This window comes from Xylanibacter sp., assembly GCF_057607445.1.
In genome coordinates this window covers 1-57671 of sequence record NZ_DBLZAX010000013.1, presented here as the reverse complement: position 1 = coordinate 57671, position 57671 = coordinate 1, and the positions used below count along the sequence as shown (strand labels likewise).

The following is a 57671-nucleotide window of genomic DNA, read 5'->3' as shown; positions in this document are numbered from 1 at the left end:
GTATCTTATGGCTCCGGTAAGCCAGGGCGGAGTAGGGCTTGACACGATGATGGTGCAGAGCTGGTATAACATATATCAGTGTGTCATGATGGGCATCATGCTGGTTGTGCTATGGCTGCCAAAGTCAGGGCAGACCACGCGGTTCAGATGGGACTGGTGCATAATCCTTATAAGTATTTTTCTTAGTGCGGCCGATTTCGTTTATTTCTATGCCTTGAGCATTCCCGGAGCAATGATAAGCATTGTCTCTATGGTAAGACGTGGAAGCGTTATTGTGTCGTTCCTGTTTGGAGCAGTGCTCTTGCATGAGAAAAACTTAAAGAGTAAAGCTGTTGACCTGTTGCTGGTATTGCTCGGAATGCTGTTCCTGTATATAGGTTCTAATTGACACCATTAATTAGCGATATGTGTAAAATACGGCTTTTTATTTTGTGTTTTGATATAAAAAGTTTATTTTTGCATTCAATTAATAAGATGGAAATTGTTTTATGAAGCAAAATATTTTTAAAGGTTTAGGCATAGCTTTGGTTACTCCTTTCGCCTCAGACGGTTCGGTTGATTATGATGTCCTGAAAAACTTGTTGGACTATCAGCTGAAGAACGGCGCCGATTTCTTTTGTATTCTTGCCACAACAGGAGAAACTCCTACGTTGACAAAAGATGAAAAGCAAAAGATTAAAGAGCTTGTTGTTGAAAAGGTGGGTGACAAGGTTCCAATCTTGATTGGATGCGGAGGAAACAATACGGCTGATGTTGTAAACGAGCTTCAGACGGCAGATTTCTCTGGCATTGACGGCATATTAAGTGTTTGTCCCTATTATAACAAACCGTCTCAGGAAGGTTTGTATCAGCACTTTAAGGCTATAGCCGGGGCAACAAATATGCCTGTTGTGCTTTATAATGTACCCGGACGGACGGGCGTTAACCTTAAGGCTGAGACAACAGTGCGCCTTGCACGTGACTGCGAGAACATTGTAGCCATAAAAGAAGCAAGCGGAAGTCTGGAACAGGTGGACGAAATTATTAAGAACAAACCGGACGGCTTTGATGTCATCAGTGGTGACGACGCACTCACGTTCCCGATGATAGCATGTGGCGCAGCCGGTGTCATTTCGGTTATCGGCAACGCTCTGCCTAAAGAGTTCTCACGTATGATACGTCTTGAGATGAAAGGCGAGATAGAGAGTGCAAGAAAGATACATCATAAGTTTACAGATTTGTTTAATCTGTTGTTCGTTGACGGCAATCCGGCAGGAGTGAAGGCCATGCTTCATGAAATGGGCATGATCGAGAATGTTCTCAGGCTTCCTCTTGTGCCAACCCGTCTTACCACGATGCAAAAGATAAGCGACTGTCTGAAGTTCAGACTGTAATCGCATTTTATAAAGAAACGAGTCTTTTTATCTTAAATAGCAGGCGAAAATGTTCGCCTGCTAAATTATTAACCTTATTTCATATATTTGCTATGAAGAAAAATTTCATAATTGTAGCAGCATCAGTGATGGCACTGATGTCGTGTGGCGGTGGAGAAAAATTATATACAGAGGAACAACTGTTGGGTGAATGGCATGAAGTAATGCCGGTCAACAAGCATATTGTGCAAGGCATGTTGCTCGATAAAGCAAACAAGGCCTCTTCTGTAGGAATGGCTACATTAAAATATAATAATTGGAAGTTGGTCAAAGGAAAACACAAAAAAAATTGTATTGTGTTGTGTGGCGAAAGCATCGGGAATGGACAGACCATACAGTTTTGTGACACCCTTAATATAATAGCATTGCAGAACGACATGCTTACCTTGGGAAAGGGTGAGATGTATAGGATAGAGTATCGTCGTGCGCAAGAGAACACTACGCCTCTGATTGGTGGAAGTGATGCGGCGATGGGGTATACCTATTCAAAAGTCTTGGACAAGAAGATAAGAATATTTGAAACCGGAACCCGTTTGTTGTCAGCCGTAGACCAATATTCATCATCCGCAGCTTATGTCGTATTCTCTTCTGATTCTGCTAAGGTTGAAGTGTTTATGCCTGAAGAGACTGTTGTCCTGGAGAAACGTGTGCGTCCTGATGGTTCTGCTGTATGGAATGTCGAGGATGATGATTCGTATATGCTGGAGAAGAGCAACGACGAGTGGATTGTGTCACGGAGAGGTAAAGTTGTTTATTCTTCTACCGGTTTTGAGAATATAATAAAGGCTGATTTTAAAAATAATAAAGGTGAGCAACTTGCAGCTAAGTTCTTTACAAAGGCCGGAGTCGCACAGGTAACCTATTTAGGCGTTGATAATTTGCTTTACCAGTATGTTACGGCATCGGGCTATGGATATAAGAATTCTTTTATTGATATAAGAGGCAAGGGTAAAGACATGACACTGACTTTTGTCGGGAAGGATACTTCTGTTGAGTTTACCGAACAGTGACATGCTGCGCTCCTTGCGGCAGTTGTGAGTGCGTAATTTGAGTTTGACATGAATACATTAATGAATGCCGATATTATGGCATGGATAATTAATCAGATGTATTTGCTATGTCAGACGTGTCCGAACTTGGATGTAGTATTGCGGATATTCATTTCGGTCAGAAAAACTATAAGAAAATATGCTTATATGTCTTATAGATAGCTTGAATATACATTTGATTCTGAATAAACTTTAAGTGAAAGACTGCTTACAGGTTTTAAATCATTAACCTATTGTTTTCGTGTCGTAACTCAGTCACTTTCGGATAAAAAGTGGCTGAGTTACGACACGTAGATTAATGACTTTTTGTTACTCATGCAGTGACTTTGTAGATTAACCACAAGTAGGGCATTTAGATTCTGCAAGGTTGCCGTTAAATGTTTTTATTCTGAAACAGGGTTGAACCAGGACGCTTGTTGATGACATCTCTAGTTTTACTACTTGTCTGTATCAGTCTGTCGTTATATTTACGTGAGCTTTGTTTATATAAATATAAAAGGGGATGTGCCGAAGACACATCCCCTTTTGTCGTATTATTTTTGTTTATTAATAGTTTCTTGCTTCAATCTGGAAGTAAGCCTGAGCGTGGTTGCAAACCGGGCAGATGCTAGGAGCCTCTTTTCCGATTACAATGTGTCCACAGTTAGAGCATTGCCAGATGCAGTCTCCGTCCTTAGAGAATACCATCTTGTCCTGAATGTTTTTCAGAAGCTTGCGGTAGCGCTCTTCGTGATGTTTTTCAATTTCAGCTACGCCTTCGAATTTAGCAGCAATCTCGTCAAATCCTTCCTCACGAGCTTCTTTTGCCATACGGGCATACATATCTGTCCATTCGAAGTTCTCACCGGCAGCAGCATCAGCAAGGTTAGCTTCTGTTCCGTTGATTTTGTTTCCGTTCAGATATTTATACCATAATTTTGCGTGCTCCTGCTCGTTTTTTGCAGTCTCCTCGAATATGGCGGCAATTTGTACATATCCGTCTTTCTTTGCTTTAGATGCAAAATATGTATACTTGTTGCGTGCCATTGATTCACCTGCAAATGCTTCCTGAAGATTCTTTTCTGTCTTTGTTCCTTTTAATTCTTTCATAATCTTTTTGTTTTTAATTGTCTGTTAAATCAGATATAAAGTATTAATTTTCAATTTATGATTTTAATGCCAATGATTATATATGTGGTACATTTTCATTTAAGACATTTATGTAGGCAAAGATATTCAATAATATTGAAACAAACAATTTTGTTATGCTTTTTTATTATTTTAAATTGTTATTTCGCCACATATTGATTTGTTCATGTAGCTTTTCACAATTTTATTGTCTGTAAATCTTGCCTGTAGGCACATGAGTTTCGTAACGGCACATTCAACGGTGCTGTCATATCCGCTTATCACTCCGGTGCTCTTGAGTCTGTAGCCGGTGTCGTATCTAGTCATTTCCACGCTTCCCGCAAGACATTGGCTTATGTTTACGATTGTCACTCCTCTTAGGCTGGCCTCTTTCAGAATTCTGGTTAGCCATGGAGCTTTTGGCGCATTGCCGCTTCCGAAGCTTCTCATTACAATAGACCTCAGTTCTGGTGCTTCGAGAACATGGTATATAATCTTTTCCTGTAATCCTGGGAACAGCGAGAATACCACGACATTCGGGTCGATTGCTGTATGCGGCACCATGGGCTTGCTGTAATCAGGCTTCAGTATATATTCTTCATGATATATAATGTTCACTCCGGCTTCTGCAAGATGCGGGAAGTTGAACGACTCGAAGGCGTTAAAGCCGTCGGCATTGGTCTTTGTCGATCTGTTTCCGCGAAGCAATTTGCCGCTGAAGTAGATGCAAACCTCTGGTACCATGGCTGTGCCGTCAGGATGAGACGCTGACGCAATCTCAATACTTGTTATCAGGTTTTCTTTGCCGTCTGTCCGCAATTGGTTAATAGGTAATTGGCTGCCTGTAAGCACAACGGGTTTTGTCAGGTTTTCGAGCATGAAAGAAAGTGCAGACGCGGTATAGGCCATTGTGTCTGTTCCGTGCAAAATAACAAATCCGTCATATTGGTCATATCGCTCAGCAATGATTCTCACCAGCTGCGACCAGAATCTAGGCGACATATCGCTTGAATCTATAGGCTGCGTAAACTGATAAGTTTCGATACCTGTTCTCAACATTGAAAACTCAGGCAGACAACTCACAAGGTGGTTGAAGTCTAAGGGTTCTAACACTCCTGTATCCGGGTTCTTTCCCATACCGATAGTTCCACCTGTGTATATAAGCAAAACTCGGTTTGATCTTGTTATTTTTGACATGGCTGATATTAAATTATTCTTATACGGACATCGTTTATGTATTTTATTTTGTGCAAATATAATTTAAAATAATCTGAAATCAAAAAAAAAGATGTATATTTGCATAAATAAAATAGTTAAATTTAAAAATTATAATTAACGCTTTTAATAAAAAACAAACATGAAAAAATTTATGGATGAAAACTTCCTGCTAGAAACATCTACTGCACAGGATCTATTTCATAATCATGCGGCAAAAATGCCAATTATTGACTATCATTGCCATTTGATTCCTGAAATGGTCGCTAACGACCACAAATTCAAGAGCATAACAGAACTGTGGTTGGGCGGTGATCATTACAAATGGCGTGCCATGCGTACTAACGGCGTTGACGAGAAGTATTGCACAGGAACAGAAACTAGCGATTGGGAAAAATTTGAAAAATGGGCTGAGACTGTTCCTTATACATTCAGAAACCCGCTTTATCATTGGACACACCTTGAGCTGAAGACTGCTTTTGGCATAGATAAGCTCTTGAGCCCGAAGACAGCCCGTGAAATATATGATGAATGTAACGAAAAACTTCAACAGCCTGAATATACAGCAAGAGGCTTTATGCGTCGTTACAACGTTGAATGTGTTTGTACAACAGACGATCCTATTGATGATCTGAGATATCATAAGCAGACACGTGAGAGCGGATTTGAAATCAAAATGATTCCGGCCTGGAGACCTGACAAGGCTATGGCTGTTGACAATACAAAGAATTTTGCTGAGTATGTAAATAAGCTGGGCGAAGTTGCAGGCGTTTCAATTGCTAAATTCCAGGATATGATTGACGCATTGCAGAAGCGTCATGATTTCTTCCACGAGAATGGTTGCCGTCTTTCTGACCACGGAATTGAAGAGTTCTATGATGAGCCTTACACTGACAGCCAGATAGAAATCATATTTGAAAAAGCTATGCGCGGTCAGGAGCTTTCACAGCAGGAAATTCGTCAGTTCAAGCATTGCATGCTTACAATCTTTGCTGAGATGGATCATGCAAGCGACTGGACACAGCAGTTCCATTATGGCGCAATCCGTGATAACAACAGCCTGATGTTCAAGAAACTCGGACCTGATACTGGTTTTGATTCTATCGGTGAATTCAATACAGCAAAGGCAATGAGCCATTTCCTTGATCACCTTAACGCAGAAGGTAAGCTTACACGTACTATATTGTATACACTGAATCCGTGTGCAAATGAAGTTATAGCTACAATGTTAGGAAACTTCCAGGATGGTTCTTGTCCGGGCAAGATTCAGTTTGGTAGCGGCTGGTGGTTTAATGATCAGCTTGACGGCATGACAAGACAGATGAATGCATTGTCTGTACTCGGCTTGTTGAGCCGCTTTGTCGGAATGCTTACCGACAGCCGCTCATTCCTGTCTTATCCTCGTCATGAGTATTTCCGCCGTTTGCTCTGTAACCTGCTTGGCAATGACGTAGAGAAAGGACTCCTTCCTGACGACAAGGAAAGCCTGTATCGCATGGTTGAGGATATAAGCTACTATAACGCGAAAAACTATTTCAAGTTTTAATGCTTGAAGCATGAATATGGAGCCTCTTTTGCTGAGTCTGTACAGATTATGCAAAAGAGGCTTTATGATTTTTAATTATTGAAATATTTGCCAATATCAAAAAATAGAACTATTTTTGCAAAGTTTTACGATATACGTCACATTTTGTAATATGAGAAAAAATCTTTTTTTTATAGTTTTTGCCGTTTTATGCATGACGTTAGGCAGTTGCGGAAGCAGCAAGCAAATTGCTTATTTTCAGAATGCTGATTCATTGAGCTATGCGGCGTCAAAAGGTTTGTTCGATGCAAAAATAATGCCAAAGGACTTATTGACGATAACTGTCAGCACCACGGATCCAAAGGCAGCAACGCCTTTCAACCTTTCTGTAACCAACACATTAAATGCAACTGGATATTTGTCTACCGGAGCAGGTTCACTGCAGACTTATCTTGTTGACAACGACGGCTTTATTAATTTTCCTGTTGTCGGACAACTGAAAGTTGGAGGTATGACAAAGAGACAATGTGAAAATTATATCCGGGACAAAATACTTCCGTATATGTCAAAAACGGAAAACCCTATAGTTACTGTTAAGATGGCCAGCTTTAAAGTTACTGTAGCCGGTGAGGTTAAGGCTCCGGGTGTATTTAATGTTGACCAGGAAAAGATAAGTGTGATAGAGGCTTTGGCCAGAGCTGGAGACCTTACAATCTATGGTAAGCGTGGTAATGTCTTGCTTATACGTGAGGATGCTACTGGAGAAAAGTCTGTTCACAGACTTAATCTAAATGATGCAAATCTGATAAATTCACCATATTATTACCTTCAGCAGAATGATTATTTGTATGTTGAGCCAAACAGCGTTCAGGCAAAGAACTCTGCAATAGGTTCAAGCACGACAATATGGATTTCTGTTGTCAGTATCCTGACATCTGTAGCTTCGTTGGTGGTTAATGTGTTGAAGTAAGTAAAGTATGTGTGGAATTGTTGGTTATTTAGGTAAGAAAGACGCTTATCCGGTGCTGATTAAGGGACTGGGCCGGTTGGAATATCGTGGATACGATAGCGCAGGCTTGGCTTTGCTTAATTCAGACGGAGGACTGAATGTATATAAGACTAAAGGTAAAGTAAAAGATTTAGATACATTTTGTAAAGACAAAAATATCTCAGGAACTGTGGGTATTGCTCATACACGATGGGCAACCCATGGTGAACCTTCATCTGTAAACGCACATCCACATTATTCAGAGTCTAAGAATCTTGCAATTATCCATAATGGAATAATTGAAAATTATGCAGATTTAAAGAAAAAGTTGCAGTCAAAAGGCTTGACTTTCCGTTCTGATACGGATACTGAAGTACTTGTGCAACTGATTGAATATATTCAGAACAAGAAAAAACTCGACCTTTTGTCATCTGTTCAGGTTGCGCTCCATGAAGTTATCGGTGCATACTCAATCGCCCTGCTTGATAAGCGTGAGCCAGATCAGATTATTGCTGCTTGCAAACAAAGCCCTTTGGTTATTGGTGTAGCAGAAGATGAATTCTTCCTTGCTTCAGATGCAAGTCCGATAATTGAGTATACTGATAAGGTGGCCTACCTTGAAGACGGCAGTATTGCTGTAATGAAAAGGGGAGAGAACTTGAAGGTCGTTGATATATTAAATAGGGAACTGTTCCAGAAAATACAGACTGTTGACCTGAATTTAGGTCAGATAGAAAAAGGCGGATATCCGCATTTTATGCTGAAAGAAATCTTTGAACAGCCCGAATGTCTTACTAACTGTATGCGTGGCCGTATAAATGTTGAGGCTACAAATGTTACGTTAAGTGCCGTCATTGATTATAAAGAACGCCTGCTGGCTGCAAAGAGAATAATAATTGTTGCATGTGGAACCTCATGGCATGCCGGACTTATCGGAAAGCAAATAATAGAAAGTTTATGCCGTATACCTGTCGAGGTTGAGTATGCAAGCGAATTCAGATACCGTAATCCTGTAGTTACAGACAATGATGTTGTCATAGCTATATCGCAGAGTGGTGAAACGGCAGACACTTTGGCCGCAGTGAAGCTTGCCAAACAACATGGAGCTTTTATCTATGGCATTTGCAATGCGATAGGATCAAGTATACCGCGTGCTACTGATACAGGTTCTTATATTCATGTCGGACCCGAGATTGGAGTCGCTTCGACGAAAGCTTTTACCGGTCAGGTGATCGTTCTTACTATGTTGGCTTTGGCTTTAGCGAAAGAAAAGCATACTATAGATGAAGATGTATATACGAAAATAGTTAAGGGGCTAAGCAATATTCCGGAAAAGATGGAAGAAACCCTGAAACTTAATGACAGAATATCACGGCTAAGCCGTATTTTTACTTATGCAAGGAATTTCTTGTATTTAGGGCGTGGATATAGTTATCCCGTGGCGTTGGAAGGAGCATTGAAACTGAAAGAAATCAGCTATATACATGCTGAAGGATATCCTGCTGCGGAAATGAAGCATGGCCCAATTGCTCTTATTGACTCAGACATGCCGGTTGTCGTTATTGCAACGCGTAATGCAATGTATGAAAAGGTCTTAAGCAATATACAGGAAATAAAGGCACGTAAGGGAAAAGTCATTGCGTTGGTTTCAAAGGGTGATGAGACTATAAGTAAAATCGCTGATGAGGTTATTGAATTGCCTGATACAGAAGAATGTCTTGAACCTCTATTGGCTACGATACCATTGCAGTTGTTGGCTTACCATATTGCCGTTTGTAAAGGTAAAAATGTTGATCAGCCTCGAAATTTGGCAAAATCAGTAACAGTTGAATAAAAATATATTAATGAAAAAGCTAAAGAATAATATTAGAAATCCTAGAGTCTTGCAGATGATTTTTATATTATGAATTAGCTTTTTAATTTATTATAACGATGATGGAACCATTGAAGCATGAATGTGGAGTTGCAATGGTAAGGTTACTTAAACCATTGGAATACTACCAACAAAAGTATGGCACCTGGATGTTTGGGCTTAACAAGCTCTATCTGATGATGGAGAAGCAGCATAACAGAGGACAGGAGGGAGCAGGCATGGCATGTGTGAATTTAGATGCTGTGCCTGGTTCTGAATATATGTTCCGTGAGCGTGCTGAAGGCTCAAATGCTATAACAGAAATATTTGCTAATGTTCAGAAGCAGTTCAGGAATGTTACGCCTCAGCAATTGGCTGACGTTGATTATGCAAAAAGGAATTTGCCTTTCGCCGGCGAATTATATATGGGACATCTGCGATATTCAACAACAGGCAAGAGTGGCCTTTCTTATGTGCATCCGTTCTTGAGGCGCAATAACTGGCGAGCTAAAAATCTTTGCTTGTGCGGCAACTTCAATATGACCAATATTGAAGAGATTTTTGACAAGCTTGTGAAACAAGGACAATATCCCCGAATTTACAGTGACAGCTATATTACACTTGAATTTATGGGGCACAGATTGGACCGTGAGGTTGAGCGTAATTTTATAGAAGGCCAGAAAAAGGGACTTAAGGATCAAGACATAACACGTTATATAGAGGATAATATAAAGATTAGCAATGTCCTTAAATCTACAATGGCCGATTACGACGGCGGTTATGTAATGTGTGGACTTACGGGTAGCGGCGAAATGTTCTCTATGCGTGACCCGTGGGGCATACGTCCGGCTTTTTGGTACAAGAATGATGAGTTTATTGTTCTTGCGAGCGAACGTCCTGTACTTCAGACAACATTTGAACTTGAATGTGATGACATAAACGAGCTGGAACCTGGATGTGCTTTGATTGTAAAGAAGAATGGTGAAAGTTCTATAGAACGCATACTTGAACCGAGGGGTGATGCTAAGTGTTCGTTTGAGCGCATTTATTTCAGTCGCGGTTCAGACAGAGATATTTATAAGGAACGTAAGAAACTTGGTGAACAATTAACTTCATCGATCTTAAAGGCTGTCAATTACGATACCGAGCATACTGTTTTCTCGTTTATACCCAATACTGCTGAAGTCGCATTCTATGGAATGCTTGGAGGTTTCAAGCGTTATATAAACAACCAGAAGATAGAAAGAATACGTAACTTGGATCATAAGCCGTCTTATGAAGAACTCGAAGAGATTCTGCATCAGTATGTGCGTAGTGAGAAAGTTGCAATCAAGGATATAAAACTCCGTACATTTATAACAGAAGGTGCATCGCGTAATGATCTTGCCGCGCACGTATATGATGTAACCTACGGATCTCTGGTTCCGTATGTGGACAATCTTGTTATAATAGACGACAGTATTGTGCGTGGAACAACATTGAAAGAAAGTATCTTGAAGATTCTTGACCGCTTGCATCCTAAGAAAATAATTATTGTAAGCAGTTCGCCTCAGATCCGTTATCCTGATTATTACGGAATAGACATGCCTAATCTTGAGGAATTTTGTGTATTCCGGGCAACTATTGAGCTGCTGAAGGATCATGGCATGTGTCAGCTGCTTGAAGATACATACAACAAATGTAAGGAAGAAATTCTTAAGCCTAAGAGCGAGATGCGTAACTGTGTTTGTGATATATACAAACCATTTACTGTAGATGAAATAAATAAAAAGATAGTAGAAATGCTTCGCCCGGAGGGAATGAAGACACCGGTTGAATTGGTTTATCAGTCTATCGAAGGATTGCATACGGCAATACCTAATCATAAAGGCGACTGGTATTTCACGGGAAATTATCCTACACCTGGCGGAGTGAGGTTGGTAAATATGGCATTTATCCGTTTCTATGAAAGTGTGTATCAGTGTGAACGTTAGTTCTGAATGTGTTGGTAATACAAATTATTTAAAAATAAGAGTAGTTGAAAGAACAAAAAGATTTTGAATGTTTCCTGCTGTGCGCATGATTATTCTTTCAAAGAACAGATGTTGACGTACAGATTGATTTCGTTTAAAAATCTTTTTATAAAAGAGAGCAAATATGAAAAATGTAACTTTGGTCTTAGAGGATGGCACAAAATTTCGTGGAAAGTCATTCGGATATGACTCTCCCGTAGCAGGCGAGGTGGTGTTTAATACGGCTATGATGGGTTATCCCGAGAGTCTGACAGACCCATCTTATGCAGGTCAGCTGATGGTACTTACATATCCGTTGGTAGGAAACTATGGTGTACCACCGTTCACAGTGGAAAACAATGGAATTGCCACTTTCATGGAAAGTGATAAGATATATGCATCGGCAATAATTGTTGCAGATTACAGCGAGATGTATTCTCATTGGAATGCTGTTGAAAGTCTTGCAGACTGGCTTAAGCGCGAGCACGTTCCGGGAATAACGGGCATTGACACGCGTGAGCTTACAAAGGTATTGCGCGAGCATGGTGTAATGATGGGCAAGATTCTTTTTGATGATGAGCCTGACAATATCCCGACAGCAGACTATGAAGGTGTTAACTTTGTAGACAAAGTAAGCTGCAAGGAGATTATACGTTACAACGAAGGAGCCGGAAAGAAGGTTGTTCTTGTTGACTGCGGCGTAAAGAATAACATTATCAGATGTCTCCTGAACAGAGGTGTAGAGGTAATACGCGTTCCGTGGAACTATGATTATACGGATATGGAATTCGACGGACTGTTCCTTGCCAATGGCCCCGGCGATCCTGATATGTGTGAGGATGCCGTAAACATTATAAGAAAGCAAATGAGCCTTTCTACAAAGCCTATTTGCGGTATCTGTATGGGTAATCAGTTGCTGGCAAAAGCCGGTGGCGCTACGATTTACAAGCTTAAATATGGTCACCGTTCTCATAACCAGCCTGTGCGTATGGTGGGAACAACCAATTGTTATGTAACAAGCCAGAACCACGGATATGCCGTTGATGCTTCTACTTTAGGAAAAGACTGGGAAGAGCTATTCGTAAATATGAACGACGGCAGCAACGAAGGTATACGTCATAAGACGAATCCTTGGTTCTCAAGCCAGTTCCATCCGGAAGCATGCTCTGGTCCTGTAGATACAGAGTTTATGTTTGACAAGTTTGTTGATGCGTTGAAATAATTTGTTTAACAGGCAGTTAGTGTAATTGCAATAAAAAGAAAAGACATGAAATATAATGATATAAAGAAAGTTCTGCTTCTTGGTTCCGGCGCATTGAAGATTGGCGAGGCCGGCGAGTTTGACTATTCCGGTTCACAGGCCTTGAAGGCGTTGAGGGAAGAAGGCGTTAAAACTGTTCTCATAAATCCTAACATTGCAACCGTTCAGACATCCGAAGGTGTTGCAGACCAGATTTATTTCTTGCCTGTTCAGCCTTATTTCGTAGAGCGCGTTATAGAGAAAGAGCGTCCTGACGGCATATTGCTGTCTTTTGGTGGTCAGACGGCTCTTAACTGTGGTGTTGAATTATATAAGAGCGGTGTGCTCGAAAAATATAATGTTAAGGTACTTGGAACTCCGGTTCAGGCCATTATGGATACAGAAGACCGTGAACTGTTCGTCGACAGACTTAACGAAATTGACGTAAAGACCATCAAGAGTGAGGCTTGCGAGACTATAGAACAGGCACGCAAGGCTGCAGCTGAGCTGGGATATCCTGTCATCATACGTGCTGCTTATGCTCTAGGCGGACTAGGCAGCGGATTCTGTGACAATGAGGAAGAACTTGACAAACTTGCAGAAAAAGCATTCTCGTTCTCTCCGCAGGTGCTGGTTGAGAAGAGTCTTAAAGGCTGGAAAGAAATAGAATATGAGGTTGTACGCGACCGTTACGACAACTGTATAACAGTCTGCAACATGGAGAACTTCGACCCGCTTGGCATCCATACAGGCGAGAGTATCGTTATTGCTCCTTCACAGACACTTACTAACAGCGAGTATCACAAGCTGCGTGCACTTTCAATAAAAATTATCCGTCATATCGGTATCGTAGGTGAGTGTAACGTTCAGTATGCTTTCGATCCGAAGAGTGAGGACTATCGTGTCATCGAGGTTAACGCACGTCTTAGCCGCAGTTCGGCTCTTGCATCTAAAGCTACAGGTTATCCTTTGGCATTTGTGGCAGCAAAACTCGGTTTGGGCTATGGTCTCTTTGAGCTTAAAAACTCTGTAACAAAGACAACAAGCGCATTCTTTGAGCCCGCACTCGACTATGTTGTATGTAAGATTCCACGTTGGGACTTGAGCAAATTCCGTGGCGTTGACCGCGAACTTGGCTCGTCAATGAAGTCTGTGGGTGAGGTTATGGCTATCGGACGTAACTTTGAAGAGGCCATACAGAAGGGTCTGCGCATGATAGGACAAGGCATGCACGGCTTTGTTGAGAATAAGGAACTTGAGATAGAAAATATCGATGCAGCGCTTCGTGAACCTACCGACAAGCGTATATTCATCATATCTAAGGCTATGCACAGAGGTTATACAATCGACCAGATACATGACCTTACGAAGATAGACAAATGGTTCCTCTACAAGCTGAAGCACATTATCGACATAGATGAGACACTGAAGAAGTGCAAGAGCGTTAATGTTCTTGGAAAAGACTTGCTGCGCGAGGCTAAGGTATATGGCTTCACTGACTTCCAGATAGCACGTGCCGTAGGTCTGGAGCGCGAACTCGGCAATATGGCTAAGGCCGGACTTGTTATCCGCCAGCTCCGCAAGAGCTATGGCATCCTGCCCGTTGTAAAGCAGATCGACACACTGGCGGCCGAGTATCCGGCACAGACCAACTATCTTTATGTTACATATGCAGGTGTCAAGAGCGACATTACGTTTGAGAACGACAAGCGTTCTATCATTGTTCTTGGCTCAGGTGCATATCGTATCGGAAGTTCAGTTGAGTTCGACTGGTGCGGAGTTCAGGCGCTTAACACAATACGCAAGCAGGGCTATCGCAGCATAATGATAAACTATAACCCTGAAACCGTGTCTACAGACTACGACATGTGCGACCGTCTTTACTTTGATGAGCTTACATTCGAGCGTGTCATGGATATTATCGACCTCGAGTGTCCTTATGGCGTCATTGTTTCTACGGGCGGACAGATTCCTAACAACCTTGCAATGCGTCTCGATGCACAGAATGTTCCTATCCTCGGTACATCTGCCAAGGATATCGACAATGCAGAGGACCGTGCCAAGTTCTCTTCAATGTTGGGACGCAACGGCATAGACCAGCCGGAATGGAGCGCACTGACTTCAATGGATGACATCAACAAGTTTATCGACCGTGTAGGCTTCCCTGTATTGGTTCGTCCTTCTTACGTCCTTTCAGGTGCGGCAATGAACGTATGTTCAAACAATGAAGAGCTTGAGCGTTTCCTCAAACTTGCAGCCAACGTTTCAGAAGATCATCCTGTTGTTGTAAGTCAGTTTATCGAACATGCGAAGGAGGTTGAGATGGACGCGGTTGCTAAGAACGGCGAAATCATTGCCTATGCAATCAGTGAACATATCGAGTTTGCCGGAGTTCACTCAGGCGATGCAACAATACAGTTCCCGCCCCAGAAACTTTATTGCGAGACAATACGCCGTATAAAGCGCGTCAGCAAGATGATTGCTCAGGAACTGCATATCAGCGGACCGTTCAACATACAGTTCCTTGCACGAGAGAATGATATAAAGGTTATTGAATGTAACCTGCGTGCTTCACGTTCGTTCCCGTTTGTCAGCAAGGTGCTTAAGATAAATCTCATTGAACTTGCCACTAAGGTTATGCTTGGTCTGCCGGTAGAAAAGCCGGAGAAGAACTTGTTTGACCTCGACTACGTTGGTATTAAGGCAAGTCAGTTCTCTTTCAACCGCTTGCAGAAGGCCGACCCTGTGCTTGGTGTAGACATGGCTTCTACAGGTGAGGTTGGATGTCTTGGTGATGATACAAACACGGCGTTGCTTAAGAGCATGCTGTCTGTCGGTCACCGCATACCTAAAAAGAACATATTGCTCTCTACAGGTGGCGCAAAGCAGAAGGCTGCCATGCTTGATGCGGCCCGTCAGCTTGTAAGCAACGGATACAAGCTGTATGCAACTGTTGGCACATCAAAGTATCTTACAGAGAACGGGATAGAGAACACGCTCGTTTACTGGCCGTCAGACAGCGATAAGAAACCTCAGGCTCTCGACATGCTTCACAATCATGAGATAGATATGGTGGTGAACATACCGAAAGACCTTACTGTCAGTGAGCTTTCTAACGGATATAAGATTCGTCGTGCAGCTATCGACCTTAACGTGCCTCTTATCACAAACGGTCGTCTAGCAAGTGCGTTTATCAATGCTTTCTGCCGTGTTAAGCTTGATGACATCGACATCAAATCATGGGAAGAATATAAATAAGAGATATTTTATCATGTTTATTATAAAGGAGGTGACGCCACAAGACGTCACCTCCTTTATTGTTTTAATTCAAACGGCTCATAATGATTAACCCCAAATCGGGCATTATAGCACATATTACTTTATCAATTTTGTGCATTGATGCTTTCAGCCAGTCTTTTTGTTTCTATTGTCGTCTTTTTGTCAGATTTTTTTGACATAGCTCACTATGCCTGCGAAAAATCTAACGAAAATCCGCTGTTAAAGAGTTTATGGATATATGGTCGGGACATCATTATCCTTGCTTAAATGTAGCTCTTTTGCTGAAAATGTATAATGTATTGAAAACCAATGGCTTATGCCTCTGTTGCGCGTATTGCAGGCAATGTGCCGGTTAGCTTTATTTCATTGATTTGCAAAAGCATACCTTTTAGCGCGCGATTTGACGTTTTTTGCATTGTAAAAGGTGCCCTTTCGCAATGTAAAAGGGCACCTTTTGTAAAACAGTAAAATATATGCTGAAATGTTATCTGAAAACCACTGATTTAACATTGCTTATTCAGTGATTTTTGGTATGAAACTCATTGAGTTTTGTATTCAGTTATTTTGGATACACTTTGCTACTATTCATGATGCCTGATGCCTGTGCCATTATATGCCAATATGACTGTTCGTTGTTTCTGCTATCTGTTTTCGTCTTTTTCAGTCTCTGTTTTTCCGTCTTCGTTTTTTATGATATTGTTGCGATACTCAGTTGGCGATATGCCTGTATGCATCTTAAAGAACTTGGAAAAGAAAGAGTTGTTAGAAAAATTAAAGTCGAATGCAATCTGCTTAATGTTTTTGTCAGAATATTTAAGTTCTGCAATGATGTGTTCAATGGCGTTGTCGTTGATAAGTGTAAGAGCATTCTTGCCACATACCTTTTTGACAATGGTTGAAAGATATTTTGGTGTATAGCAAAGCATTTCGGCATAATATCCTATTGTCCGGTGCCTTCCTTTATCTGCCGTTACAGCCTCCATGAAGTTGTTGAATATGTAGTCAGATTGCCTGAGACATTCTTCTGAACTGTCGTCAGTGCAGTCTTCATAGCTGTTCTGATATGCTATGGCAATCATTTCCGTAAACATCGCCGATGCGATATGCATGAGTATGTCTTTCTGGAATTTGTCTGCGTCAACGTCTATTTTGTCAGAAATTAAGTCGATATATTTTTTCAATACAACACATTCGTTTTTGGTCATATGTCTGACAGGACAGACATGCAGATGCTCCATCATTTTCCATGTCCCTTTTTCTGTTTGAGTCATGCGGTGTGCCAAGCGGTTTGAAAAGCATATTATTATAAGCTTATTATCGCTTTTTTCTTCAATTAGGTTTATGAGCGAGTTAGGCAGACATACCAGTATGTCGTTTTTATGAAGACAGAAAACAGTGTTGTTTAACTCTATTTTAAGTTCTCCTTTTTCGCAGTAGACAAACGTGAACTCTTCAATTTTTTCACTTTTGCTTTCATGAAAGATATAGTCGAGTCGGTCAGTTATTTTAACGTAGTCGTTGTCATAAAAATTTTTGCTTGTTTCTTGATTATAAATATTTCTTATGTCTTTGTTCATTTGTTCTGATTTTGTTTGCAAAGATACTAAATTACGGCTTACCTGTAATATTCCTTTTTCCTCAGCCTATGTTCTATTTTCTTCTTTTCTTGCAGGCAGAAGTCAAATTGAACACATCTGAAGGAAATGTTGTTACTGATTCTGCACGGCAAATTGTTACTTTCGCGGCGAAAATCAGATAATATATTAATGATATGAAGAAAAAGATTTTAAACTTGAATGTATGGCTTGTTGCCTTTACATGTTTATTCATTGCAACATCATGCAAGAACAAACCTGCTGAAGTTAACAGGCAGACTTATGCCACGAAGAAAGTGGAGGGGAAGACAGACAAAACAATAACAACTTCTTATTCTGCATCAATTGAAGGTATGCAGGATATCGATATTTATCCAAAAGTTTCAGGATACATAGTAAAACTTAATGTTTCAGAGGGACAGACAGTACGGAAAGGCCAAGTGCTTTTTGTTATAGACCAGGTTCCATATCAGATGGCACTTGCCACGGCTGTAGCCAATGTGAAGGATGCTGAGGCAAATCTTGCCACGGCTGAGCTGACATATCAGAGTGCCAAGGAGCTTCATGCACAGAAAGTGGTGTCAGACTTTAACCTGAAGACAAACCGTAATGCATATCTGACGGCCAAGGCTAAGCTGGCACAGGCGCGGGCAGAGGAGAGGGATGCACGTAACAATTTGTCTTATACAGAGGTGAAGAGTCCGAGCGACGGTGTTGTAGGAATGCTGCCGTATCGTGTAGGAACATTGGTCAGTCCGTCGATGACAAAGCCTCTTACAACAGTTTCGGATAACTCTAAGATGTATGTATATTTCTCCATGCCGGAAAATCAGCTTCTCACCATGGTGCGTCAGTATGGCACTAAGGACAATGCAATAAAGCAGATGCCGGAAATACAGCTTCAGCTTAACGATGGTTCGATATTCGATGAGAAGGGCAAGATAGAGTCGATAAGCGGAGTGATAGACAAAGAGACCGGAGCGGTAGGCCTTAGGGCTGTGTTCCCGAATAAGTCCAAGTTGCTTTACAGCGGTTCGTCGGGCAACGTCCTGATACCGAGCGAGTTTAAGAATTGTATTGTCATTCCGCAGGAAGCCACAGTGCAGCAGCAAGACAAATACATAGTGTACAAAGTGGTGAACGGCAAAGCTGTTTCAACACTCATAACGGTTGCCCCTTATAACGACGGCAAGGAGTATATCGTCACAGGCGGTCTGAGCGTAGGAGACGAATATGTTTCAAAGGGTGCCGGACTTGTGCGCGAGGGAACTATTGTGAAATGATAAAAACAAAAAGGGAAAAAGATTTTTATGAAAGGAAACATCTTTATAAAAAGGCCGGTTATGGCGCTGGCCATATCCATATTGATAGTTTTAGTTGGTCTTATCTCTCTATTCACCCTGCCGGTTGAGCAATATCCTGACATTGCTCCTCCTACGGTGAGGGTTGAGGCTACTTATACAGGAGCTGATGCCGATGCTGTTATGAACAGCGTGATAATTCCACTTGAGGAAAGCATTAACGGAGTAGAAGACATGATTTATATAACTTCAACGGCAACCAACTCAGGAACAGCTGAGATTATGGTCTATTTCAAGCAAGGCACTGACCCGGACATGGCTGCCGTGAATGTGCAGAACCGTGTGTCTAAAGCTGAAGGCAAACTTCCGTCGGCGGTTAAGAGCATCGGTGTCAGCACGACAAAGCGTCAGAACGGTTTCTTGCAGATAAACTCTCTTGTAAGCAAAGACAAGCGTTACGACGAGACCTTTCTTGCCAATTATCTTGACATAAATGTCATACCGCGTCTTAAGCGTATTCAGGGCGTAGGCGATGTCCTTGAGTTGGGTGATACGTACAGTCTGCGTGTATGGATGAAGCCGGACGTGATGTCTCAATATGGGCTTATTCCTGCAGATGTAACTCAGGCGCTTGCAGAACAGAACATTGTTGCCCCGGCCGGTTCGCTTGGCGAGAACTCCGATCATGTTTATCAGTATACAATGAAGTATAAAGGCCGACTTAAAGAGGTGCCTGAATTTGAAAACATCGTAATCAGGTCGCAGAAAGACGGAACTGTGCTCAGACTTAAGGATATAGCAGATATTGAACTCGGAAAGCAGTCGTACAGTTATCATGGCGAAGTAGACGGTGTGCCCGGAACAACGTTTATGGTGTTTCAGGTGGCCGGAGCTAATGCTACGGCTGTGAATCAGCAGATAGCCGATGAGCTTGATGACATGTCGAAAGATCTTCCTGCGGGCTGTGAGTTTGTACAGATGATGAGTGTGAACGACTTCTTGTTCGCATCAATCGATACCGTGGTAGAGACGCTTGTTATTGCTATTCTGCTTGTAATAATGGTTGTTTATTTTTTCCTTCATGATTTCAAAAGCACCATTATTCCTTCGATATCTATTATCGTTTCACTCATCGGAACATTCTCTTGCTTGCAGATTGCAGGTTTCAGCATTAACATCTTGACGCTGTTCGCCCTTGTGTTGGCTATCGGAACTGTTGTTGACGATGCAATTATCGTTGTTGAGGCGGTTCAGGCAAAGTTTGAAGTGGGGCATACATCGCCATATCTGGCAACGAAGGATGCCATGCACGATGTGTCAATGGCTGTTGTAACGTGTACGCTTGTGTTTATGGCCGTGTTTGTTCCTGTAACGTTCATGGGCGGAACGTCTGGTGTGTTCTACACTCAGTTTGGTGTCACCATGGCTGTCGCTGTGGGCATATCCTGCCTTAACGCCCTCACACTCTGTCCCGCATTATGCGCGATGTTACTTAAACCAGAAAGCAATAGCGGAGTAAAGAAAGGATTTAATGCGCGGATTAAGGCTGCATACAATGCATCGTATAAGGTGATGTTGGGCAAGTATAAGCGTGCTTTGATGTTCTTCTTCCATCACAGATGGATGGGGTGGGCATCGCTTGGTGTTACGGTAGTCTTGCTTGTTTACCTTATGAATACGACAAAGACCGGTTTTGTCCCTCAGGAAGATCAGGGAACAATCATGTTGAATGTAAGTACTTCTCCGGGAAACTCTCTGACCGAAACCAATAAGGTTATGGACAAGGTGCAGGCCATTTTGCAGAAAACTCCAGAAGTAGACCATTTCTCCCGCATTACGGGCTATGGCCTCATTTCAGGACAGGGCACATCATATGGTACAGCCATTATAAAGCTGAAGACATGGGATGAACGCAAGGGCAAGGAGCATAATGTTGATGCCGTGATGGAACGCCTTAACAGACAGCTCAGTGAAATAAAGGAGGCTCAGATATTCTGTTTTCAGCCGGCCATGATACCCGGTTACGGAACGGGTAACTCTACCGAGCTGTATCTGGAGGATAAAACTGGCGGCGATATAGCAAAGTTTTATGATACTACGGTAAAGTTTGTAGCTGAGTTGAACAAACGTCCTGAGGTGGCCATGGCATATTCTTCTTACTCAATGTCATTCCCTCAGATTGCCGTTGATGTTGATGCTGCAAAATGTAAGCGTGCCGGAATATCTCCTAATGATGTCCTTGATGCTTTGGGAAGCTATTGCGGAGCTTCGTATGTGTCTGACTTCAATAAGTTTGGAAAGGTTTATCGTGTACAGATTCAGGCTTCGCCAAAGTTCCGTCTTGATGAACACGCTCTTGACAACATGTTTGTACGCAATGGAGACGAGATGGCACCGCTAAGCCAGTTTGTAACAATAAAGAATGTTCTTGGTGCTGAGCTGGCACAGCGCTTCAATCTGTATAACACGATTCCGGTTAATGTCAATGCTGCAGACGGATATTCTTCGGGACAGGTTCAGACTGCAATTAAAGAGACTGCCGAAAAGATGCTGCCGTCGGGCTATGGATATGAGTATGGAGGTATGGCACGCGAGGAGGCCGGAAACAGCGGTGCGCAAACGGCGTTTGTATATTTCATGTGCGTCATTCTTATTTATCTCATTTTGTCATGTCTTTATGAGAGCTTCCTGTTGCCGCTTGCGGTCATCTTCTCAGTGCCGTTTGGACTTATGGGCTCGTTCCTCTTTGCAAGACTGTTTGGCATAGAGAACAACATTTATCTGCAGACCGGTGTGATAATGCTTATCGGATTGCTTGCCAAGACAGCCATTCTTATTACGGAGTATGCCGTTGAACGTCGCCGAAAGGGATTAGGTATAGTTGCTTCGGCCTATTCAGCAGCCCAGGCCCGTTTCCGTCCTATTGTCATGACGGTTCTGTGTATGGTCTTTGGCATGCTGCCGCTTATGTTCTCGTCGGGTGCAGGAGCCAACGGCAACAACTCTTTGGCTACTGGTGTGGTTGGAGGTATAACCATAGGTACCATAGCTTTGCTTTTTGTAGTGCCTCTGTTCTTTATAGTCTTTGAATATCTGCAGGAGAAGATCAGAACACCTCTGCAAGAGGAAGACGACTTGCAGTCGGTTGTAGAAAAAGCAAGGACAATGATAGAAAAAGGTAAGTTGAACATTGAAAACAAATGAAAATGAGGAAAGCGTTTTATATGATATTTGCGGCTGTAATGATGTGCAGTTGCGGAATATATACAAAGTATGAGCCGCAGACTTCAGTTCCTGACAACCTGTATGGTGACTCATTGTCGTATGGCACGGACACTGCAAGTCTTGGCAATGTATATTGGCGTGAATTATTTACGGATACACTGTTGCAGAATCTGATAGAAGAGGGACTGGCAAACAACACAGACTATAAGTCGGCTCAGCTTAGGATTGAGGAGGCTGAGGCTACATTGTTGGCTGCAAAGTTGGCCTATCTGCCTTCGTTTGCCTTTGCCCCGCAAGGCTCTGTAAGCAGTTTCGATAATCAGAAGGCAACGCAGACTTATCAGTTGCCTATTACAGCAAGCTGGGAACTGGATGTGTTTGGACGTATACGCAACGCCAAGCTGCAGGCAAAGGCTCTTTATGCCAAAAGCATAGATTATAAGCAGGCTGTGCGTACGCAGCTCATCGCAAGTATTGCTAATGCTTATTATACATTGCAAATGCTTGACGCTCAGCTTGATTTGACTGAACGTACCATGGCTTCATGGGAAGAGACTGTTGAAACAGCGCGCGCCTTGATGAAGGCTGGGCAATATAATGAGGCTGCAGTTGCACAGATGGAGGCATCCCTTCATGGTGTCAGGGCGTCTGTGCTTGACATAATGGAGCAGATAAATCAGACAGAAAACAGCCTGTCTATTATATTGGGCGAGGCTCCTCAAAAGCATCAGCGTGGGAAGCTGTGCCAGATGCAGCTTGATTGTGACATAACTGTTGGTGTGCCTTTGCAGATGTTGTCTAACAGACCAGATGTAAGAAGCGCGGAACGTAGCCTTGAGGCTGCGTTCTATGCCACCAATCAGGCACGTTCGGCCTTTTATCCTCAGATTACGTTGAGCGGTTCTGTCGGTTGGACAAATGCTGTAGGTTCGGCAATCCTGAATCCGGGAAAGTTTTTGGCAGAGGCTTTAGGCTCGTTGACTCTGCCTCTGTTCAACAAAGGGCAGAATGTAGCACAGCTACGTATATCAAAGGCGCAGCAGGAAGAAACTCGTCTGGCTTTTCAGCAGGCATTGCTGAATGCCGGCAGTGAGGTTAACGATGCTCTTACTGCTTATCAGACAAGTCATGCCAAGACATCTATTTACAGCAAGCAGGTGGAATCATTGCAGACAGCATTACGCAGCACGAAGCTTTTGATGCAGCATGGTAACACTAATTATCTTGAGGTGCTTACGGCGCAGCAGTCGTTGCTTAATGCTGAACTTCAGCAGGTTGCCAATATGTTTACTGAAGTGCAAAGCGTGATAAGCCTGTATCAGGCTTTAGGAGGAGGACGTGATTAGCTATTTGTCAGACTCTTATGTGCCAGGACTAATTTGCTGATGTGTGCCGATTACTAGTCCGGGCAGAAAACAAACGTCAGCGGATAATAATGACAGACTTGACATAAATAAAAAATATTGGGATTATATGCGCAAGTTTTAATGTTAGTTTGTTTTGGTTTGTATGCCGGCAAGTATTATTGTCGTATGCTTGTTTGCTATTTGGTATAGCAATAGTATCATTGCCGGCATTTTTTGATGAGTTATTATTAAACTGAAAGTGTTTGTCGTTTGATTTGATATATCCAAGATCAGCACAAAAACATGACTTTATTTCATACTATTTTCTATTAATTCTTTCCGTCAGACTTTTAGTCTGGCGGATTTTATTTCAGCCAGGCTGAATATTTTGCTTATTGTTATGTGTAAGGCTGTGATGTAGTCAAGATTGATAGAGTGGTGCTGATTGTTTTTGGATGTAGTTTCAAAGGCAATCTGGTAGATATCTTGTTATGCAATAAAGCGTAAATAATTTTTTATAAAAAGTCATCACTCATCACATTTGTATGTAACTTGTTGATTTTGTGTACTATAATGTGTGATGAGTTGATTTTTCAACTCATCACATATATTATCGTCACGGCTTGACTTATTGAACTGATTTTATTGGTGATAAAGTTATAACAGACTTATTGTCAAAGTGTTATGTAATAAAACATTTAGGGTGATGATGAAAATCGTTTTGATGATTTTTCTTGTTGCAAAAGCATAGTTCTTGCATTGTAATATGTGGCATATTGAAAGCTAAAAGCATACCTTTTGCATCGTAATTTGCCGTGTTTTACATAGCCGTCATGCAGGCTTTAATATTTAGTCTTGTGTAGATGGTGATTTATTAAGTCTTTTGATGACTTGATTATATAAAAGCAAAAACCGCAAGACTGTGTCCTGCGGTTTTTAATCTCCTTTTAACTGTTGTAGCTAAATTATTTAGCTGTGTCAGCAGCAGCTGTGTCAACAGCAGCTGTATCAACAGCAGAAACAGTGTCAACAGCAGCTGTATCTGTTGTGTCAGCACCCTCAGCCTGAGCTGTTTTGTTACCACAAGATGCGAAAGAGATAGCTGCGATAGCTACGAACATTAAAACTAATTTTTTCATTTTCTTTGCTTTTTAAATCTGTAAAACAATCATTTGTTTATTAAAACGATGCAAAGGTAAACATTTTTTTGATACGTTGTTCTGCTTTTAGTAATTTTTTTCATTCATTTTTGTAACTTTTTTGTAAGTAATTGATTGTCAATTAAATACGAAATGTTAATTTCTTTTAATTAGGGATGGCGCTTAATAAATAGTTTTTACTGTGTCTGTTAATTCCTACTTTTTATTATCTTTGCATCGAGAAAATCATAGAAATATCAGAAGAAAAGCAGATGTATGCATTATATATAATAAGGTGTGTGCATGGCTGGGTGTTTGAAACGGCAGAAATGTGCCTGAATTTATATGTGTTAGGGAATGTGCAGCAGGATGTGCGTTGGTAAATGCCAGTGACATTGCTTTCTTTTTCTGATGGTTGATAATACAGGTCCGATAAAATTGCAATATTAAAATCGGACGGAAAAGTAGAAAGATTAGATTATGATAGATACATCAGCCTTTCAAGGTAAAAAGGCGGCCTTTTTCACATTAGGCTGCAAATTAAATTTTTCAGAGACATCCACCTTTGGCCGTTTGTTGTCAGAGATGGGTGTAAGTACGGCAGGTGAAGGCGAGGTTGCTGACATTTGTATAATAAACACATGTTCTGTTACAGAAGTTGCCGATCATAAATGCCGACAGGCCATACACAGGATGGTGCGCAATCATCCGGGAGCCTTTGTCGTGGTAACCGGATGTTATGCTCAGCTGAAACCTGAAACAGTGAGCCAGATAGAAGGAGTTGACCTGGTGCTTGGAGCTAACGAGAAAGCCAACCTTATTCAGTTCTTGTCTGAAGCATGGGGAGGCGTAAAAAACGGTGAGGCGCTGCACAGATATCATACACAGAAGACAAAAGACATTAAGACTTTTGCACCGAGCTGCTCGCGTGGTAACCGTACGCGTTATTTTCTTAAGGTGCAGGATGGCTGCAACTATTTCTGTACATATTGTACCATTCCTTATGCCCGTGGCTTTAGCCGTAATCCGAGTATTGCGTCGCTTGTTGAGCAGGCTGAGCAGGCTGCGGCAGAAGGAGGCAAGGAGATTGTTCTCACCGGCGTGAATATCGGAGATTTTGGCGAAACAACGAATGAACGTTTTGTCGACTTGGTAAAGGCTTTGGACAAGGTAGAAGGCATAAAGCGCTATCGTATAAGCAGCATTGAGCCAGACTTGCTGGATGATGAGCTTATAGAATATTGTGCTCAGAGCAGGGCTTTCATGCCTCATTTCCATATACCGCTTCAGAGCGGGTCTGATGAAGTGTTGCGCCTTATGCATCGCCGTTACGATACAGCGTTGTTTGCTCATAAGATAAATCTGATAAAGAAAGTAATGCCCGATGCCTTTATCGGTGTGGATGTGATGGTTGGAACACGCGGCGAAAAGCCTGAGTTGTTTGAAGAGACTTACAACTTCCTTCAGTCGCTCGATGTTACTCAGCTTCATGTGTTCCCTTATTCAGAGCGTCCGGGTACAATGGCTTTGAAGATTCCTTATGTAGTGTCTGATGGTGACAAAAAACTGCGCAGCAAGCGTCTTCTTGATATGTCAGACAATAAGACTCATGCTTTTTATGAGCGTTTCATTGGATATGAGGCTGAGGTGTTGTTTGAGAAGGCTGCCAGAGGAAGAGCCATGCATGGGTTTACAAAAAATTACATTCGTGTAGAACTGCCGCCGTCACCTGATAACGACAGGCTTGACAATCAGCTCGTTAAGGTGAAGCTGGGTGACTTCAATCATGATAAAACAGCACTAAAAGCTTTATTGTAAAATGGAAAAAGTTGCTATCGTAATATTAAACTGGAATGGGGCAGAGATGCTGAAACGCTTTTTGCCTAATGTACTTGAATATTCGCGTAAGGATGCAACTGTTTATGTTGCAGACAATGCATCTACTGATGATTCGCTTGAAATACTTAAACAACGTTTTCCTGAAGTTCGCCTGGTGCTTCTTGAAAAAAACTGGGGCTTTGCCGAGGGATATAACAAGGCTTTGGAACAGATTGAGGCAGAATATTATGTATTGCTGAATTCAGACGTTGAAGTTGCCCATCATTGGCTGGCACCTTTGGTTGAGTTTATGGATAACCATCCTGAGGCTGCAGCTTGTCAGCCAAAACTGTTGTCTGAGAAAGATCATGATTCTTTTGAATATGCAGGAGCCAGTGGCGGATATCTTGACCGTTATGGCTATCCTTTTTGTCGCGGCAGAATTTTTGATACTGTTGAGGCTGACAACGGACAATATGATTACGATGCTGAAGTGCTGTGGGCTACGGGAGCATGTATGATGATACGTTCTTCAGATTTTAAGTCGTCAGGAGGTTTTGATGCCAGGTTCTTTGCCCATTGCGAGGAGATTGATTTGTGCTGGCGCCTGCGTTTGATGGGACGTAAGATTTTCTGCATACCAGACAGTTTTGTCTTTCATGTCGGTGGCGGCACTTTGCCTAAGAACAATCCGATGAAGACATATCTTAATTTTCGCAACAATCTGTTGATGCTTTACAAGAATTTGCCTGAAGACAGGTTGCGTAGTGTGTTCCGTATGCGTTTGTTCCTTGATTATGTCGCTGCATTCAAGTCTTTGGCCACAGGCTGCATAGGTGATTTCAAGGCAATACTTAAAGCCAGAAGAACATTCAGAAAATGGCTTCCTGAATATCGCGAGATAAGAAAACAAGTGCAGCAGATGCGCAAGACGGATAACGTGGAAGGTATATTCGGTTTCTCTATATTATGGCAATACTATGCTAAAGGGCATAAAAAATATTCTGAACTGAACATTAGCAGAGACCGCCACTGATTCTGTTTACGTGCCGGAATGTGCTTGTTTGAGCTCAGTTTTTGGTAAAGCCTAAAGATAAGACACTGAATTTTGTGTTATTATAGTGTGCTGAGATTTTCTGCGCACATGATATTATTGTAGAACCGCTTGTAACGACATCATCAATCAGCAGAATATGTTTGCCGTCAAGGTCATGTTCTTTATCTATGCTGAAAACGTCCTTAACGTTGTCTTGTCGTTGCCAGCGGTTCATTTTTGTCTGGCTTTGCTTAAATGATTTTCTTTTTACGGCATTGCCGACAATCTTTATTTTTGTTATTTCGTTTATTCCTCTGGCAATTTCCATACTTTGATTATATCCTCGTTCCCTTTGCCTCTTCTTTGTCAAAGGTATAGGAATTATCAGGTCTATGCCGTCAAAGAATCCGTCTTGTCTTATCTCTTCTGCCAGCATACGCCCCATAAGTTCGCCTGTTTCCGGGTGGTTGAAATATTTTAAAGAAAGTATTATACGGCTCATTTCTGAATGTGGCTCGTAGAAGAACAATGCGGCAGCCTTTTCTATCTTAATCTGCCCCCAGAAAAGTTTTGCCATTTTGTTTTCATAGGGATTTTTTGAGAATAACGTTCTTGGCATGTGCAGGTTGCATACAGCACAGATAACGTCTTCGCTTATAGTAAGTCTTTTTCCACATACGACACACTGTTTTGGTGCTATGAAATTAAGCAGGCGTACAATGTATTCAATAAAAATACTCATGGAAAAATATAGTTTTACGTGTTTTTAAAGTATCAGAATAAAATATGAGAATGCAAGAAGGCATAATCACCTCTGCATTCTCATATTCATATTTCTAAACAATTAATAGCTGCGTGCAATAATAACTCTGCATTTTGCAGGCTTGCCTGAAACCATGTCTGTTCCAGGTGTTTGCTCAACGCCGAAAGGCACACATCTTATCGTAGCTTGAGTTTCTTCTTTTATCTTTGCTTCTGTTTCTGCGGTACCATCCCAGTGGCACAGGAAGAAGCCTCCCTCCTTTACCTTCTCCTTGAACTCATCGTAGTTGTCACATTCATAAATGTGGGCATCACGATAAGCTTTGGCTTTCTTGAACATGTTGTCCTGAATTTCTTTCAGCAGATTTTCAACTCGTTCAACTATGCCGTCAACGGGAACTGTTTCTTTCTCAAGAGTATCGCGGCGCATAATTTCGAGAGTGTTGTTCTCGAGGTCGCGTCCGCCCATAACAAGACGTACAGGAACACCTTTGAGTTCATAGTCGGCAAACTTGAAGCCAGGGCGTTTGTTGTCGGCATCGTCATATTTAACAGATATTCCGGCATTGCGAAGAGCAGTGATAATCGGAGAAAGCTTTTCGGTGATGGCCTGCAGCTGTTCGGCGCCCTTTGTAATAGGGATAATAACAACCTGAATAGGAGCGAGTTTCGGAGGCAGAACCAGTCCGTTGTCGTCAGAGTGAGTCATTATTAATGCACCGATGAGACGTGTTGAAACACCCCATGATGTTGCCCAGACATATTCAGGCTTGTTCTCTTTATTAAGATAAGTAACGTCGAAAGCCTTTGCAAAGTTTTGACCAAGGAAGTGGCTTGTTCCGCTTTGCAGGGCCTTGCCGTCCTGCATCATTGCCTCAATAGTGTAAGTGTCAAGAGCTCCGGCAAATCTTTCTGTTTCGCTCTTTACACCCTGAACAACAGGTACGGCCATCCACTGTTCTGCAAAGTCGGCATATACATGAAGCATCTTCTGTGCCTCTGCTTCAGCCTCTTCACGTGTGGCATGTGCAGTGTGGCCTTCCTGCCACAAGAACTCTGATGTGCGGAGGAACGGGCGTGTACGCATTTCCCAGCGCATCACGTTGCACCACTGGTTACACATCAGTGGCAGATCGCGCCATGAATGAATCCAGTTTTTGTATGTATTCCATATAATGGTTTCAGATGTTGGGCGTATAATCAGTTCTTCCTCAAGACGTGCAGCGGGATCAACTTCAACGCCGCTTTTGTCTTCTTTTGCGCGTAGGCGGTAATGTGTAACAACGGCACATTCTTTTGCGAATCCTTCAACATGCTCTGCTTCTCTTGAAAGGAATGATTTTGGGATAAGCAACGGGAAGTATGCATTCTGTGCTCCTGTTTCTTTAAACATCAGGTCAAGCTGGTGCTGCATCTTTTCCCAAATTGCATAGCCGTAAGGTTTGATAACCATGCATCCACGCACGGCAGACTGCTCGGCCAGGTCAGCCTTTACTACAAGGTCGTTATACCACTGACTGTAGTTGTCAGCTCTTTTTGTCAGTTCTTTTAGTTCTTTAGCCATGATAAAAATTGCTTTCTTATTCTAATTTGACTGCAAACTTACTAAAAATAGCTGAATTATGCTAATAAAATAGTGTAAGAAAGATATTTTATGATAATTAAATCATGCTCAGGTTGACAACATAAATGTCTTTGGTGATTATTTTAAATGAAATAATTTATATTTGTCATAGACAGATGCATACTTTGTTTTATATTCCGGTGCATTGTATAGGTTTTTGTGTGATATTGCAGCTTCATGTTCTTTTAAAAAATGTTGTAATTAAATCAATATGTTAGGTTAAAAAATGTTCAATTTAATACATTATTAATATCATTATGTGGTTTTAATTATAAAAACATGTTTTTAATATTGTTTAGTATAAAAAAAAATTGTACTTTTGTCTATGTGAATTTTTAAATATTTTAGATTATGAAGAAAATTAAAGTTGTAATATTTGCCCTTTGCACGGCTGTTGTAGTAAGTTGTAGTACAAAGGCTGGAACCGGTGCGTTAATCGGAACTGGTGGTGGAGCATTGGTTGGAGGTATTATTGGTAAAATAGCCGGCAACACAGCAGTTGGTGCTGCAGTAGGTGCTGCAGTAGGTGCCGGTACCGGTGCTTTGATCGGCAACCACATGGATAAAGTAAAGAAAGAGGCTGAGGCTCAGCTCGATAATGCCAAAGTAGAAGAAGTTACTGACGCAAATGGCCTGAAGGCTGTAAAGGTTACATTTGATTCTGGTATTCTTTTCGCTTTGAATAAGGCAGACCTTAACACAGCATCAAAGAATGAGCTTGCAAAGTTCTCTAGCGTATTGAAGAATAACAGCACATGTTCGGTTGACATTCAGGGATATACTGATTCAACTGGTAATGATGCAATAAACGTTCCTCTGAGTCAGAAACGTGCTGAGGCTGTTTCTTCTTATCTGAAGTCATGTGGCGTTAGCTCAAATCAGATTCAGAAAGTTCAGGGCTATGGCTCTGCTAATCCTGTAGCTGATAACTCAACATCAGCAGGACAGGCTCAGAACCGTCGTGTTGAGGTATATCTGTATGCAAGCCAGGAAATGATTGACGCTGCAAATAACGGAACATTGAACTAATTTTGATACTTATTAGATGAGCAAGTTCAGATTTCTGAGCCGCATAATACGTTGGATGGTGGTAGCTTTCTTTGGCTCCACCATTCTTGCTGTTGTATTGTTGCGTTTTATTCCCGTATATTTCACGCCGCTGATGTTTATCCGTTGTGCAGAGCAGATAAAGGACGGTGAAAGTATCAAGATGCATCATCATTGGGTGCCGTTGGATAAAATATCACCTCATCTGCCGGTTGCTGTTATGGCAAGTGAAGACCAGCGCTTTCTGCTTCATCACGGATTTGATTATAAGGCGATAGAAAAAGCCGTGGAACATAATATGTCGAGCAAGAAAAAGCGTGGCGCAAGCACCATATCGCAGCAGACTGCAAAGAACGTGTTCCTGTGGCCGGGCCGTTCATGGATACGCAAAGGTTTCGAAGTTTATTTTACTACGCTGATAGAACTGATGTGGAGCAAGCAGCGGATAATGGAAGTTTATCTTAATTCGATAGAGATGGGCCCCGGCATTTATGGCGCCCAGGCTGTTGCTGAGGACAATTTTGGCAAGGATGCCGTTGACTTGTTTAGAGGCGAATGTGCTCTAATAGCTGCCACTTTGCCCAATCCGCTTAAATTCAGTTCAAAAGATCCTAGCGGATATATGCTTAAGCGTAAGCGTCAGATAGAGCAGCAAATGAAGTTTATACCATCTTTTCCAAAAGAAGGAGAAGATATCGACCCTTCGACATCTGCGGGCGGCGTGTATCGCAATATGAGATAATACACAGCAGCAACAATTGTATGATGACGGTTCTGACTAATAATTTAGCCTAATATTTATATTGCCGGCAGCGCATGTGTCTTGCGTTTTGATTTGTTTGTGCGGCATGAAAATTAAATGTAATTGCAAATAATGGATTGTACCTTTCTTGATGAGCTGAACGACAGCCAGCGTGCAGCGGTGGAGTTTTGTGACGGACCGTCGCTTGTTATTGCCGGAGCCGGTTCAGGCAAAACCCGTGTGCTGACATACAAAATAGCATATTTATTGAGCCATGGCATGAAGCCATGGAATATTCTTGCACTTACTTTTACCAATAAGGCTGCAAATGAAATGAAGCAGCGAATAGGAGGACTTGTTGGCGAAGAGGTGGCAAGGTATCTGTATATGGGAACCTTTCATAGCATATTTTCGCGTATTTTGCGTGTTGAGGCAGAAAGACTTGGCTACGCAGGCAACTTTACAATATATGACGAGAGTGATTCGAGGAGTCTGATTAAAGCCATTATCAAGGAGATGCAACTCGATGACAAGGTGTATAAGCCGGCTTCTGTTCATGCGCGAATAAGTATGGCTAAGAATAATCTTATGTTTCCTGATGAATATGCCAGGACCCGAAGCCTGATAGAACGTGATGCTGAACAGAAAGTGCCGGCTGTGTCGGCTATATATTCGGCGTATTGCGAGCGCTGCAAGAAGGCGAATGCAATGGATTTTGACGACTTGCTAATAAATACATATCGTCTGCTTGTTTCTGACGCTGATATACGCAAGAAATATTCTGAACGCTTTAAGTATGTCCTTGTTGATGAGTATCAGGACACAAACTCCGTACAGCAGAAGATTGTATGGCTGCTGGCTGAAGAGCACATGCATGTTTGTGCCGTAGGTGACGATGCACAGAGTATTTATGCCTTCAGAGGTGCAAACATAGACAACATCCTTGATTTTCAGAAGCAGTTTGCAGGAACGCGTCTGTTCAAGCTGGAGCGTAACTATCGCAGTACTAAACGTATTGTTCAGGCGGCAAACAGCCTGATACGTCACAATGAACGGCAGATACCGAAAGATATTTATAGCTGCAATGCCGATGGTGATAAACTTTCAGTTAAACCGGCATACAGCGACCGTGAAGAGGCTATTATCGTTTGCAATGAGATTAAGCGGATAAAGCGGGCTGACAGATGCGGATATAATGACTTTGCCGTGCTATATAGAACAAACTCACAGAGCAGAAGTTTTGAGGAAGCCATGCGAAAGGTGAGCATTCCTTATAAAATTTATGGCGGACTCAGCTTCTATCAGCGTAAGGAGATAAAAGATGTCATAGCGTATTTTCGCCTTGTTGTAAATCCTGACGACGAGGAGGCTTTTAAGAGAATTATAAATTATCCTAAGCGTGGAATAGGCGACAGCACTGTGGCAAAGATTGCCGCTGTGGCCTCCGCAAATGGAGTGAGCTTGTGGCGTGTGATATGTGAACCTGCTTTGTACGGATTTAATCCAAGCAAAGCCACGCTTACAAAGCTGGATGCCTTCAGGTGTCTGATAAGTAGTTTTATTGAGAAGTTTGTAACGGTTGATGCCTATGCTCTAGGTGTTGAAGTGGTCAAGGCCAGCGGTATTTCTGCAGACATATATCAGGATAAGACTCCCGAAAACATAGCCCGTCAGGAGAATGTCGAGGAATTGCTTGGCAGTATACAGGAGTTTGTTGAAGGCAGGAAAGAAGAAGGCCGTGCTGATGAGGTTCATCTTACAGACTTCTTGCAGGAAGTGTCATTGCAGACAGACCTGGAGAGCGACGACGGAGCTGATGGTGAACGTGTGTCGCTGATGACTGTGCATAGCGCCAAGGGACTTGAATTCCCTGTGGTATTTGTCGTTGGACTGGAGGAGAATATCTTTCCGAGTTCTCTGTCAATGGGCAGCAGGCGTGAACTGGAGGAGGAGAGACGACTGCTTTATGTGGCGATAACGCGTGCAGAACGCCATTGTATATTGACATACGCAAAGAATCGTTACAGATATGGAAAGGTTGAGATGGAGTCGCCGAGCCGTTTTCTGACAGACATCTCGCCTGAGTTTGTTGACGTTGAAGATGCCAAGGATATATTTATGAGGGCAACATCTTCTTATTCTTCCAGAGGGTCGTTGTTTTCTTCTGACAACAGGTGGCAGAACAGCCGGCCTGTGGCTAGTCAGTTTAAGGCTGATCCAAAGCCGCGTGAAGCAGTTCATCGTGACGTTCCTCCTGTGTCTGATACATTTTCGCCTCGTTTCAGGCGTCTTCAGGCTGCAGCATCAAGCGCTGTTTCTGCTAAAAAGTCGATGGCAAATTCAAGCCAGGTGAAGGAGAACAGTGTGATTGAGCATGAGCGGTTTGGTATTGGAACTGTTATAAGACTTGAAGGTGTGGGTGAAAATACAAAGGCTACTGTGCAGTTTAAGAATGCCGGCATAAAGCAACTGCTGCTAAAATTTGCACGTTTTAAAGTAATTGGATAAGCAATTTGTTTCATATAGAGGTATCTGACAATAGATTAACTTGTCTGATACCTCTTTTATTTTATATACTTTCCTGAGAATGCATTTCTGTGAATATGCGTTTTGACAGAATGTTCTGAAAATCGATAATTCTGTATCTTTCTGTGTTTTAATAGCAGGCCGTTTCTTGAGCGAATAATTTATTCCGGCTTCTGACAGGTATTTTTGCAATAAAATGCTGTGTATGTGTAAGTCGTTGAATGCCAATGTTTTATACGAAGATGGATAGGGGCATGCATTAATGATTGGCATTCAATATTGCAAAACATGCCCTTTTACAGTCTAAAAGATGGCTTTTTGTGATTTAAAATGTACTTGTTTGCATGATGAAACTTACTTATTTGTGATGGATTACATACTGTATTTGGTCTGAATACTCACAGACCTGGCTGTTTGATGGTCTTATTTTTACTTATTTCGGCAGAAATAAGGGCTCATTTTATCAAGTTTTCAGCTTTCTGTTTCTAGTTTGGTGATTTTTATGGACAATCCTGATTTTACATTATGTTATTATATATTTGAATTAAACAGCCAAAATGTCATCTGCTTTCTGCACGTAGTAATATTGTAATGTGATGGTTAAGGTTGCTTGTTTATTGTATGTCATATAAAACAATAACCGGACTGTTCTTTAATTAGAGCAGTCCGGTTATACTTATTTAATATGAATTGTTTACAGATGTTTTCTTTATCTTAGGCAGATGTTTCTTTTTTCTTAGCCATTCAGCTTTTCTCTTCTCATATTCAAGCTGATGCTTTTCCAAATAATTGTCGGCCATTACTCGTGATTAAATTTACTGTAAATAACATTTATCTTTATCGGCTCGTATGGGTTCTCACTGCCGCCAACAAGTTTTGTGCTTGTCAGACTCATGTCATGCACAATCTTTACAATTTGGCTCGACGAGTTTGTCGTTACCGATACTGGTATTACCACAACTTTGTTCCAGTCGGGATGTTCGTTCAGCCAGCTTGAATTCTCTGCCAGTCCTTTTTTCTTTATGTCAGCCATATATGTTATCATGCCTGATATATTATTAAATGTATACTGGTTTGTCGACGAGCTGTATGTCGCAATGAATGATTTCTTATAATCAACATTATCGCCGTTCTCAAAGAACGTGTACAGGCTGTCCTTCGGTATCATCAGCAGTGTGGAAGGCGCGCTGAGAGAATACTCGTCGTGAGTATTGTTGTTGATTCGTGTAAGCGATATCTTTGCCGTATTTATTGTGTCATTGCTGTGGTTTTCTGTTATTTCGTCCACAGGCAATGTGATTTCTGTGAATATTCCTGCCGGAGTTTTCAGATATGTACAAGTGTTGTCGTTTGCAAGGTCAGCAATGTTCTGCTTGTCATTTGATATATTTGTTGTCTGAAGAACCTCCTCGGTTGCAGAGAACGAAGTTGTACCTACGTATGTAGAGTCGTTGAGGTATCTGAAATAGATGTTCAGCTGACTGACTGTTATGTAAGCCATTGAGCCGATGCCGTCGTTGGTCTTGAAATAGAAGCCTGGGCATACCTCATGAATGAAGTTATATGAATTTTTAAACCTGTCGGGATCCTCATAATACATACGCATAATATATGTACCATAATTATTATAGGTTACACCATTCTTGTCTGTGTAAGGCTTGTTCAGGTTTATTTTTATATTAGGTGTATAGCTGCTTTCGTCAGCTCTGTCTTCGTCGCTTATGCTCAGGTCGGTCAGAGTGTACGTCTTGTTTACCTTCATGCCGTCGTTGCGGATAAGTCCTTCCGCGATAGGGTCGAAGTTTGAATAATATTTCACACCTTCTTTCATCGGCTCGTTCATCTCGTAAGCAGTAATATTCATTGTAGCCAATGAGTCGCCGTAATAGTCGGTATAGAAGAGTCTTATGCTACATGAATCGGCTATGACTTCTCCGTCCTGCAGACTTACTATGCTATCTTTCTCAGGAAGCTTGTAGTTTTCCAGTGTGCTGAACTGTGCCATAAAGTCACCGGTGATATAATTTCCTGTCTCTATATCACGTATTTTACCTAGATATCCAGTTGTGCTTCGTGACAAGACTGAGTCTGCTACAATAGACCTTGTTGCAACGTTGAAAGTGTCAGTTGTTACTTTCAACATATCCATATTGTCTGTTAAAGAGTTGCCGATAGAATCGGTAGTGTCATCGCATGATGCAATCGTTATGCAGGACATTATTGCAATGACAGTATAGATAATAGTTTTCATTGAAAGTTTAATCTAATGAAACAATAGTATGTTATTCTGAAATGCTGTCGAATATTTTATCGTAAAATTCTTGATATGTCTGGCAGATGTCTTCCTCTTTTTCCGGATGGCTGATTACGGGCAGACCCTTTTCAGTTGCATATTTTATTATTTCAGGATTTACGTCAGCACCAGCTTTGACTATTCCGTCTGAATAGTCAATTGCAAGTTTCTCTAAATCCATGAAACTGAAGTCTTTGTTGTAGTTATCCAGAATGTCAGACTTCACGTCGCGGAAGGCTATGCTGTCTTTGAATTTTTCGCCGAGTCCGCCTTTCAGCTCTTCAGAGAAAAGGGATGTAACAACTTTTGTGTTAGCAAACGACGGTTCCTCCCTGTATGCTGTTTTTACATAAAGCGGAATTGCTGAGCACATCCAGCCTTGACAATGTATTACGTCGGGTGTCCAGCGCAGCTTCTTTACGGTTTCAAGCACGCCACGTGCAAAGAATATTGCACGCTCGCCGTTGTCGTCGTATTCAACTCCGTTCTCGTCTTTAGCCATAAGCCTCTTTGTAAAGTAATCCTCGTTGTCGATAAAATAAACTTGGATTCTTGTTGCAGGTATTGAGGCAACCTTGATAATAAGCGGATGGTCTGTCTCGTCGATAATCAACATCATTCTTGACAGACGGATTACCTCGTGAAGCTGTCCTCTTCTTTCGTTGATATTTCCCCATTTAGGCATGAACGTCCGTATCTCATATCCTTTCTCTTGTATGATCTGAGGTATCTGACGGCCTAAATTTGACATTTCGCTTTCAGGAACATAAGGAGTAATCTCTTGATTTATAAATAATACCTTTTTTGCCTTCATGATGTTAATTTTTATCCTTGCAAAGGTACAAAAAAAACTTCGTATACGGGTAACTTTTTTTATAAACTTAGAGAAATGCCTGCTCTTATTGGCATATTTTTTTAATTATTCTTTTTTATTTAAGAAATTTGTTGTTATTTTGCACCTCAATTTCGAGGTGTTAAACATTTATACAATGATTGTATTTCATAAAATAGTAGAACTTCAAAACGCTTTGTTTGCCGACCGTAAAGCCGGGAAAACTGTGGGACTGGTGCCCACGATGGGCGCCCTGCATGAGGGACATGCGTCTTTGGTTAAGAAAAGTGTAGAGGATAATGATATTACGGTAGTTTCTGTTTTCGTTAATCCAACACAGTTTAATGACCCTAAAGATTTAAAATCATATCCTCGGACTGTTGAGGACGACTGTAAACTGTTGGAGAAGGTACATGCCGATTATGTGTTTGTGCCTTCTGTTGAGGAGATGTATCCTGTTCCTGATACACGTCACTTTGAATATCCTCCGGTTTCTACCGTAATGGAGGGCGCACATCGCCCAGGACATTTTAATGGTGTATGTCAGGTTGTAAGCAGATTATTCTATATCGTAAATCCGGACAGAGCTTATTTCGGAGAGAAAGACTGGCAGCAGATAGCTGTAATTAAAGCTATGGTTAAGGCTTTGTCTTTGAAGGTGAACATTGTTGAATGTCCTATAGTCCGCGATGCAGACGGACTAGCTCGTTCTTCACGCAATGCGCTCCTTTCAAAAGATGAACGTGCAATTGCTCCTGTTATATTCAAGGCTCTGAGCGAAGGTGTTGAATATAGCGCAAACCATAATGTAAAGGAAACTCACGATTATGTTGTTGGTGCAATAAATGCTGTCGACGGACTTGACGTTGAGTATTTCGAGATTGTAGACGGTGATACTCTTTTGCCTGTAAACGAATGGTCTGACTCTGACTATGTCGTAGGTTGTATAACTGTTTACTGCGGCTCACGTCCTGTGCGTCTTATTGACCATATTAAATTTAAGGAGCCGAAGTTGTAGGATACTTTCGTGCTTGAACATTATAACGATATATAAAATTATGATGATAGAAGTTTTAAAGAGTAAGTTGCATTGTGTTCAGGTTACTGAGGCCAACCTTAATTATATGGGCAGCATAACCATTGATGAGGATCTTATGGATGCAGCTAATCTTATTGCAGGTGAGAAGGTTCAGATTGTTAATAATAATAATGGTGAGCGCCTCGAGACATATATAATAAAAGGTGAACGTGGCAGCGGTTGTATCTGTCTCAATGGTGCGGCTGCAAGAAAATGCCAGGTAGGTGATACCGTTATAATCATTGCTTATGCATTGATGGATTTTGAAGAGGCTAAGCATTTTAAGCCAACGGTGGTCTTTCCTGAGAACAACAGACTGGTCAAGTAAGTGTGATAAATCAGTAGACAGATTTTTTGTTTAAGACTAAGATACAATAAAAGCGGAAACATGAATTATCTTTTTCATTGTTTCCGCTTTAATTTTTTTCTACCAAAGCCCGAAGGCCTTGGTAGTTTAAGACTGATTATTCAATAACTACAAGCGGGGTGTCTTCCATAACGCTTTCACCCTCTTTTACAAGGACAGCTGTAACCTTGCCGCTCTTTTCTGCGTCAAGATTGTTAGCCATCTTCATAGCTTCAAGAACAACAACGGTGTCTCCGGCTTTTACTTCGTCGCCAACTTTCACCTTTATTTCTGTTATTACACCTGGTAACGGTGACTTTACAGCATTGTTCAGGTCTACTTTGTTGGTTGATGTTGGAGCAGAAGCTGTTTCTGCCTCGGGCTGTGCTACAGGGCGAACAACAACTTTCTTCTTTACGGGTTCCGGTTCCTTCTCCATCTGAACCTCGTATTCTTCACCGTTGACAACAACGTTGGCAATATTGTCGTTTATACTGTTTATTGCAACTTCATATTTGTTGCCGTTGATTGTATATTTATATTCTTTCATATTGTTTTGTTCTTAAGGATGTTGCGTCATTGTGAGTATATGAGACTCCCATTCGGAGTGCTTGCTCTTTATTGTAATGACACCAGCTTCTTTGTCGTGCACGTTATTTCCGTTGTATTCGTGCAAGGCTAGTGCTATGGCGGCATATACTTCGTTATTCTTCATTGTCACTGACATTTAAGTTTTGAAACAATTACATAGGAATGTTTCCGTGCTTCTTAGCAGGAAGACCATCTCTCTTTGTAGCAAGCTGAGCAAGGGCGCGACAGATGCGGAAACGAGTGTTGCGCGGTTCTATAACATCATCAATGTAGCCATATTTAGCTGCCTGATATGGGTTAGCGAACATCTCTGTGTATTCCTCTTCTTTTTCTGCCAGGAATGCCTTCGGATCTTCGTGCTCTTTTGCTTCTTTAGCGCAAAGAACTGCAACGGCACCGCTTGCACCCATAACTGCGATTTCTGCAGAAGGCCATGCATAATTGATGTCTGTACGCAGCTGCTTGCAGCCCATAACGATGTGGCTTCCGCCATAGCTCTTACGCAAAGTAACTGTTACCTTTGGAACAGTGGCTTCGCCGTAAGCATAAAGCAGCTGTGCTCCGTGGAGGATAACTGCATTGTACTCCTGACCTGTACCCGGGAGGAATCCAGGAACGTCAACAAGGCTTACGATAGGAATGTTGAATGCGTCGCAGAAACGAACGAAACGTGCACCTTTGCGGCTGGCGTTAACGTCGAGTACACCTGCGTAGCATGAAGGCTGGTTAGCAACGATACCTACGCTCTGACCATTGAAGCGAGCGAAACCAACGATGATGTTCTTTGCGAATTTAGGCTGAACCTCAAAGAATTCGTTGTCGTCGGTAATTGCTGAAATAACCTTATACATGTCGTATGCCATGTTCGGATCTTCGGGAATGATCTCGTTCAGAGAATCTTCCATTCTGTTGATCGGGTCGTTGCATTCCTTGCGGGGAGCTTCTTCCATGTTGTTAGACGGAATATAGCTCAGCAATGTCTTGATCATTTCCATTGCCTCTTCCTCTGTAGAAGCTGTGAAGTGTGTAACACCGCTCTTTGTAGAGTGTACACTTGCGCCTCCGAGGTGCTCCTGGTCGATGTCTTCACCTGTTACAGTCTTAACAACTTTAGGACCTGTCAAGAACATGTATGATGTATTTTCCATCATCAGAGTGAAGTCTGTCAATGCCGGTGAATAAACTGCACCTCCGGCACACGGTCCGAAGATACCGCTAATCTGAGGTATAACACCTGATGCAAGAATGTTTCTTTCAAATATTTCAGCGTAACCGGCAAGTGCGCAGATACCTTCCTGAATACGTGCACCGCCAGAGTCGTTAATACCAATTACAGGAGCGCCCATCTTCATTGCCATGTCCATAACTTTGCATATCTTCTGGGCCATGGTCTCAGAGAGTGAACCGCCGTTTACGGTGAAATCCTGTGCAAAAATATATACCAGTCTGCCGTCAATTGTTCCGCTTCCGGCAACAACGCCATCTCCAAGATACTGTTTCTTTTCCATGCCGAAGTTTGTGCAACGGTGAAGCTTGAACATGTCAACTTCTTCAAAACTGCCTTCATCAAGCAACATATCTATACGTTCGCGGGCTGTGTATTTTCCACGTGCATGCTGTTTCTCAATAGCTTTTTCGCCGCCACCGAGACGAGCCTGCTCGCGTTTAGCGATAAGCTCCTTGATTTTTTCTACTTGTTTACTCATGATTTCTGAATGTATTTTTTATGTTTTTAGCGTTTTTATTCATATTAAGATTTAAAGCGGTGCTATAATAGCACAAGGAATTAAAGGCAAAATTCAATATTAATTGAAATTCACATTGTCTTTAATTCCCTGTCGTCCCTCTTTAATTTTTAATAAAAAAATTATTATTTCTCACAGAGTTCTGTAAGTATTCCGCATGTTGATTTCGGATGCAGGAACGCGATGTTCAGTTTTTCTGCACCTGGTCTTGGAGCCTTGTCAATGAGACGTACGCCTTTGCTTTCGCATTCAGCCAAAGCATTGCTTACACCGTCTTCAATGCAGAATGCTACATGATGTACTCCGTGATTGCCTTTGTCGAGCCATTTCTGTATTGTACTGTCGGGTGATGTTGGCTCGAGAAGCTCGAGTTTTACTTCTCCGCATTTCAAGAAAGCTGTTTTAACCTTCTGGTCTGCAACTTCTTCGACTGCATAACATTTCAGTCCTAATACATTTTCAAAATAAGGTAAAGCCTCTTCAATGCTTTGTACGGCTATTCCTAAATGCTCTATACGTGAAATTTTCATATTTTATAGGTTTTATAAGATGTGCAAATATACATATAATTATTTAATGAAACAATAATTTATAGCTTTTTAATTTTTTGTATGATTTAATGTTATTGCTACATTTTGACATTGCCAGTGTGTCGGAATTGCACTTTAGCTTCTGAAATGATGACACTTTGCCGTCTATCCGGCTTTTTGCTGTTTATTGCTGTCGCTATTTCTTGTCTGTCTCTTGAATTCTGCACATGTGAGCGCTGTTGCCATTGCGACATTCAGGCTATCAGCTTTCTTGTTCTTTTGGTAACAAGGTATGAATAGCGATCTGTCAACCTTTGACAATATCTGTTGGGATATTCCGTTGCCCTCATTTCCCATGATTATAATTCCTGTTGGAGTCAGCTCCTGTGCGTATATGTCGGTCCCGTTTAATGCTGTTCCGTATACCAATGCATTAGCCGGTTTATTTTCTATAATTTCGTTCAGGTCTGTATAGATTATGTTTACATGAGCGATACTTCCCATTGTTGCCTGTACTACTTTAGGATTATAAGCGTCGGCAGTGTCGTTGCTGCAAAATATTGTTGAAATGCCAAACCAGTCGGCTATTCTTATGATAGTTCCGAGGTTGCCCGGATCTTGCACTCTGTCAAGTGCAAGGCAGAGTTCGCGTTCACATATACTGATGTCCAGAGTATGGGTAGGTATCTTGAATATTCCCATCACTTGCTGTGGATGCTGTAAGAAGCTTATTTTTTTTAGCTCGTCGTCTGTTACCGTCACGTCTTGTGGCCTTGCGCTTTTGTTGTTAGCTTTATACCATTCTTCTGTAGCAATAAGACGTTCCGGATTATATATCTCCGACAAGTCTCCTACAACTTTAGGGCCTTCTGCCACAAAGACACCTTCTTTCTGTCTGTTTTTCTTAAGTTCGAGTGAACGTATATATTTAATGAGATTTTTTGAAATCATGGTGTTGACGGATTTATTGTTATATGGTGTTTGTGTCTGACATTATATTAAATATAAATAATCTTTTACGCAAATCTTTTCAGACCGGTTGGCCTAAACTTATTGCCGTTATACCAATTTCATTGTAATAACGTTGGCAAAAGTACTAAAATTTTATTATTTTTGCAACTTGAAATTTGCATTAAATGATAAAACAGGTATCTAAATATATTTCTTTATTTGTTTCGCTCTTGATTGTCGTGCTGGTGCTGTCAGGGTGTTCTGCATCGAAGTTCATACCGGAAGGAAAGTTCCTTTTGGATGATGCAGAGATAAAGTCTGATGTTAAGGACGTCAATCCAGACAGACTTAAGGCATATATAAGGCAGAAAGGCAATTCAAAGTGGTTCTCCCTGTTTAAGATACCTCTCGGCACTTATGCGTTGTCCGGCAAGGATTCCACTAAATGGATAAACAAAAAACTTCGTGATTTAGGCGAAGACCCTGTTCTGTTTGACTCTCTTCAGACAGCCATGACATGCTCTGATTTAGAGAATGTGCTGCATGGTCTTGGATACCTTAGGGCTACCGTAGATTATAACCTCGACTTTAAAAAGAAAAAGAAAGTTGTTGTTGTGTATAACCTTCATCCGGGTCCTTTGTATCACATAAGTTCTGTCAGTTATGATATTCAAGATGATAAAATTGCGGAATTCTTGAATACGGGTGAAGAGGGAGGCTTTAAGCCTGGATTACGTGTAGGTATGCCTTTCTTGACAAACGAACTTGACAATGAGCGAAAGGCACTGACAAAATATTTAAATAACAACGGATATTATAAGTTTCATAAGGATTTTATTACATATTCAGCCGATTCGGTGCGGGGAAGCACCGATGTTGACCTTACGTTGCATTTGCATAAATATACCGCCAACAGCAAAAGTCCTGAAGAGGCACACACCCGTTATAAAATAAATGATGTTACATATTACAGCAATGACGAACGTAATTATGTGCCTCTGCGCCAGTCAGTGCTTGAAGAGAATACTCTTATAGAACCGGGAGAATATTTTAATTCGGAAGCACTTCAGAAAACATATAACAGATTCAGCCGTCTCCAGATTGTAAAATATACAAATATACGATTCAACGAACTTCCTGACAGTGATATGCTTAACTGTGATATCGGTATCAGCACAAATAAGATAAACAGTGTAATCTTTCAGCCTGAAGGAACAAACACAGCCGGAGACTTTGGAGCTGCAGCATCGCTTACTTATGAGAATAAGAACCTTTTCAAAGGTGCTGAAACGTTTAGTGTAAAATTGCGCGGGGCTTTTGAGGCCATTACAGGTCTTGAGGGTTATCAGAATCAGGACTATGAAGAATATAGTCTGGAGACGAAACTTGTCTTTCCGCGTCTGTTGGTTCCGTTCCTTTCAAAGAATTTTAAGAGACAGTCGGCTGCCGTAACCGAGTTGACGGCCAGTTATAATATGCAGAACCGTCCTGAATTTCATCGCCGTGTTTTTTCTGCCGGTGTGAGATATCGTTGGGATGACGTTAAGCGCAGGCGTAGATATAATGTAGATCTTATAGACCTGAACTATATTTATATGCCATGGATTTCGAAAACATTTAAAGAAGAATATCTTGACGATGTGGACAGCCGAAATTCTATTTTGAGGTATAATTACGAAGACTTGTTCATAATGAAGCTAGGCTTTGGCATGTCGTACAATAATGGCGACGAGGCTTATAAGTTTAATATTGAGACAGCAGGAAATCTTCTTAACGGTGTTTCACGTCTGATCGGCAGCAGCGTAAACAGCGACAATCAATACACCTTATTTAATATTGCTTTCGCTCAGTATGTGAAAGGAGATTTCGACTATACCCGCATGTTCCGTTTTGATTCACGTAACAATCTTGCCTTTCATGTTGGTTTTGGTATTGCCTATCCTTATGGCAACAGCCGCGTCTTGCCTTTTGAAAAGAGATATTTCTCAGGCGGTGCCAACTCTGTGAGAGGATGGAGCGTCCGTGGACTTGGACCGGGAAAGTTTAAGGGGACAAACGGCTCTATCGACTTCATAAATCAGACGGGTGATATAAAGCTGGATATTAATCTTGAGTTCCGTTCTTTCCTGTTCTGGAAGATTTATGGAGCTGTTTTTGTTGATGCCGGTAATATATGGACATTGAGGTATTATGAGGAACAGCCCGGCGGACAGTTTGACATTAAAGATTTCTATAAGCAGATAGCCGTTGCTTACGGAGTGGGCTTAAGACTCAATTTTGATTTCTTTATTCTTCGTTTTGATATGGGTATGAAGGCCATAAATCCGGCTTATGACACACAGCAGGAACATTACGCCATCTTCCATCCTGATTTTAGTCGCGATTTTGCTTTTCACTTTGCAGTGGGCCTTCCATTTTAATCAGCCACCTGCCGTCTCTTTTTACCACGTTGATGTTATATACTTCGTGTTCTGATATTCTTCCGGGACGTCCTATAGTGTCTATCTTAAAGACATTATATGCGTCGCATTTCACTGTTGCCAGTGTGTCGTTCACATAGTTTACCTCGTCGGTTTCATGCGTGGTGCTTTCAGTGTTATTGTTAATCACATCGATATCTTCCTGAAATATATTGCTTGCCATGAACCTTATCCATTTTTCCGATTCCGGAGTGCATAAGGGTATGGCTTCTTTCAGTTTAAAGTTAAAATAATTTGAGGCAAACTGGTCAGTCACCGATATTATATTTTCCTCGTCTTCCGACTGATAATGTTTTGTACAGGAACCGAAAATTAATAGACAAATGATAGTCAGGAAAGATATTTTCATATTGATTAATTTTCTACAAAGATACCATTTTTTTTTGTACCATGGTCAATTCTTTATAAATTTGCATTTCGAAGTTACGAAAAGAGTGTAATTCATTGGAAATGAGCGTAGGTTAATTGCTCATGATAGTAATAGGTTACGATTTAGTTAGTTATCTACTGCATCATCTTTCTGCGCGTTGCGTAACCTTCAAAGAACTCTTCATATGCAAAAGTAACAATAAAACGGGAGATTTTGAAATGAATCTCCCTAATTTTTTTTCTATCTCATACAAGTTTTTCCGTAAAAGCTGTTTTATCCGTCGGCACACCATCGCCCAAAAGAATTTTGGATGAACGTATGCCGACTGCCGCATAAGCGGAGAAAAGGGCTTTGCCTCACGCCTAAACAACAGTTTAGACTGATGATGCAAGGCCCATTTCTTTTGTGCTTATGCCAGAGAGGTGCTTTTACGGGTTCGCAGACGATTTCTTTTTCGCTGTTCCTTTGAGCCGTAAGCGGAAAGCCGTGTCTGACCGCCCGATCCATAAATGGAACAAGCCGTTATGCACGGCAGGCAAACCGGGAAGAATGATTTTATATGTCCGACCGGACACGCTCGGCCAGACATATAAAATCATACTTCCTTGCCGGTGGTTTGCCCGGTTTCACGCTTCCGGCTATGTCCCTTTTTTTCCTTTTGGGGATTTCTTTTTTTCACAGATTTCTCTTTTGAAGTTTTCCTGTCTAATCTGCCTCCACTTCCGTTTACCTCCATTTTCGCGTCTTTCAGTGACGCCGCATCAGGCAGTCATTTCCGTTCTGGGCGCAAAGGTAATTCCGGGATTGGACGGGAATGCAAGGTCAAGCCTCCTGTTTTCGGCAAAAATCTCCAGCCCTGCGGGTAGTATCTTTCCCGAAAAACCTTGCATCCCCTAATCCCTACCTTTTCAAGCACCCGAAACGAAAACGACCGATGCGACAGAAAGACGCATAAAAAAAATGTCGGATAAACGAGAGGCAGATAAGATAGTTTGAAACTCAACTCCCTCAGCTCTTGAATCCGCATTAAAAAATAAAAAAATCAAAAACAGCGAAGATATGACGGCAACGGCAAATTTCAGACAAATGGCACAGTACATAGGGCTTGCGATATGCGGCTTGATGGTGCGCACCGCCTTCGGGGTGTTCGGCATCCTTTGGGGCATCATTAGAGAGATTGTAAACGGAGTGTTCCGAGTGGCGATAGGCGTAATCGTGGCTATCCTTTCCGCAACCGCCTTCTTCGGTTTCATCCTTTGGTTATTCACCCTTTAACCCTTACCGACATGGCAAAGAGAAGCAGCAAAACGGCAGCGCAGCAGTGCAGATACTACGAGGTGGACAATATCTTCGTGTATATGGTTGAAACGTACATCAACGGCAACATATCCGTGTTCCGTGAACTCTACCGAGAACTGAACAAGGACGCACGGAGGGACTTTACAGACTTCCTTTTGAGCGAGGTGCAGCCGACCTATTGGAGAGAGATACTGAAACAGACCATCTAAAACGACAGCGATATGAGAACGATAACAAGGACATACGACCTTTTCCAATTAGCTGAACTCTCCGCAGCAGCGAGAGATACCGCATACAACGAATGGTTGCGCACCTTTGAATACGGTTGGGACAGCGACAACCGCAACACGCTGGAAGCATTTGAAAGTGTGTTCAAGGTCAAAGTGAACGATTGGAGTTACGACACGTGCCGTTATTCCTACCGCTTCACCTCACGTTACAGCGGAGAGGAAGAGGAACTCTGCGGCATACGGCTTCTGAAATACATCGTCAATAACTATTGGCATACCCTATTCAAGCCGAAAGCCTACTACCTCAAAGGCAATTACAAGAAAAGGCGCAAAAGCAGGGTATTCACGGACAACTGTTGCGTACTGACAGGCTATTGCGCAGACGAGGACATCCTGCGACCCATCTACGACTTTCTGAAAGCCCCCGACACCCGAACCACTCTGTACGACCTCATGGACAAGTGCCTTGACAGCTTCTTCAAGTCGTGCCGTGACGATATGGAATTTCAGTGCAGCGAGGAGAGTTTCGAGGAGAGTTGCGCAGCCAACGACTACGAGTTTTTGGGAAACGGAAAAATGTATAACTGATAAAACGACAGCGATATGAAAGGAACAGACCATTTCAAGAGAACGATACAGATGTATTTGGAGCAGCGTGCAGCGGAGGATGCGCTCTTTGCGAAGAACTACCGCAACCCTGCCAAGAACATAGACGATTGCGTCACCTACATTCTCAACTACGTGCAGCGGAGCGGTTGCAACGGCTTCACGGACGGGGAGATATTCGGGCAAGCCGTCCACTACTATGACGAGAACGAGATAGAGGTAGGCAAGCCTATCCAATGCCAAGTGGCGGTGAACCACGTTGTGGAACTCACGGCAGAGGAAAAGGCGGAAGCACGGCAGAACGCAGTCCGCAGATACCAAGAGGAAGAACTCCGCAAGTTGCAAAACCGCAGCAAGCCGAGAACCGCCACCAAAGCGACCGCACAAGAAGTACAACAACCCAACCTATTCAATTTCTGATTATGAAACCGAGAACACCCATACAGCAGGAAGTCGCACGATTGAGCGAGCGACTGCCGAAATTGACCGCCATACAGAGGGCATACGCTTTCCGCCATTGCTTCAAGCATTACGCCATCAAGAGGGCGGACGGCACGAACATCTGCACCGAGTGCGGACATTCGTGGAGGAGTGAACACGACCTTGCGGACACCGTTTGCGGATGCACCTGCCCGCATTGCGGCATGGAGTTGGAAGCGTTGCGCACCCGAAAGAGCGTGTTCAGCGAGAACGAGTATTTCTCCATCGTCACCACCTGCAAGCAGTATCAAGTTATACGCTTCTTTTTCGTCAAGTCCCGATACAAGGCAGGACAGGCAGCCGAGTATTCCATTTATGAAGTGGTGCAAAGGTGGATTTCGCCAAAAGGTACAACTACCACCGTTGCCCGACTGCGTGGAATGTCCATACTTTACTATGACCTATGGGCGGAATACAGCGACATGGAAGTACGCAAGAACAACAAACTACGTGCATACGATATAAACCCCGTCTGCACCTATCCCCGACAGCGTTTCATACCCGAACTGAAACGCAACGGCTTCAATGGCGAGTACCACAACATACTGCCTTACGACCTTTTCACGGCTATCCTTTCCGACAGCCGAGCCGAAACGCTGTTGAAGGCAGGGCAATACCCCATGTTGCGCCACTACATCCGCAGTTCCTTTGACATGGAGAGGTATTGGGCATCCATAAAGATATGTATCCGCAACGGCTACACCATTGCTGACGGCTCCATGTGGCGTGACACCATAGACCTCCTGCGGCATTTCGGCAAGGACACGAACAGCCCGAAATACGTCTGCCCTGCCGACCTCAAAGCCGAACACGACAGACTTATGCACAAGCGCAACAAGGAGATAGAGCGCAAGAAATTGGAAGAACGCATCCGCCAAGCGAAGAAACACGAGAAGGCATACCGCAAACTCAAAGGCATATTCTTCGGCATTGCATTCACGGACGGCACTTTGCAGGTGCGTGTGTTGGAGAGCGTGGCGGAGTTTGCAGCGGAAGGGACGGAACTGCACCATTGCGTGTTTTCCAACTCCTATTTCCTTGAAAAGAACTCCCTTATCCTATCCGCCACCATTGACGGCAAGCGCATAGAAACGGTGGAGGTTTCCTTGAAGACATTGGAAGTGGTGCAAAGTCGTGGCTTGCACAATTCCAATACCGAGTACCACGACCGCATTGTAAACCTTGTGAACAGCAATGTGAACCTTATCCGCCAGCGGATGGAAGTGGCATAGTATTAACCTATAAAACCCAACAAAATGGAAGTAAGAATTGAAAGCATGGTTTGTCTGTGGGACGATAAAATCCCCACGATGTTCCTTGAATTTGTGAACCTCCTCACTCTTGCAACGAGTGAGGAGCAGTTAAGACGGAGTGTAAAGGACTTTGCCGAGAAGCACGGACTTGACAGGTTTTTCCTTTACGGCTTCGGCTCCCACCATTTCTACCTGCACCAACGCTATACGAGTGACCCCGAAATGGTGATGCGCAACAGAGTTTTGTCAGTACATTTTTAACCACTCTAAAATCAACGATTATGGCAACACGAATGACCATCAACGGTATAAGCACCTGCACCGAAGCAGGTACGGAGAAATATGAGCGTTTCCAATTAGGTATCGGCAGACGCAAGCGGACACTTGTGCAGTACGACTACCGCCACCCCACAGACGGAGAGTTGTTCTCTTGTGTCAAACCCACATTGGACGAGTGCCGAGCCGCACGGGATAAGTGGCTCACGGCAAAGGATGGAAAGGAGGACAACCGATGAACACAGCCTATCAAACGCTGATAGTGAAATTCAGCGAGCCTATCAAAGTATTGGACGGCATCTTTGACGATGCCGAAGCGTGGGGAGTTGATACCCTAAAAGGGTGGATAGACGACTACGAGAGCAGCAGGTTTACCGCCATCAACAGCCATACGGCAGTCATCACAAGCGAGTACAATATGGAGTGCCTGATGGAATGGTTGAAACGAAACACACCCATTGCCGAGATAACAGAATGTTAAACAAGTTGGCGGTGTCCGCACCGCCAACCTAAAACCAAGAAAAGCATGATAGCAAAGACGATTTTACAGCAGATAGGCGGCAGACGCTTTGTCGCCATGACGGGAAGCAAGGACTTCATAGACATGGGCAACGGCTTGCGCATGAGCCTTGCAAGGAACAAGACGAGCGCGAACCGCCTTGACATCATCTACGATGCAGGATTAGACCTCTACAATATGCGTTTCTACCGCAAGACGTTCAGTAAAAAGACATTCGAGTGCAAGACAAAGGACATTGCAACGCACGATGGCATATACTGCGATATGCTGGAAGAAATGTTCACGATGGTAACGGGACTTTACACCCGTTTTTGAGTGGCGACGGCGAAAGCCGCCCTACTTTCTTTCGGTGAGCATGATGGCGGACAAAGAAAGTAGCAAAGAAACCGCTGTCCCAATCTACGATAGTATTCACAAAAACAAGTTTCAATCATGGAAGAAATCAGACAGAACGGAAAAATCATCCTGCACAGCGATGACGGAACAAGCATAAGGATGATTTTCAAAAACCTCACGGGGAGGAATTTTCAAGGTCAGGAATATGCGGAGTATATCCGGCATATCGCAATCGGGGAGATGGGATTTTCGCCCGGCATCATAGAGCATTGCAGGGACGGTGAGGTAATCGGCAAAGGAAAAATCCCGAATGTATGAAAAGCGGAAACTCCGATGAAGTTGCGGCTTCATCGGAGTTTTTAATTTAGCTATATATCCCAATCAGGTTTTACAATTTTGGGATAACGTTGTTGTCTAACTGTTTTCAATTTCTCCATGTAAAATAAATAAATCTCCTTATATGAGCCAAAACCGGGCTGTTGCATATCCTCTTCGATAGACAAACCACCAAATACCAGCAACCATAATCTTAATGCAACACCTAAGTAGCCCCAAAGTGGATCCATTTCATGTAATTCCAGTTTAGTAACCAAATTTTCTATTCGGACATCCATATCTGGATGAGTTCCATCACCAGAAATAGAATCTTCGCTCATCAATAAAATGGCTGCTAATACAGTTGCGACACCTGCCTTATATGTATTTCCCCATGCAGAGTCATATTCAGTTTGAATAAAACTAATTGCCGTATCATCTGCGGCAATTTCATCATCTATAGTATGGGGAAACGTCTGTTGTATTTGTGTATGACCTAAATAATTATGTGAAAATTCGTGGGCATATATAAATGCTATCGCAGCACAATATACACCATTTGTGTGACTTATAATATTTTCAAATTGCTGGGGATTACAGATGTTGGGTGTTACCCAATAAACATCCCTATTGAAGTTATGCAACAATTGCCGTCCTCTAAAAAAGCAATCATTAGCATACTCTACATCAATCAGATTGGGTTTATAACCATATTTGTTTATGCCAACAGCATCCATTATTGGAATATGTATGACATTCTCAAAATAGGCATTAAGATAAATACATACAGACCATAAATACTGACAAAAGTTTTCGTTGATATAGATATGATTTAATCCATTGCTATCTTTTTTTATTTCCGCAACATCGCTAATAGCTTTTCCTTCCCTTATGAATGTAAATCGACGAGAAAAGTTATTGATATTGCAATCGTCTTTTATCGCATCTAACAGTTCAACAACTTTTTCAATACATTGAATAGCATCATCAGATAGCTGTTCAACAGGTAAATAATATATTTCTTTCGCTTCTTTCATTTTACAAATTTTACTTGCAAAGGTAATGTGTTAATTTGTATTAGACGCTAAAATTCCTTGCGATATTGTTTACCGCAAGGAATTTCAGTCGTATCACAGGATATACAGCAGCGCAAACTCCGCCTTTCTCCGTTTGAGCAGCATGGCGTGCCGTTTACCTTTGTAGTTGCAGAAAGCGATATATTCCCGGTAAATGTTCCTGTCGCCCGCCTCCAATTTTCGGATCAGTGTGCTTTTGGGTATCTTCCCGCTCCCCAAAAGCCGGTATGGACCGACATTGTAGGCGAGCGTGGCAAGGAGCAGACTGTCACGCCCGAACTTGCGGAACATGGCGCAGAACTTCCGCAAGTCTTTCCGCAGGAGTGCGTCCGCCTGCCGCTTCGTCATGGTGCGTGCCGAATACCTTTCCCCCGGCTGCACCTGATGCCCCCAGCCCACGTATGGGTGGTGTTTCTCCGAGTGCCAGCCTTCAAAATACTTCGTACAGCGAACCGCCCGCTCGAAAGGCGGCAGGCGGTAGATTGACGCCTGCCCGTCCGTCCCCTTCTGACAGCTGTCCCGTGCGGACACGGAGCAGACCGCCAGAAGGGAACAGAGGATAGCCATGAATACACGCATCATCGTGTAAGGGGTTTGAAGTTTCCGATTGGGACAATAGAGATAGCCCCGTCATCCTTCACGTTGCGATTGTTGAAGTCAAATTCCAATTCGTAGGAGTTGCTGAAATTATCTTCCACCACTACGATGAAGTTGTGCACCTCGTCACCTTGCGCCGTGTAGTACAGCCGGAACTTCTCGTTTTCGAGCAGGTAGCGGTCGTTGGGCAGGAACGTAATGCCGTTGTCCATTTTCAATGTTCCTTCTCCCTCGAATTGGAAATACCGGATGGTATATAGGGTGTTGGCGTAATCGCCCGTCTTTTTCAACTCACAGCGGATTTCCACCGTCTGCCCCTTCGTTACCTTGTTAGGCACGGGCATGGTTTCCACTGTGAAGGGATAGGATTGCTGGATGTCCATGTCATCGTCACACGATGCGAGCGTGAGCAACATGGCGGCGAACAGGCAGAGTGCCAACGCCTTGAAGATGGATGTTCTCTTGTTCTTGTTGTTCAGTATGTTCATTGTCCTTTGATTTTTAAGTTATTGTTCATTTTTTGCTGTCAGTTGCAGATACTCGTTCAAGTCCTTGTAACCGTCATGGAGTGCGGAACGGTCGGTGACACGTCCGCCGTAATATCCTTTGAGGGCTTCCAGCGTCCTCCGTCCGGCTTCGTCACGGTCGAGGAAGCAGTCTATGCGCCCGTACCCGTCCAAGTGTTTCACCGCCTTACCCACGTTGGCAACGGAGTTCAGCACAAGGCTGTCGCTATTGCCGCCTATACCGAGTGCAGCAGCGGACAGAAAGTCCATGAAGCCCTCAAACACGCTGCATACGTCAGAGGCGGTATCTTTCGGTTTTATCAGTGACACATCTTTCGGTGGTACGCAACCCTTGAAGTAGCGGCTACGGATTTCATAGCCGCCAGCCACGTTCGGGAAACCGATTGCGAAATACCGCTTTCCACGCACGCCGTAGTTCAGGCGGCAGCAGTGGCGGGATGCAACGGCATAAGGGATGCCCCGTTCCGCCAGATACTCTGTTAATGGTGAGCGGAGCAGCGGGACGGCTTCCACTCCCTCAAAGGCAGGTTCGGACGGCTCCGGCAGGAACAACGGCTTTTCCGATGCGACAAACGGCATACGGGCGGTTTCCGCTATGAATCCCGCCTGCGCCATGAAGTCGCCGCTTCGGGCAAACTCCCCGGCAAGCGTGAAGATGTCACCGCCCTTGCCCAAACCGAAATCGTACCAGAGCCGTTTCGCCACGTTCACGCGGAAAGAGGGCGTGCGCTCATTGCGGTACGGCGCGAGATACCACAGCTCGTTTCCGCTTCTCCGTACAGGCTCATGTCCCAGCCGTGCGAGAAAGTCCGCGAGGGATATTTGCCTCATGGTGTCTATATCCGTCCGTTCCATGCGGCGCATCAGTTGATGATGAACTTGATGCCGACCCCGAACTGCGTGTGGAACTTTCGTGTGTCGCCACCCCACAGGCAACGCTCCCGGAGATTGGCGAGCAGGGCGATACGGTCAGCCACGTAAAACTCCACGTCCAGCGTCAGCGCACCGCCATAGATGAAGGCGTCCCGGTTATGCAGGGTCGAGCCGTCTTGCAGCACCTTTTCGCCCCAATTCACCGATTCATATCCGACGAGAGCCGAAGCCCCCGCATAGACGAACATGATTTTACGGGCATCGGAAAGTATCTTGAAATAGTAGCCGCCTTCCGCCGTGAACTGCACCACAGGTATGGCGGTATCCTTGTACGGGTTGTTCTTCAGGAGATACTCACCTCCGAACATCCATTTGTTGCCCTTCTTCGTGTAGGTGGAGAGAGCCGCCCCGAAACTGTACCCGCCGTCGTTGCCGCCGGGTTTGAAGCCGTCCGCCAGATTCGCCCTTACCTCGATGCCCTGCATTTTCGGCAGACATCGCTGGGCGTACGCCTGCCCCGTGAACAGGGCAAGCGACGCGATGATGATTGCGATGTACTTTCTCATGGTCAGCGCACTTGGAGTTCGTTGATGTTATTGGCACGCACCAAATCCTCATTCTCGATCACGAAAGACTGATGACGACCTCCGTTCTTCTCGTTCAGCTCCACCACGAGACACTTGCCGTCGGGGATGGTGAACTTCGCCATCGTGAAGACCGTGCGTTCGCTTTTTTTGCCCGGCACGAGCGTGGCGTAGTTCTGCGCACGGAGCGGCAGGATGATACGCTCCTGCACTGCGGTACGCTTCATCACCTTCTTGTCCACGATTTTCCATGTGATGTAGTCCACATCGAAAGGCACGTTGCTCTGGTTCCTGATTTCCGTGTGGAAATACAGAAGCCCGTTGTGCGTGTAGATGCCTTTCAGAAGGTACTGGATGCCGAAACGCTTGCAGCCGATATGCTTCACCTCACGTTTGTTCTGCTTGTGGATGGACTTCATGATAAGGCGCACCAGCATGGGACTTTCACTGCCCAGCTCTTTCAGGTAGATTTCCTGCGCATTGTTCGGACGGTTCACCGCCTCGCCGTCATGGATGAAGTCGCACATCTCCACGTTGAGCAGCAGCGGTTCGGTGGCATACTTCACGTTGAAGGTGTAAAAACTCCCGTCCTCCGTGATTACGGACATGTTGGTTTCGTTCGGGAAGTTCCTCACGGTAGCCTTCACGCGGATGACGTTCTCCGCACCTTCGGCTTTGCCCGCAATCAGGTCGGGCGAGCCTAAATCGACATAGCGCACTTCCGCCGGGAAGATGACATGCACGGTCTTGTCGTAGGTCACTTCCAAGCCGTGCGGGGGAACCATGCGGTCAAAGCCCAGCTTTCTCGTCAGACCGTGATACAGGTCGCCGTCCGCCTCCTTCTGCGGATAGACCTCCTTTGTCAAGGTCGGTTGTTCACTTCCGTTGCTTTGCCCAACGGTTACGTTTTCCTGCGCGTTGGCAGTTGCGATGCCCATAGCGAGGGCAAACATCATGATTACTTTTCTCATTACTTTGGATTTTTAGTGGTAAATAAAAATTTGATTGATTGTTTTCTTAATTCACTTCCTGATAGAGCATGACCCTGTACCCGGCTTTCAGATGCACCTTGACGGTGCGCATCTTCTTGGCAATGTACTGGCTCGTGCCTTGTATCAGCCCCTTGCCCAAGTCGGAGGCGAGCTGCGCCCCGGCATTGGTGGAGATGTTGATGCTGCTGCCGAGCGAGCCGCCCATGTTGGCGGCAACCTCCCTGACGGCGTTCATCTCCATCGAGTTGGGGATGAATATGCCGGGCTGCCCGTCCGTGTCATAGACCTCCAACTCCACCGGGATAACCGTACCGTCGTGTTCCAGCGAGGTGATTTCGATAGCGAGCCGTTCGCCCTGAATCTTGGCTGCGCCGACCACCACCGCATTACGGGGGATGATCCGGTCTGCTACCGCCATCGGCTCCAGCAAGCGCAACCTGACCGCCTGCCCGTCCGTCACGCTCTGCGTCCCATAGACATATGCCGGTATGGTGTTCCTGTCCGATACGGTCGTGACGCCCACCGCCGTGTTGAAACTGCGGTTGCGCTCCTGCGAGAAGGAAGCGACAAATTCGGCATTGCTCACGGGCTGTCCGAGCGAGGACACCACCTGATGCGTCACCTGCCTGACGGGTTTTGCCGTGTTCTTTCCGGCTTTCTGCACGGGGGACGGCTCTGCGGTCTGTCCCGCTGCCGCCTGCGTGCCGTTCTGCCCGCCCATGTACTTCGCCGCCAGCTCGTAGGATTTTTCCATGAGTGCCACCTGCTCGTCCATCGTGGAGCTTCTCTCTTTTCCGCTTTCCAGTTCGGATTCGAGGGTGGCGATGCGTTCCAGCAGTTCGTCCATCTCCGCATTGTCGTTTTTCGGCTGCTCGTAGAAGTTGCCGAGCGTGGCATTGAGGTCACGGTAGGCGGCTGCCGAGGATTGGATGGTCTTCGGTGTGGGCTTCACGGCCTCTTCTGTTCCGCCGGGATTGGCAAGGTCGAAATCGCTGTCTCCATCCGCTGCCGCAGTTTCGCGGTCGAACAGGTCGCCCAACTGCTGCATGGCGCGGCTGCGGTTCTCCTGCCTTTCCTCCATTGCGCCCTGTTCGTAGGCTTTCGCCTTGTCACCGATAATCCGGCGGTTCTCCTTGTCCGCGTCGGGCATCTCGATGTTGTAGCCGCCTGTTCCCGGCTCCTGCTCTTTGCCGGAGGACGGGGCGAATATCAGCCACATCGCCCCGATGAATACCAGCACCATAGCGGGCAGCACTATCATTTTCTGACGTTTCAGCCGTTGGGCTTCGGTCAGCGGCTTGCGCTCCTTTTTCGGCTTCCCCTTGTTGTCGGGTGCAGCCGTGCTTTCGGACTTGCTCTCCGTCTTGTTCTCAATCTTCGTTTCGTTCTTCGTCTGTTCCATATAAATAAGGTGTTACGTTATGATTGTTATCCGTCTTCACGGACAGTTCCACCTGTCCGGCATGGTCTGTCACCATCCGGCTGCCGTCATTCCTGCCGATGTCATACACGGCTTTGCCGAAGGTGTAGAGGGCAAGCGCGGAGAATGCGGCGAGCATCGCCAGCACGATGCGCCTGCGTGTCTTTGGCGGCAAGCCGTCCAGATAGCCCCTGAGCCTTGCCACCAGCATTTTCTTTTTGTCGTGGAGTTTCCAATATGCGCCCCAAAATGATTTCTTGATTTTCTTCATATCCGTTTACCTTTTGATGGTTTGTAAATCCTTGTTCTCGATGATGGTGAATCCCTCGATGGTGAACCCGTTCGGGTTGTTGTCCGAACGGGACGAGTTCAAGAGGCGGCACGTGGTCACGAGGCTGCGCTCGGTGACGTTGCTCTGCCGGATAATCTTCTGCGTGGCGTAGGTCACGGCACGGTAGGGATAGCCGTTGAAGTCGCATACCACGCTGTCCACCTTCAGCACTTGGTTGATGTTCCCGGCGATGATGCGGTTGTAGTACCCCTTCTCGGCGAAGTCCGAATAGTAGTTGTACACGCTCTTGTCCGCCAGCAACAACGCACGCTTTACGTTGTGTTCTATCGCGCTCTTTTCGGGCGAGAGCGTGAAAAACAGTTCGTGGAAGCGGCGCACATGCTCCCTCGCTTCCGCCGGACGGTTCTGCGACAAGTCCTGCGAGAGTGCCAGCATCAGCGACTTGCCGTTGTCCAGCACATAGATCTTCTCACGCTGCCGTTCCGCGAAGCGGTAGGAACTCCACACGCTCCATACCGTTATCACGGCGCACAGCGAGAGGAAGACGATACCGAACAGGCGTATCTGCCTGAACGATGATTCGATGTTTTTGAGTGACTTGAATTCCATTGTCTGATTTTATTTTTCGGTTCTTAATTCGTTATACAATAGGATTGGTATGCGGTCGTTTGCCACATACGTATGTAACGGGTTACCACATACGTATGTAATGAGCCGCTGCATACGTATGTAACAGGCTGCTACATACGTATGTCATGACAGGCTACATACGTATGTTACTTTTATGCGGATGCCTCTCCCGTAATTCAGCCTCTATTTCAGCAGTTTCCCGGCACGTCCGACCATGTTGCCTGCGGTAGCACCCGCCACGCTGCCCGCCATGCTTCCGGCTCGTCCTGCCGTCTGGTTCACGTTGCGACCGTAGCTTCCCATGCCTCCGGCTTGGATAATCCAGCCTGC

Annotated in this window: 54 protein-coding genes and 1 pseudogene (1 of these 55 running past the window's edge); 30 read left to right on the top strand and 25 right to left on the bottom strand. The window is 43.6% G+C overall.

All coding sequences use genetic code 11. The features are described 5' to 3' along the window. The 3 genes from ACZMIG_RS10690 to ACZMIG_RS10680 form a co-directional block, all read left to right on the top strand. Positions 1-388 carry the end of a DMT family transporter gene (locus ACZMIG_RS10690; RefSeq protein ID WP_021854158.1) on the top strand. The gene continues 530 nt to the left of window position 1, outside the view, so only the last 388 of its 918 coding nucleotides appear in the window; its start codon lies off the left edge, out of view; it ends in the stop codon at positions 386-388. 100 nt (positions 389-488) lie between these two features. Then, a complete protein-coding gene (gene dapA, locus ACZMIG_RS10685) occupies positions 489-1373 on the top strand; it encodes a 4-hydroxy-tetrahydrodipicolinate synthase (RefSeq protein WP_021854157.1) in 885 nt (294 codons plus the stop codon). A gap of 92 nt (positions 1374-1465) precedes the next feature. Continuing rightward, positions 1466-2422, top strand: coding sequence for a lipocalin family protein (locus tag ACZMIG_RS10680; protein WP_482683527.1), 957 nt, complete (start codon positions 1466-1468; stop codon positions 2420-2422). Positions 2423-3007: 585 nt separating this feature from the next. Here the strand turns inward: ACZMIG_RS10680 and rbr are convergent. Both rbr and ACZMIG_RS10670 read right to left on the bottom strand, forming a co-directional pair. Continuing rightward, positions 3008-3550: a rubrerythrin gene (rbr, locus tag ACZMIG_RS10675; protein ID WP_021854154.1), complete on the bottom strand. Its 543-nt coding sequence runs from the start codon at positions 3548-3550 to the stop codon at positions 3008-3010. 171 nt (positions 3551-3721) lie between these two features. Beyond that, positions 3722-4756 carry an asparaginase gene (locus ACZMIG_RS10670; protein WP_370799987.1) on the bottom strand — a complete coding sequence of 345 codons (1035 nt, stop codon included), beginning with the start codon at positions 4754-4756 and terminating at the stop codon, positions 3722-3724. 169 nt (positions 4757-4925) lie between these two features. Between ACZMIG_RS10670 and uxaC the strand changes: the two genes are divergently transcribed. From uxaC to carB, 6 genes are all read left to right on the top strand, one after another. Continuing rightward, a complete protein-coding gene (gene uxaC, locus ACZMIG_RS10665) occupies positions 4926-6329 on the top strand; it encodes a glucuronate isomerase (RefSeq protein WP_021854152.1) in 1404 nt (467 codons plus the stop codon). 151 nt (positions 6330-6480) lie between these two features. Further along, the gene (locus ACZMIG_RS10660; RefSeq protein ID WP_053398457.1) at positions 6481-7278 is read left to right on the top strand and encodes a polysaccharide biosynthesis/export family protein; all 798 of its coding nucleotides are present in this window, start codon (positions 6481-6483) and stop codon (positions 7276-7278) included. A gap of 7 nt (positions 7279-7285) precedes the next feature. Beyond that, positions 7286-9130 (top strand): glutamine--fructose-6-phosphate transaminase (isomerizing), encoded by a 1845-nt coding sequence (gene glmS, locus ACZMIG_RS10655; RefSeq protein WP_053398456.1) that lies wholly within the window; start codon positions 7286-7288, stop codon positions 9128-9130. 101 nt (positions 9131-9231) lie between these two features. Then, entirely contained in the window at positions 9232-11121 is a 1890-nt protein-coding gene (locus tag ACZMIG_RS10650; RefSeq protein ID WP_125105286.1) for an amidophosphoribosyltransferase, read from the top strand. Positions 11122-11284: 163 nt separating this feature from the next. After that, the gene (carA, locus tag ACZMIG_RS10645; protein WP_302698198.1) at positions 11285-12361 is read left to right on the top strand and encodes a glutamine-hydrolyzing carbamoyl-phosphate synthase small subunit; all 1077 of its coding nucleotides are present in this window, start codon (positions 11285-11287) and stop codon (positions 12359-12361) included. A 45-nt stretch (positions 12362-12406) separates the two neighbouring features. Continuing rightward, entirely contained in the window at positions 12407-15637 is a 3231-nt protein-coding gene (carB, locus tag ACZMIG_RS10640; protein ID WP_021854147.1) for a carbamoyl-phosphate synthase (glutamine-hydrolyzing) large subunit, read from the top strand. Between the two features lie 662 nt (positions 15638-16299). Here the strand turns inward: carB and ACZMIG_RS10635 are convergent. After that, a complete protein-coding gene (locus ACZMIG_RS10635) occupies positions 16300-17235 on the bottom strand; it encodes a helix-turn-helix domain-containing protein (RefSeq protein ID WP_302433874.1) in 936 nt (311 codons plus the stop codon). A 194-nt stretch (positions 17236-17429) separates the two neighbouring features. Between ACZMIG_RS10635 and ACZMIG_RS10630 the strand changes: the two genes are divergently transcribed. Genes ACZMIG_RS10630 through ACZMIG_RS10620 form a run of 3 tightly spaced genes read left to right on the top strand, consistent with a single transcriptional unit; the run spans position 17430 to position 23125 of the window. Next, positions 17430-18536, top strand: coding sequence for an efflux RND transporter periplasmic adaptor subunit (locus tag ACZMIG_RS10630; protein WP_487889538.1), 1107 nt, complete (start codon positions 17430-17432; stop codon positions 18534-18536). A 27-nt stretch (positions 18537-18563) separates the two neighbouring features. Then, entirely contained in the window at positions 18564-21758 is a 3195-nt protein-coding gene (locus ACZMIG_RS10625; RefSeq protein WP_287602522.1) for an efflux RND transporter permease subunit, read from the top strand. Positions 21759-21760: 2 nt separating this feature from the next. Continuing rightward, positions 21761-23125 (top strand): TolC family protein, encoded by a 1365-nt coding sequence (locus ACZMIG_RS10620; RefSeq protein WP_302698200.1) that lies wholly within the window; start codon positions 21761-21763, stop codon positions 23123-23125. A 965-nt stretch (positions 23126-24090) separates the two neighbouring features. On the opposite strand, the gene ACZMIG_RS10615 is transcribed toward ACZMIG_RS10620, so the two are convergent. Beyond that, on the bottom strand, positions 24091-24264 hold the full coding sequence (locus ACZMIG_RS10615) for a PG1828 family lipoprotein (RefSeq protein WP_021854141.1): 174 nt from the start codon (positions 24262-24264) through the stop codon (positions 24091-24093). Positions 24265-24744: 480 nt separating this feature from the next. Here ACZMIG_RS10615 and mtaB point away from each other — a divergent pair, with 480 nt between their 5' ends. Together mtaB and ACZMIG_RS10605 are read left to right on the top strand one after the other, a co-directional pair. Further along, complete coding sequence (gene mtaB / locus ACZMIG_RS10610; protein ID WP_418874863.1) at positions 24745-26082, top strand: tRNA (N(6)-L-threonylcarbamoyladenosine(37)-C(2))-methylthiotransferase MtaB; 1338 nt, start codon at positions 24745-24747, stop codon at positions 26080-26082. Position 26083: 1 nt separating this feature from the next. After that, positions 26084-27118 (top strand): glycosyltransferase family 2 protein, encoded by a 1035-nt coding sequence (locus ACZMIG_RS10605; protein ID WP_021854139.1) that lies wholly within the window; start codon positions 26084-26086, stop codon positions 27116-27118. 34 nt (positions 27119-27152) lie between these two features. Here the strand turns inward: ACZMIG_RS10605 and ACZMIG_RS10600 are convergent, their stop codons facing one another. Together ACZMIG_RS10600 and proS are read right to left on the bottom strand one after the other, a co-directional pair. Continuing rightward, positions 27153-27695, bottom strand: a complete 543-nt coding sequence (locus ACZMIG_RS10600; RefSeq protein ID WP_418874862.1) for a ComF family protein — start codon at positions 27693-27695, stop codon at positions 27153-27155. A 267-nt stretch (positions 27696-27962) separates the two neighbouring features. Continuing rightward, positions 27963-29444: a proline--tRNA ligase gene (gene proS, locus ACZMIG_RS10595; protein ID WP_021854137.1), complete on the bottom strand. Its 1482-nt coding sequence runs from the start codon at positions 29442-29444 to the stop codon at positions 27963-27965. 411 nt (positions 29445-29855) lie between these two features. Here proS and ACZMIG_RS10590 point away from each other — a divergent pair, with 411 nt between their 5' ends. From ACZMIG_RS10590 to ACZMIG_RS10580, 3 genes are all read left to right on the top strand, one after another. Next, positions 29856-30533, top strand: a complete 678-nt coding sequence (locus tag ACZMIG_RS10590; protein ID WP_487889537.1) for a YiaD family glycine zipper/OmpA-like lipoprotein — start codon at positions 29856-29858, stop codon at positions 30531-30533. 16 nt (positions 30534-30549) lie between these two features. Further along, a complete protein-coding gene (mtgA, locus tag ACZMIG_RS10585; protein WP_021854135.1) occupies positions 30550-31293 on the top strand; it encodes a monofunctional biosynthetic peptidoglycan transglycosylase in 744 nt (247 codons plus the stop codon). Between the two features lie 132 nt (positions 31294-31425). Beyond that, entirely contained in the window at positions 31426-33801 is a 2376-nt protein-coding gene (locus ACZMIG_RS10580) for an ATP-dependent helicase (RefSeq protein ID WP_487889536.1), read from the top strand. A 698-nt stretch (positions 33802-34499) separates the two neighbouring features. On the opposite strand, the gene ACZMIG_RS10575 is transcribed toward ACZMIG_RS10580, so the two are convergent. From ACZMIG_RS10575 to ACZMIG_RS10565, 3 genes are read right to left on the bottom strand one after another with little or no spacing between them, the layout of a single operon-like run. Further along, the gene (locus tag ACZMIG_RS10575) at positions 34500-34619 is read right to left on the bottom strand and encodes a hypothetical protein (protein ID WP_021854133.1); all 120 of its coding nucleotides are present in this window, start codon (positions 34617-34619) and stop codon (positions 34500-34502) included. Beyond that, entirely contained in the window at positions 34619-36070 is a 1452-nt protein-coding gene (locus ACZMIG_RS10570) for a DUF4270 domain-containing protein (protein WP_487889535.1), read from the bottom strand. Before ACZMIG_RS10570 ends, ACZMIG_RS10575 begins: the two co-directional genes overlap by 1 nt. A gap of 31 nt (positions 36071-36101) precedes the next feature. Then, positions 36102-36926, bottom strand: a complete 825-nt coding sequence (locus tag ACZMIG_RS10565; protein WP_021854131.1) for a glycogen/starch synthase — start codon at positions 36924-36926, stop codon at positions 36102-36104. 175 nt (positions 36927-37101) lie between these two features. Between ACZMIG_RS10565 and panC the strand changes: the two genes are divergently transcribed. Both panC and panD read left to right on the top strand, forming a co-directional pair. Continuing rightward, the gene (panC, locus tag ACZMIG_RS10560) at positions 37102-37962 is read left to right on the top strand and encodes a pantoate--beta-alanine ligase (RefSeq protein WP_484448134.1); all 861 of its coding nucleotides are present in this window, start codon (positions 37102-37104) and stop codon (positions 37960-37962) included. A gap of 40 nt (positions 37963-38002) precedes the next feature. Next, complete coding sequence (gene panD, locus ACZMIG_RS10555; protein ID WP_053398445.1) at positions 38003-38350, top strand: aspartate 1-decarboxylase; 348 nt, start codon at positions 38003-38005, stop codon at positions 38348-38350. Positions 38351-38486: 136 nt separating this feature from the next. Here panD and ACZMIG_RS10550 read toward each other — a convergent pair whose 3' ends face one another. From ACZMIG_RS10550 to ACZMIG_RS10530, 5 genes are all read right to left on the bottom strand, one after another. After that, a complete protein-coding gene (locus ACZMIG_RS10550) occupies positions 38487-38918 on the bottom strand; it encodes a biotin/lipoyl-containing protein (protein ID WP_021854128.1) in 432 nt (143 codons plus the stop codon). A gap of 12 nt (positions 38919-38930) precedes the next feature. Next, on the bottom strand, positions 38931-39083 hold the full coding sequence (locus ACZMIG_RS10545) for a hypothetical protein (protein ID WP_021854127.1): 153 nt from the start codon (positions 39081-39083) through the stop codon (positions 38931-38933). A gap of 28 nt (positions 39084-39111) precedes the next feature. After that, a complete protein-coding gene (locus ACZMIG_RS10540; RefSeq protein ID WP_021854126.1) occupies positions 39112-40665 on the bottom strand; it encodes an acyl-CoA carboxylase subunit beta in 1554 nt (517 codons plus the stop codon). A 164-nt stretch (positions 40666-40829) separates the two neighbouring features. Continuing rightward, positions 40830-41234, bottom strand: coding sequence for a methylmalonyl-CoA epimerase (gene mce, locus ACZMIG_RS10535; protein ID WP_021854125.1), 405 nt, complete (start codon positions 41232-41234; stop codon positions 40830-40832). Between the two features lie 165 nt (positions 41235-41399). Next, positions 41400-42185 (bottom strand): TrmH family RNA methyltransferase, encoded by a 786-nt coding sequence (locus ACZMIG_RS10530; RefSeq protein WP_487889534.1) that lies wholly within the window; start codon positions 42183-42185, stop codon positions 41400-41402. Between the two features lie 185 nt (positions 42186-42370). Here ACZMIG_RS10530 and tamL point away from each other — a divergent pair, with 185 nt between their 5' ends. Continuing rightward, on the top strand, positions 42371-44605 hold the full coding sequence (gene tamL / locus ACZMIG_RS10525; RefSeq protein WP_487889533.1) for a translocation and assembly module lipoprotein TamL: 2235 nt from the start codon (positions 42371-42373) through the stop codon (positions 44603-44605). Here tamL and ACZMIG_RS10520 read toward each other — a convergent pair. Continuing rightward, positions 44559-45014 carry a hypothetical protein gene (locus ACZMIG_RS10520; RefSeq protein WP_147630819.1) on the bottom strand — a complete coding sequence of 152 codons (456 nt, stop codon included), beginning with the start codon at positions 45012-45014 and terminating at the stop codon, positions 44559-44561. The two genes, tamL and ACZMIG_RS10520, sit on opposite strands and share 47 nt — an antisense overlap. A 1080-nt stretch (positions 45015-46094) precedes the next feature. Between ACZMIG_RS10520 and ACZMIG_RS10515 the strand changes: the two genes are divergently transcribed. The 10 genes from ACZMIG_RS10515 to ACZMIG_RS10470 all read left to right on the top strand — a co-directional run bounded on the left by ACZMIG_RS10515 (position 46095) and on the right by ACZMIG_RS10470 (position 50353). Then, the gene (locus tag ACZMIG_RS10515; protein ID WP_005850429.1) at positions 46095-46310 is read left to right on the top strand and encodes a hypothetical protein; all 216 of its coding nucleotides are present in this window, start codon (positions 46095-46097) and stop codon (positions 46308-46310) included. An 11-nt stretch (positions 46311-46321) separates the two neighbouring features. Further along, on the top strand, positions 46322-46543 hold the full coding sequence (locus ACZMIG_RS10510; protein WP_005850431.1) for a hypothetical protein: 222 nt from the start codon (positions 46322-46324) through the stop codon (positions 46541-46543). 12 nt (positions 46544-46555) lie between these two features. Then, entirely contained in the window at positions 46556-47152 is a 597-nt protein-coding gene (locus ACZMIG_RS10505) for a hypothetical protein (RefSeq protein WP_005850434.1), read from the top strand. 15 nt (positions 47153-47167) lie between these two features. Next, positions 47168-47590, top strand: coding sequence for a PcfK-like family protein (locus tag ACZMIG_RS10500; RefSeq protein WP_005850436.1), 423 nt, complete (start codon positions 47168-47170; stop codon positions 47588-47590). Positions 47591-47592: 2 nt separating this feature from the next. Next, positions 47593-48882, top strand: a complete 1290-nt coding sequence (locus tag ACZMIG_RS10495; protein ID WP_005850438.1) for a PcfJ domain-containing protein — start codon at positions 47593-47595, stop codon at positions 48880-48882. A gap of 24 nt (positions 48883-48906) precedes the next feature. Continuing rightward, positions 48907-49164, top strand: coding sequence for a DUF8466 domain-containing protein (locus ACZMIG_RS10490; RefSeq protein ID WP_005850441.1), 258 nt, complete (start codon positions 48907-48909; stop codon positions 49162-49164). A 20-nt stretch (positions 49165-49184) separates the two neighbouring features. After that, positions 49185-49418, top strand: a complete 234-nt coding sequence (locus tag ACZMIG_RS10485) for a DUF3873 domain-containing protein (protein ID WP_005850444.1) — start codon at positions 49185-49187, stop codon at positions 49416-49418. Then, the gene (locus tag ACZMIG_RS10480) at positions 49415-49660 is read left to right on the top strand and encodes a DUF6956 domain-containing protein (protein WP_005850448.1); all 246 of its coding nucleotides are present in this window, start codon (positions 49415-49417) and stop codon (positions 49658-49660) included. The genes ACZMIG_RS10485 and ACZMIG_RS10480 overlap by 4 nt, the downstream gene beginning before the upstream one ends. A gap of 45 nt (positions 49661-49705) precedes the next feature. Continuing rightward, positions 49706-50014, top strand: a complete 309-nt coding sequence (locus ACZMIG_RS10475) for a hypothetical protein (protein ID WP_005850451.1) — start codon at positions 49706-49708, stop codon at positions 50012-50014. 117 nt (positions 50015-50131) lie between these two features. Further along, positions 50132-50353 carry a DUF7688 family protein gene (locus ACZMIG_RS10470; RefSeq protein WP_009276858.1) on the top strand — a complete coding sequence of 74 codons (222 nt, stop codon included), beginning with the start codon at positions 50132-50134 and terminating at the stop codon, positions 50351-50353. Positions 50354-50403: 50 nt separating this feature from the next. Here ACZMIG_RS10470 and ACZMIG_RS10465 read toward each other — a convergent pair whose 3' ends face one another. From ACZMIG_RS10465 to ACZMIG_RS10420, 10 genes and pseudogenes are all read right to left on the bottom strand, one after another. Next, on the bottom strand, positions 50404-51387 hold the full coding sequence (locus ACZMIG_RS10465; protein ID WP_005850457.1) for a phage exclusion protein Lit family protein: 984 nt from the start codon (positions 51385-51387) through the stop codon (positions 50404-50406). 93 nt (positions 51388-51480) lie between these two features. Further along, positions 51481-52008 carry a glycoside hydrolase family protein gene (locus tag ACZMIG_RS10460; protein ID WP_005850464.1) on the bottom strand — a complete coding sequence of 176 codons (528 nt, stop codon included), beginning with the start codon at positions 52006-52008 and terminating at the stop codon, positions 51481-51483. Beyond that, positions 52005-52511, bottom strand: coding sequence for a DUF3872 domain-containing protein (locus ACZMIG_RS10455; RefSeq protein ID WP_005850466.1), 507 nt, complete (start codon positions 52509-52511; stop codon positions 52005-52007). The genes ACZMIG_RS10460 and ACZMIG_RS10455 overlap by 4 nt, the downstream gene beginning before the upstream one ends. Positions 52512-52529: 18 nt before the next feature. After that, positions 52530-53405, bottom strand: coding sequence for a toprim domain-containing protein (locus ACZMIG_RS10450; protein ID WP_487889532.1), 876 nt, complete (start codon positions 53403-53405; stop codon positions 52530-52532). A gap of 8 nt (positions 53406-53413) precedes the next feature. Next, on the bottom strand, positions 53414-53989 hold the full coding sequence (locus ACZMIG_RS10445) for a conjugal transfer protein TraO (protein WP_005850473.1): 576 nt from the start codon (positions 53987-53989) through the stop codon (positions 53414-53416). Between the two features lie 2 nt (positions 53990-53991). Further along, a complete protein-coding gene (gene traN, locus ACZMIG_RS10440; protein WP_005850475.1) occupies positions 53992-54978 on the bottom strand; it encodes a conjugative transposon protein TraN in 987 nt (328 codons plus the stop codon). A gap of 46 nt (positions 54979-55024) precedes the next feature. Then, positions 55025-56401, bottom strand: coding sequence for a conjugative transposon protein TraM (gene traM, locus ACZMIG_RS10435; RefSeq protein ID WP_487889531.1), 1377 nt, complete (start codon positions 56399-56401; stop codon positions 55025-55027). Further along, positions 56370-56690 (bottom strand): TraL conjugative transposon family protein, encoded by a 321-nt coding sequence (locus tag ACZMIG_RS10430; protein ID WP_005850478.1) that lies wholly within the window; start codon positions 56688-56690, stop codon positions 56370-56372. Before ACZMIG_RS10430 ends, traM begins: the two co-directional genes overlap by 32 nt. 6 nt (positions 56691-56696) lie before the next feature. After that, positions 56697-57320 (bottom strand): conjugative transposon protein TraK, encoded by a 624-nt coding sequence (traK, locus tag ACZMIG_RS10425; RefSeq protein ID WP_005850480.1) that lies wholly within the window; start codon positions 57318-57320, stop codon positions 56697-56699. 204 nt (positions 57321-57524) lie between these two features. Then, positions 57525-57671 (bottom strand): annotated as a pseudogene (locus tag ACZMIG_RS10420) (conjugative transposon protein TraJ); the annotation flags it as partial.

Coding starts and splice junctions, on each gene's coding strand:
- dapA (WP_021854157.1), top strand. CDS start 489: ATGAAGCAAAATATTTTTAAAGGTTTAGGCATAGCTTTGGTTACTCCT.
- ACZMIG_RS10680 (WP_482683527.1), top strand. CDS start 1,466: ATGAAGAAAAATTTCATAATTGTAGCAGCATCAGTGATGGCACTGATG.
- rbr (WP_021854154.1), bottom strand. CDS start 3,550: ATGAAAGAATTAAAAGGAACAAAGACAGAAAAGAATCTTCAGGAAGCA.
- uxaC (WP_021854152.1), top strand. CDS start 4,926: ATGAAAAAATTTATGGATGAAAACTTCCTGCTAGAAACATCTACTGCA.
- ACZMIG_RS10660 (WP_053398457.1), top strand. CDS start 6,481: ATGAGAAAAAATCTTTTTTTTATAGTTTTTGCCGTTTTATGCATGACG.
- glmS (WP_053398456.1), top strand. CDS start 7,286: ATGTGTGGAATTGTTGGTTATTTAGGTAAGAAAGACGCTTATCCGGTG.
- ACZMIG_RS10650 (WP_125105286.1), top strand. CDS start 9,232: ATGGAACCATTGAAGCATGAATGTGGAGTTGCAATGGTAAGGTTACTT.
- carA (WP_302698198.1), top strand. CDS start 11,285: ATGAAAAATGTAACTTTGGTCTTAGAGGATGGCACAAAATTTCGTGGA.
- carB (WP_021854147.1), top strand. CDS start 12,407: ATGAAATATAATGATATAAAGAAAGTTCTGCTTCTTGGTTCCGGCGCA.
- ACZMIG_RS10635 (WP_302433874.1), bottom strand. CDS start 17,235: ATGAACAAAGACATAAGAAATATTTATAATCAAGAAACAAGCAAAAAT.
- ACZMIG_RS10630 (WP_487889538.1), top strand. CDS start 17,430: ATGAAGAAAAAGATTTTAAACTTGAATGTATGGCTTGTTGCCTTTACA.
- ACZMIG_RS10625 (WP_287602522.1), top strand. CDS start 18,564: ATGAAAGGAAACATCTTTATAAAAAGGCCGGTTATGGCGCTGGCCATA.
- ACZMIG_RS10620 (WP_302698200.1), top strand. CDS start 21,761: ATGAGGAAAGCGTTTTATATGATATTTGCGGCTGTAATGATGTGCAGT.
- ACZMIG_RS10615 (WP_021854141.1), bottom strand. CDS start 24,264: ATGAAAAAATTAGTTTTAATGTTCGTAGCTATCGCAGCTATCTCTTTC.
- mtaB (WP_418874863.1), top strand. CDS start 24,745: ATGATAGATACATCAGCCTTTCAAGGTAAAAAGGCGGCCTTTTTCACA.
- ACZMIG_RS10605 (WP_021854139.1), top strand. CDS start 26,084: ATGGAAAAAGTTGCTATCGTAATATTAAACTGGAATGGGGCAGAGATG.
- ACZMIG_RS10600 (WP_418874862.1), bottom strand. CDS start 27,695: ATGGCAAAACTTTTCTGGGGGCAGATTAAGATAGAAAAGGCTGCCGCA.
- proS (WP_021854137.1), bottom strand. CDS start 29,444: ATGGCTAAAGAACTAAAAGAACTGACAAAAAGAGCTGACAACTACAGT.
- ACZMIG_RS10590 (WP_487889537.1), top strand. CDS start 29,856: ATGAAGAAAATTAAAGTTGTAATATTTGCCCTTTGCACGGCTGTTGTA.
- mtgA (WP_021854135.1), top strand. CDS start 30,550: ATGAGCAAGTTCAGATTTCTGAGCCGCATAATACGTTGGATGGTGGTA.
- ACZMIG_RS10580 (WP_487889536.1), top strand. CDS start 31,426: ATGGATTGTACCTTTCTTGATGAGCTGAACGACAGCCAGCGTGCAGCG.
- ACZMIG_RS10575 (WP_021854133.1), bottom strand. CDS start 34,619: ATGGCCGACAATTATTTGGAAAAGCATCAGCTTGAATATGAGAAGAGA.
- ACZMIG_RS10570 (WP_487889535.1), bottom strand. CDS start 36,070: ATGAAAACTATTATCTATACTGTCATTGCAATAATGTCCTGCATAACG.
- ACZMIG_RS10565 (WP_021854131.1), bottom strand. CDS start 36,926: ATGAAGGCAAAAAAGGTATTATTTATAAATCAAGAGATTACTCCTTAT.
- panC (WP_484448134.1), top strand. CDS start 37,102: ATGATTGTATTTCATAAAATAGTAGAACTTCAAAACGCTTTGTTTGCC.
- panD (WP_053398445.1), top strand. CDS start 38,003: ATGATGATAGAAGTTTTAAAGAGTAAGTTGCATTGTGTTCAGGTTACT.
- ACZMIG_RS10550 (WP_021854128.1), bottom strand. CDS start 38,918: ATGAAAGAATATAAATATACAATCAACGGCAACAAATATGAAGTTGCA.
- ACZMIG_RS10545 (WP_021854127.1), bottom strand. CDS start 39,083: ATGAAGAATAACGAAGTATATGCCGCCATAGCACTAGCCTTGCACGAA.
- ACZMIG_RS10540 (WP_021854126.1), bottom strand. CDS start 40,665: ATGAGTAAACAAGTAGAAAAAATCAAGGAGCTTATCGCTAAACGCGAG.
- mce (WP_021854125.1), bottom strand. CDS start 41,234: ATGAAAATTTCACGTATAGAGCATTTAGGAATAGCCGTACAAAGCATT.
- ACZMIG_RS10530 (WP_487889534.1), bottom strand. CDS start 42,185: ATGATTTCAAAAAATCTCATTAAATATATACGTTCACTCGAACTTAAG.
- tamL (WP_487889533.1), top strand. CDS start 42,371: ATGATAAAACAGGTATCTAAATATATTTCTTTATTTGTTTCGCTCTTG.
- ACZMIG_RS10520 (WP_147630819.1), bottom strand. CDS start 45,014: ATGAAAATATCTTTCCTGACTATCATTTGTCTATTAATTTTCGGTTCC.
- ACZMIG_RS10515 (WP_005850429.1), top strand. CDS start 46,095: ATGACGGCAACGGCAAATTTCAGACAAATGGCACAGTACATAGGGCTT.
- ACZMIG_RS10510 (WP_005850431.1), top strand. CDS start 46,322: ATGGCAAAGAGAAGCAGCAAAACGGCAGCGCAGCAGTGCAGATACTAC.
- ACZMIG_RS10505 (WP_005850434.1), top strand. CDS start 46,556: ATGAGAACGATAACAAGGACATACGACCTTTTCCAATTAGCTGAACTC.
- ACZMIG_RS10500 (WP_005850436.1), top strand. CDS start 47,168: ATGAAAGGAACAGACCATTTCAAGAGAACGATACAGATGTATTTGGAG.
- ACZMIG_RS10495 (WP_005850438.1), top strand. CDS start 47,593: ATGAAACCGAGAACACCCATACAGCAGGAAGTCGCACGATTGAGCGAG.
- ACZMIG_RS10490 (WP_005850441.1), top strand. CDS start 48,907: ATGGAAGTAAGAATTGAAAGCATGGTTTGTCTGTGGGACGATAAAATC.
- ACZMIG_RS10485 (WP_005850444.1), top strand. CDS start 49,185: ATGGCAACACGAATGACCATCAACGGTATAAGCACCTGCACCGAAGCA.
- ACZMIG_RS10480 (WP_005850448.1), top strand. CDS start 49,415: ATGAACACAGCCTATCAAACGCTGATAGTGAAATTCAGCGAGCCTATC.
- ACZMIG_RS10475 (WP_005850451.1), top strand. CDS start 49,706: ATGATAGCAAAGACGATTTTACAGCAGATAGGCGGCAGACGCTTTGTC.
- ACZMIG_RS10470 (WP_009276858.1), top strand. CDS start 50,132: ATGGAAGAAATCAGACAGAACGGAAAAATCATCCTGCACAGCGATGAC.
- ACZMIG_RS10465 (WP_005850457.1), bottom strand. CDS start 51,387: ATGAAAGAAGCGAAAGAAATATATTATTTACCTGTTGAACAGCTATCT.
- ACZMIG_RS10460 (WP_005850464.1), bottom strand. CDS start 52,008: ATGATGCGTGTATTCATGGCTATCCTCTGTTCCCTTCTGGCGGTCTGC.
- ACZMIG_RS10455 (WP_005850466.1), bottom strand. CDS start 52,511: ATGAACATACTGAACAACAAGAACAAGAGAACATCCATCTTCAAGGCG.
- ACZMIG_RS10450 (WP_487889532.1), bottom strand. CDS start 53,405: ATGGAACGGACGGATATAGACACCATGAGGCAAATATCCCTCGCGGAC.
- ACZMIG_RS10445 (WP_005850473.1), bottom strand. CDS start 53,989: ATGAGAAAGTACATCGCAATCATCATCGCGTCGCTTGCCCTGTTCACG.
- traN (WP_005850475.1), bottom strand. CDS start 54,978: ATGAGAAAAGTAATCATGATGTTTGCCCTCGCTATGGGCATCGCAACT.
- traM (WP_487889531.1), bottom strand. CDS start 56,401: ATGGAACAGACGAAGAACGAAACGAAGATTGAGAACAAGACGGAGAGC.
- ACZMIG_RS10430 (WP_005850478.1), bottom strand. CDS start 56,690: ATGAAGAAAATCAAGAAATCATTTTGGGGCGCATATTGGAAACTCCAC.
- traK (WP_005850480.1), bottom strand. CDS start 57,320: ATGGAATTCAAGTCACTCAAAAACATCGAATCATCGTTCAGGCAGATA.